This is a genomic window from Pseudomonas sp. NPDC089401, from assembly GCF_044749485.1.
In the GTDB taxonomy this organism is placed as follows: Bacteria; Pseudomonadota; Gammaproteobacteria; order Pseudomonadales; family Pseudomonadaceae; genus Aquipseudomonas.
On the sequence record NZ_JBIVIA010000003.1, the window covers coordinates 228,993 to 286,410 of the forward strand.

Below are 57,418 nucleotides of genomic sequence, written 5' to 3' on the forward strand. Positions count from 1 at the left end.
ACAGGCCGGCACCAATCACGCCACCGAGGGCAAGCATGCTGATGTGTCGAGTCTTGAGCGCACGCTTCAGGCGAGGATCATGTTCTGACTGAATAGGCACTGGTTGTCTCCTTCTAATTATTAATGGCCAACGCCGCCTGAGAAGGAGATTAAGCAGGCGCCAGGTGCGTGAAAATCGTCGGATTGCACAGCCCCAAGGTCTTGTTTGTACATTTGTATGATCGAGCGGCGCCCGTGGCAAAAACCTCCCTACCCGAGAACCGACAAGCCAGCCAAGGCAATCCGCGTGTCCTGGTGCGACGCCACCCCGGACACCCCGATCGCGCCAACGCATTGGCCCTCGTGCCGCAGGGGCAAGCCGCCTTCCAGGCAGGTCAGGCCCTGCACGCCCAGAAGACTCAAGCGCCCCTCCTCTACCATCTGTTCAAAGGCCTTCGACTCGCGCCTGCCAACCGCCGCCGTCCTGGCCTTGCCCAGGGCAAGCTCGGCGCTGAGCAGGCTGGCACCGTCCATACGGGCGAATGCCAGCAGGCCACCGCTTTCATCCACCACGGCAATCGATACCTGCCAACCCTGGGCAAGTGCATGGTCTCTTGCCTCGTGCAAAATGACGTTTGCCACGTCCAGATCCAATGCGTAACGGGTTTGCATCATGGTTCCTCGCAGCCCTAGGTCGCCCTGCGCAGTGCGCTGGCCGAAGGTTGGCGTGCAGGTTCAGCGTCAACTGCCAGCGACGAGGCTCTGCACAGCTCGATACCACGCGTCTCGGGTGCCAGCAGCCAGGACACCACGAGCCCGATGAAGGTGATGCCGGCGGCGCAATACAAGGTGTGCCCGATACCGATCGTTTGAATCGAAACCGGCACCAGGTAGGTCCCCACCACGGCACCGATGCGCGACACCGAGGTGCCGAAGCCGACGGCGACAGCGCGGATCTCGGTGGGAAAGATTTCGTTCGGGTAGATGAACTGCAGCACCTGGGCACCGCCGATCAGGAAGGCGTAGGCGGCGAACAGCAGGATGATCAGCCACGAGGACTGCTCGGAGAAGGTGCCCAGCAGCAACAGTGCCAGGCCCGACCAGAGCAGGCTGTGGATCAACAGGCTGCGGCGCCCCATCGCATTGACCAGCCAGGTCGCCACCAGGCACCCCACAACGAACATCATGGTGATGATCATCGAGCCATAGGAGGACCACTGCGCATCGAGGTGGAGCGCCTCCAGGACCTTGGGCGCGAACGCATACACCGCGAACACCGGGATCACCGAACAGGTCCAGAACGTGGTGACGAAGAACATCCGTTTGCCATAACCGGCATGCAGCAGGCTGCGCACCGACAGCTTGGCAGGCTTGGGGGGCTCGGGCAGGTTCTTCAGCCCGAAGCCGTTGCCGTAGACCTGCTTGATGACCCGCTCCGCCCGTTCGGTAAAACCTTTGCTGATAAGCCAGCGCGGGGATTCGGGCGTGCCCATGCGCAGCAGCAGAAGCACGCCGCTGACCAATGCAGTACTGGCCAGGGCGTAGCGCCAGCCGTCAGCCCCGCCCGCCTCGATCAGTGCCTGGCCCACGATGTAGGCCGCTGCGGCGCCGGCAAAGAAATAGATACTGAGCCCGGCAAGCCGGGGACCTCGGGATTTCCTGGGCAGGAACTCGACCAGAAAGGCCGTGGCGACCGGGTATTCGAAACCGATGCCGATACCGATCAGCAAACGCAGGGCAAACAGCCCCGGGCCGGAATCGACCCATAGCTGCAGCAACGAGCACAGGGTGAACAGGACCGGCCCGATGAAGTACATGACTCGCCTGCCGAAGCGGTCGGTGAGCGACCCGCCAACGAAGCCACCGAGAAAAATGCCGATGAGCGCCGACACCGCAATCAGGCTTTCCCAAAGGCTGTCGATAGCCAATGCCGGCACGAGGAAGGGCATGGCAATGCCGATGATGCTCAGCACATAGCCATCGACGAAGGAACCACCGCTGGAACGCAAGGAGAGCAACCGATGAAAACGGTTGAAGGGGACATCCTCAAGGGAAACGTTGTTGGACATGGGTACACCTTTTGTTATGGATATCAGTGATCGACCAGGCAGTCCGAAAGCAGTACGACGAGGCGCGGCAAGGCCAAGCAGGTATCCCTGAAGCCAAGTCCAGCGTTGTCAGGGTTGAGTCTCCGGGATCATCAGCGTGCCCACGGCCAGGTGCGCGTGAGCGGTGAGTGGCAGCGCGCGCGAAGCGGCGCCAGTGCTGTGGCAAGGGTCGACATGCTCGTCGAGGGCACGCAGTTCAAGCCAGGCGCCGTGCAGGCCGGCCTTGGCGGCCTGCAGCGCCTTGTTGCACAGCGCGGCGCACGAGGGAACGGTGGGACGCATCATCATCTTCATCTGGCACGCTCGATTATTGTTGTCAGGAGTGAGGCCGAACGGGAAAGGGTAACGCGGTGAATCAACCACCACGGTGCAGCGTCTGGAAGATCAACTCTATCTGGCCTTCCATCATCGAAACGCCTGGGTGGGTCTGGCACCCTTGTCGCTTCGCGGCCTGCAACAAGGGGGTCGACGCCGGCTCCATGATGATCTCTGCAACGACCTGGCCAGGCTCCAGCCGGGTGACATCACAGGGCAATGCATCGCCTTCGCGCATGCCCAGCGAGGTCGCGTTGACGACCAGGTCGTGTTCACTCGGGTTGTCCGATCCCACACCCATGCTCAGGCCGGGATGGGCCACGGCCAGACGGTCCAGCAGTTGGCGCGCCTTGGCCGGGGTGCGGTTGTACACCGTCAAGGCGCGCACACCCGCCTGCGCCAAGGCGAAGGCGATTGCACAGGCCGCGCCGCCTGCCCCTGCCAGGTACACCGACAGGCCCTCAGGCTCGATGCCGGCCAGCCGGAGCCCGGCGACGAAACCCAGGCCATCGAGGTTATGCCCGTGCAGACGCCCATCGGCGCTGCGGATGACCACGTTGGCTGCCCCAACCTGGCGCACCGCGTCGCTGACGGTGTCGCAGTACTCCACCACCGCCGTCTTGTGCGGCACGGTGACCACGAAGCCACCGATGCTCTGCACGGCCCGCAGCCCGGCGACCACCCGCCCAAGGTCCGCCGGCGCGACATGCAACGGCACCAGCACGCTGTCCTCGTCCCGCTCGCGGGCCAGCCGGTTCAAGGCCTGCGGCGATTTCACCTGGGCGACGGGGTCGGCGAGGATGGCAAAGACGCGTGTGGTTCCACTGATTGCAGCACGATCATCCATGGTCTTCTCCTTGTGGGCTTCGCATCAGCGCGTGGGTCAGGCGAGCGAACGCTCGATGGCGACACTCATGCGCTCGTCGCCCACATAACGGGGGTCGAACGCCGGGCGGGTGAAAATGCGCCGCACCATCGGTTCGAAGTGCTCCAGCGGCTGCGTCGGGTAGTCCGGGTCGAACGACGCCTGGTCCCACGCTTCGCAGAAGTGCACGCAGCTCTGGTAATACGGGTGGTCCTTGTAGATATCCCGTTCGTTGGGATCGCCACCGAAGAAGTGCACGTAGTAGAAGTTCTGGAACAACCCGTGGTAGTTGATGACCCAGGTGACTTCCGCGCGCACGTAAGGCCGGATGATCGAGGCGGCGTACTGGGAATGGTTGTAGGGCGCCAGCTCGTCGCCCAGGTCATGAATCAGCGCGGCGACGATCATTTCTTCGTCGGCGCCGTCGTTTTCGGCCCGCGTGGCGGTCTGCAGGGAATGTTGCAGACGATCGATCTGGTAGCCGCTCAACGAATTCTCCAGGCCGCGCAGGCAGTCGAGGATCCGGTCAGGCAACAACGTGGCGAAGTTCGCCTCCAGCTGGTGAAGCAGCTCATACTCGTGTTTGACGCCATCTTTCATCTGGCGGAACGATACGCTTTCCATCACACCCTCCATTATTGTCGTGCACGGCGGCCAGGCGTTGTCAGGCCATGTCAACGCTGTATTGATAGTCGAACGCCGTGATGTAGTGCCGGTAGCGCTGGGCGTTTTCACTCAGTGCGCTGTCGCTGAGGTCACCGATGCCGCTGAGAAAATGCGCCGCGCGGTAATGCATGTCGATGCGCATCGCCAGTACCTCGAAGGGGCTGGTCAGCTCTTCGAGCGTGCGGCCATAGCGCCCTTGCTTCTGGTAATCCGCCGCTTTCGACCAGGTCGAGACAGCGATGCTCAGCGTCTTGCCGGCCACCGCCTTGCCCGTGCCGTAGGCCCAGCCGTCGGTGAAGACATCGTCGATCCACTGCTTGAGCAGCGCCGGGCAGTTGTACCACTGCAGCGGAAACTGCAAGACGATGCGTTGGTGGGCTTCGATCAGCTGCTGCTCGGCGGCAATGTCGATCCTGCCGTCGGGGTAACGCCCGTAGAGGTCGATCACCGTGACCCCGGGTTGCCCTTGCAGGGCCTTGGACCACGCGGCATTGATGCGCGAGCTGGCCAGGTCAGGATGGGCGACCACTACCAATGTCTTGTTCAAAACCTACCTCCCTCGAGACTGCGAAACGGGCTCGATGACCGCCAGGCGGCCATCGAGCGTGCGCGTTTACTTGATGTACCAGCCCCACGGCTGGTTGCTGGTGTAGGCCGTGATCTGCTTGGTTTCCAGGTAGTTTTCCAGGCCCCATTTGCCCAGCTCGCGACCGATGCCGGATTGCTTGTAGCCGCCCCAGGGCGCTTCGGTGAAGGTCGGCTGCGAGCAGTTGATCCAGACGATGCCGGCGCGCAGGGCCTTCGACACACGTTCTGCGCGGGCATCATCGCGGGTCATTACCGCAGCCGCCAGGCCGTAGCGGCTGTCGTTGGCCAATGCCACCGCCTCTTCCTCGCGGGCAAAACGGCGCACGCAGACCACCGGGCCAAAGATCTCTTCCTTCCAGGCGTGGCTGTCCAGGGCAACGTCGGTGAGGACGGTAGGCTGGAAGTAGTAGCCCTTGCCGAGCGCGGCAGGACGGGCGCCGCCGGTGACCACCTTGGCGCCGTCTTCCTGGGCACGCGCCACCGCAGCGTTCACCTGGTCGTACTGCTGCCGGGAGACCAGCGGGCCAAGCAGCACGCCCTCCTCCAGCCCATCGCCGATGGTGATCTTGCCGGCCTCCTCGGTCAGGCGCGCGAGCAGTTTGTCGTACACGCCCTCCTGCACCAGCACCCGGGAGGTGGCCGAGCAGACCTGGCCCTGGTTCCAGAAGATGCCGAACATGATCCACTCGACCGCGTTCTCGATATCGGCATCGTCGAATACCAGCAATGGCGACTTGCCGCCCAGCTCGAGGCTCACGCGTTTGATGTCCTTGGCGGCCTCGGCCATGATCTGCGAGCCGATCTTGCCGGAGCCGGTGAAGGCCAGCTTGTCCACCTGCGGGTGGCTCACCAGCGCCTGCCCCGCCTCGCCGCCGAGCCCGGTGACGATGTTCAGGACACCGGCGGGCAGCTCCGCCTGCTGGGCGATCGCCGCCAGTTCCAGGGCGGTGAGCGAGGTGTTCTCGGCCGGCTTGAGCACGATGGTGCAGCCGGCGGCCAATGCCGGAGCGACCTTCCAGGCCGCCATCAGCAGCGGGTAGTTCCACGGGATGATCCCGCCCACCACGCCCACGGCCTCCTTCACCACCTTGGTGCGGAAGCGGTCGTCGGAAATCGCCAGCGCTGCGCTGCTGTCGCTGTCCAGCTGCTCGGCCAGGCCCGCGTAGTAATCGAAGCAACCTGCCGCATCGCCGATGTCCCAGCGGGCTTCGGGCAAGGGCTTGCCGTTGTCCAGCACTTCAAGCCTGGCCAGCTCCTCGGAACGCTCACGGATCAGTTCGGCGATACGGCGCAGGTAGGCGGCACGCTGGGCGCCAGTGGTCTGTGGCCAGCCATCCTGGTCGAAGGCCCGGCGCGCCGCACGCACTGCCAGGTCGATGTCTTGCGCGCCGCCTCTGGGAATCGCGTGGATGACTTGCTCGGTGGCCGGGTTGATGACCTCCAGGGTGCCTTGGCTGACTGGATCGGCCCATTGGCCATCGATGTAAAGTTGAGTGCGCATGCTTACTCCCGATTTCGTGTGTAGGAACGACTGCTACTGCGGATGCCAATCAATGCTTGAGGAAACGTGCCGGGACCGTGCCACGGCAGACCCGGTCGATGATCAGCGCCAGAATCACGATGGCCAGGCTGGCCCGCACGCCAAGCCCGAACTCCATGCGGCTGAGCCCTCGTGTCACTTCCGAGCCCAGGCCCCCGGCCCCGACCAGGCCGGCCAGCACCACCATCGCCAGCGACAGCAGCACGCATTGGTTGACCCCGACCAACAGGGTCGGCAATGCCGAGGGCAGCTCGATCTTCCAGAAGATCTCCCGGGGCCGGGCGCCGATGGCCGCACCCAATTCCAGGCGGTTGCCGGGGACCTGGTTCATGGCCAGGATGGTCAGGCGGATCATCGGCGGGATGCCGAAGATGATCGTGGCCAGCAACGCCGGAACCGCACCCAGCCCGAACAGCACCACGGCGGGTACCAGGTACACCCACGGCGGCATGGTCTGCATGACGTCCAGGATCGGCCGGGCGCCGGCCTTCAGGCGTTCGCTGCGCGACAGCAGCACGCCGAGGACGATGCCGATCGACAGCGAGAACGCCACCGCCACGGCGATCAGCGCGAGGGTATTCACCGCGGGCTGCCACATGCCCAGCGCCAGGCAGCAGGCCAGCCCGCCGAGGGTCATCAGCCCGACGCGCCAGCCGGCGACCAGCGCGCACACCACCGACAGGGCAGCGATGACGACAGGCGCCGAGGCCAGGTTCAACAGCGTGACGATGGCACGGATGAATACATCGAAGAACTGCGCTATCGCCATGAAGACGGAGTGAAAGTTGCTGTTCAGGTAAGACAGGAACGGCGCCACGGCAGAGCCTGGCGATACGCTGATATCCATCACACGGCTCCTTTTTCGGTGGTGCACATGGCCTGCGAAATGCGGTCGAGCACAATGGTCAGGATGACGATGGCGATGCCGGCGTTGACCGCCAGGTCGATCTTCAGGGTGCGCACCGCCTCGTAGATGGTTTGCCCCAGGCCACCCGACCCGGCGATGCCGGCAATCACCACCATGCCGAAACTGAGCATCAGGCTCTGGTTGATGCCGGCCAGAATCGACGGGATGGCAAACGGCAGGCGGATCTTCATCACCTGCGAAGCCGTCTTCATGCCCACCGCCGAACCCAGCTCGCAGTACTGCACCGGGGTCATGAACACCCCGTGGGCCGTCAGGCGCAGCGCCGGTGGAATGGCTACCAGGCACGTGGCCCAGATTGCCGTGGCAGGGCCATAGCCCAGCAAGGCAATACCCGGCAGCAGGAAGATGTAGGGCGGCATCGTCTGGATGAAATCCAGCACCCACTCGGCACCGTGCTTCCACCTGGCCGACAGGCCCACCACAATTCCCGCCGGAATAGCGACCAGCAAGGCTAGCAAGGTGGAGCTGAACACCAACGTCAGGGTTGCCATGGTTTCGGTCCACAAACCCATCGCCTGGCAAAGCCATAAACCGGCGACGGTTGCGAGTGCGAACAGCAGCCCCACGACCCGCCAGCCGATCAGTGCCGCCACCAGCACAACCACCCACCACGGCGCAAACATCAGCATCGTGTTGATTGCCGCATAGGCGCTGTCCATGGCCGTGCTCATGGCATTGAAGAACCCGGCACCTTCGTCGATCAACCACGCCAGTGATGTGTCGATGGTCGAGTCGAATGTATCGATGATTGCAGTCATGAACGTCTCCTCCCATAACCCGATGCAGTTGCCATGAGTCATGCCAGGTCAAGCCCGCGCACCGCCCTGAGCAGGGTTTCGCGGCAGACCGTTCCGACGATTCGTCCATGTTCCTTGATGGCGACCACTTCTTCGCGCTTGCCGACGGCAATGTCGATCAAGGTTTCGAGGTCGGCATCGATGTCTACGCTGACCAGCGCGTCCAGCGAGCGACCGCCGAACCGGGCAAGGTCGTGGTTGTCGATGCGCTTGAGCATCGAGTACGCCTTGAGCAACTTGAGCCGCGAGATGCCCTCCATGAAGCTGGACACGTAGTCGTCTGCCGGGTTGAGCACCACCTCCTCCGGCGTGCCGACCTGAATCATCCGCCCCTCTTTCATGATCGCGATGCGGTCACCGATGCGGATCGCTTCATCGATGTCGTGGGTAATGAAAATGGTGGTCTTGCGCAGGTCGGTGGAGAGCTTCTTGAACTCGATCTGCAACTGCTTGCGAATCAAAGGGTCGAGCGCGCTGAACGGTTCGTCCATCAACAGCACGTCAGGGTCGGCGGCCAGCGCCCGGGCAATGCCCACCCGTTGCTGCATACCGCCAGACAGCTCCTGCGGGTAACGATCGGCCCAGTTGCCCAGGCCCACTTTGTCCAGCGCATCCTGGCCCTTGCGCAAGGCCTCCTGCTTGTTCATGCCCTGCACTTCCAGGGGCAGCACGACGTTTTGCAGGACTGTGCGATAAGGCAGCAGCGCGACGTTCTGGAACACCATGCCGATCTTGCGTGAACGCAGGTCGCGCAACTCGGCGGGGGTCATCTTGCAGATATCCCGACCATGGATCAGTACTTCACCGCAGGTGGGGTCGATCAGCCGGTTGAAGTGACGAATCAGCGTCGACTTGCCGCTGCCCGACAAACCGATGATGCAGAACGTTTCGCCTTCGTTCACCGAGAACGTCGCATCCGCCACTGCCACCACCGAACCGTGCTTTTCGAGCAACGCATCCTTGCCTTCGGTGAACCGTTTTGCAGCATCGACAGCTGCAGGGCTTTGGTTGCCAAAAATCTTCCATACACCACGGCATTCCACAATCGGGGATGCCGCCACATGAGTGGGTCGAGTAATCATGTTCATAGGCCTATCCGGAAGTTGATTATTCTTGTTACCGGCCTGGTGCCGGACAGGCACCAGGCCGGGTTCCGTCACTTACTCGACATCTGTGCCCACTTTCCGGCGAGGGGCTGATTGTCTTTCCACCAGGTATCCACGGCCTGTTCCATCGTGGCACCACCCTTGACCGCACCGGTCATGCGGGTGATGTCATCGATCGGCACATAGATGCTGGCCAGCGCTTCGCGCAAGCCCGGGTTGCCTGCCGAGAAGCCTTTCTTGGCGATCCAGTAGTACGTCTGCGGCGGGGCGAAGACACGCTTGGGATCTTCCAGGAACTTCACGTTGTAGCGCTCAGCCATCCAGGACGGTTTCCACAAGGCCACGGCGATCGGTTGCTTGCGTTCCAGCGCCGACTGCAGCTGGGCAGCCATGGCAGCGGTGCTGCCATCGACCAGGTCGTACTGCAGGCCGTAGGCCTTCACCGCATCGCCCATCTCGCGCATCAGCCCAGACCCCGGTTCGATACCGATGACTTTGCCGCCGGTCTGCTCCTTGACCGTATTCAATTGCTCGATGCTCGAGATGTTCATGTAGTCGGGCACCGCGATCCCCTGGAGCAAGCCATGGGAGACGACCGACACTTTCTCCAGCCGCTGCTTGTTCTTTGTCCAATAGTCGTAGGCGACGTAATTGATCATCGAAACCAGCAGGTCGACATCACCGCGGGCCAGTGCGCTGTACGCAATGCCCTGTTCGGAGAAGTTCACCACTTCAACTTTGTAATTCTCTTGCTCGAGAAAATGCTTGCTGATGAGGGAGATGGCCTGAACATCTTCATAGACCATCGCCCCGATCTTTACGACCTTTTCATCGGCATTCGCGAGGCTTGAGAAAACTATAAAAGCAAGGACTGCAAACAATCTGTAGAAAACACGCATGGCCATCTCCGGATTCTGCAAAGTACCGCTTTATGGTTTTTCCAGCCTGTAGCCTCAGCTGTTCAGCAGCGGTTGCAACGCGGCTTTGAGCACAGTGGCTTCCTGCTCGGAGATCGCACGCTGCGGCCTGCGCAGGTTGCCGGTACCGAAACCGCGCAGGTGGGCTGCGTAGAGCACGGACGGGATGTAGTTGGTGGTCTGGATCAGCAGCAGCGATGGCAGCATCTTGTTCCACAGCGCCAGCGCTTCTTCGTATTGTTTCTCCTGCACGAAGTTGAACAGTTGCACTGTTTCGCGCGGCATGTAGTTGGCGGCGCCCCAGATGGCGCCCTTGGTGCCGGCCAGGAAGGCATACAGGGCGATGGTGTCGCAGCCGTTCAGCACGCCGCCGCCGCTCTGGATGTACTGCTGATGGATGGTGAAGTCACCGCCACTGTCTTTGATGTAGTTGAAGTTCTTCAGTTCCTGCAGGCGCGACAGCAGTTGCGGCGATACCGAAATCTGGGTCGACTGCGGGATGTTGTAGCCGACGATGTCGATGTTCACTGCCGCATCGATCTCGCGGTAGAACTCGAACAGGCCGTCGTCGTCGGTGGGGCCTTCGAAGTACGGTGGCAGGATCATCAGCGCGTCGGCGCCGGCTTTTTCTGCATGGCGAGAACGACGGATGACTTCATCGACATTGAGCGCGGAGGTCTGGCAAATGACATTGACCCGGCCATTGATGCGCTTGATGCCCACTTCGTAGAGCTTGTTGCACTCGGCTTCGGTGAGGTACGGGTGCTGGCCGCTACCGGCGCCGAGTACCAGGCCATGCACGCCCGCTTCGATGTACTGTTCGATCAGCTTTTCGTATGCGTTGTAGTCGACTTCACCACGGTCGTTGAAGGTGGTTTGCATCGCAAGGTTGATACCGATCAGATTTGCCATTTTGCACTTCTCCGTTGTTGTTAGATTTCTTGACCTGCTTCTTTGAATCGACGCCCGGTGACGTACTTCACACCCAGCGACGTAATGATTTCCGGGTAGGCCCGCGACGGGGCTTTACGCCGCTTGAGAATTTCAATCGTTGTGGAATTGAGGCCCGACGCCAGCTCCGCCAGTGCCTTGCCGAAACCGGTGCCGCGGGACACACCGGTGCCGTTGCAGATGCCGGTGCCGTAGACGTTCTCGCCCAGCTCGCCCCAGATCATTCCGCCGTTCTGCGACAGGGTCAGCAGGCCGCCCCAGCTGGAGACGAAGCCCATCGAGGCGAGCTCCGGGTAGCGGCGTTCGAAGGAAACTTGTTGGTGAACACTGGCCTGGGCCACATCCTCGACCGTGGTCTTGTACTTTTTCGCGTACGAATAGACGTTGCGGAAGAACAGGCGATTGTCGTTGGTACGCCTGACGGTGGTGCCGAAACTATTGGCCGGGATCAGGCCGAACGCGCCTTCACCGCACTTGGCCAGCTCCTTGTCGGTAAGCACGCGGGTCATGCTGGCGAAGGTGTAGACCGGGATCGCGCTGTTCTTGTAGAAGCCGAAGTTGTTCAGATAGCCCGAGGCGCAGATGATGACTTTCTTGGCATGGATCACGCCGTTCTGGGTTTCGAACACATGCTGCGGCTTGCCGAAATGTGCAGAGCGCACGATGGTGTTTTCGTGCACCTTGACGTTCTTCGGCAGCATCCGCGCGGCGTTCTTCAAATACTTGGCAGGCTGCAGCAATACGGTGCCTGGGTGATGCAGGGCCTTGATGTAGTGCTTGCTGCCGGTCAGTTCGCGCATGCCATCCGCTTCGACCCAGCTGTACTTCTGGCCCATCAGGTCGAGCGCCTTGGAAAACTGCACCAGGTCATCGACGCCTGCCGCAGTGGCCGCGCTGTGGTATTTGCCTTGCGGGTCCCAATCGCAGTCCACGCCCGCCTCGACGGCGCTCTTGAGGTAACGGGTGCCTTCCAGGTTGACGTGCAGCTCTTCCTGGTTGCCTTTGAGGTCTTCGACGAAGTCACGCTTTCGCGGGTTGTGGGCCAGGTCGATGGCAAAGCCCATGCAGCGACCCGAAGCGTTGTTGCCAATACGCCCGGCATCCACCAGCAGGACCTGGGCGTCGGGGTTCAGTTCGGCATAACGACGCGCGGCATGCAGCCCCATCCAGCCGGCACCGATCACCAGGCACTCGCACGTGACGTTTCCGTACAGCGGGTCAAGTGGCAAATCGGGGCCTGAGGCCAGGTACCAACCGGAATCGGTGGGTTCAACTTGCGGCGGCGTCACGTCAATGCGTTTATCGGATATGGAAGCCAACTTTGAATCTCCTGAAATAAGAAAACCGTCGTCTGGACATCTCTTGAACAAGCGCGTGCACTTGTTCCACCACTTACCCCAGCGCTTTATTTCAGGGCAGAACGTCAAGCGCCGTTTTTATTGTTGTTGTACCGCTTCCTCTTGCCAGCCCCGGCAAATTCCGGGTGCACGAAGCCTCGCTCCTCAATCTGGAACTGGACCCACTGTTCTACTTACCTGCACTGCCCATTGACGCGTGCAGCGATGACTTCAATAAATGGGTGGGGCGATTACCCAGACCACAACCACTTCCGTGTCGCCGGTATTCACCCAACGATAAGATTCGCGAACGATGCGGAAACTGTCGCCCGCTGCCACGCTGAACCGCTCAGCGCCAATCCAGATATCGAACTGGCCCTTGATGACATACACCTCTTCCTCGGTATCGCGCGGGGCTGCCGGCGGGCGGGTGGCGCCCACGGCGAAGGTGCTCAGGAACATCTCGAACATGCCACCGATGTCGGGCGACAGCAGTTCTTCGGTAATCCCGTCGAGAAAGCCTCCCAGGCAGCGGCGGTTATCCGCCCGCACCACACGCCCGACTTCGGCCTGTGGCTTGCTGTCGGCCGTGAAGAACCAGCCCAGCGGCACGCCCAGCGCCGCGGCGAGCTTCTTCAGGTCGGTGATCGAAATCTCCGTGTTGCCTCGCTCCAGCTGGCTCAAGAAGCTGGGCGAGCGGCCTGTCGCCAGGGCGAGCTCGGCCAGGGTCTTGCAGCGAGCCTTGCGCAACTTGCGGATCTCGTTGCCCCAGGCGACAGGATCGTCGGAAAGCCCGAGCCCCGCGCTCACCTCTGCCGTATCTGCACTGTCGCCGTTCATGGAGGGCCTCGCCGCAGGTGGTCTCGAAAAAAAATCGCTTAAAAATTTTTCTAAGCCGATTATGCTCCAGCGAAAAAAAATTGCACTAAATTTTTTTGATTTTTTTGCCGGGCGTCACTTCGATAACTCACAACCAATATTAAATTATTGTTTTAAATAGATTTATTGGTAATGGAACAGGTGCTCCCGGCGCCCGGCAGGGGATGCCATGGGGCCGCTGCAACAATCAATGGTTTTTTCTTCAGCCAAGGATTATGGTGATCGGATTTTTTCAGCTACCGTCATCAGCCTGCCAGGAGCGTACCGATGCCGACCGATCAGAAGGACGCCGCCCTGCGCGATCTGGAAGACGACCTGATCAACGACCGGGTTGCACTGGGCGAGGAGATTCGCAAGCTGCGCAAGGCGCGCGCCAAGACCCTGGCTGAAATCGCTGCGGCCACGGGGCGCTCCATCAGTTTCATCAGCCAGCTGGAACGGGGCCGGGCGGAGATACCCATTTCCGACTTGAAGCGCATCGCCTATTCGCTGGGCGTGCCGATGGAGTGGTTCTTCAAATTCAAGGACCAGCACCCCGATGAGGTTGGCCGGGTGGTCCGGGCCGGTACCAGACGGCGCCTGGGCCCGGCCACCGGGGGGCTGACCGAGGAATCGCTGTCGCCTGACATCGGCGGCGAATTCGAGATGTTCCTGGCCACGATCAAACCTGGCACCCAGTTCGAAGCACCGACCACACGCGGCACCGTGGAAGAAGGCTTCGTCGTCAGCGGCCAGCTGACCCTCTGGATCGCTGACCACCGCTTCGAGGTCAAGGCCGGCGACAGCTTTCGCGTGAACAACGAGCCCTATCGTTGGGAGAACCCCGGAGCAGGCGAAACCGTACTGGTCTGGGTCATCGCCCCTCCTACCTTCTAGGCGGCCATTCACAGGCGCTTGAGCGAATCCTCAGGCCTGTCGAAGCGGTACGATTCGGTGATCAGCCCCTCGACCTTGAGCGCGGCGCGATTGCGCTCGGCCTGCTCGCGCATGGCCTCGGTGATGTTGGCGTTCAGCTCCAGCTGGCGCGGCATGAAGTCGGCATCGGTCTCCTTGACCGGCACGGCGGTCTTTTCCAGCTGCGCGATGCTCTGCTCGGAAAGTTGCGCCGGGTGGATGATCCGCTGCACATCCCGTTCGCTGCGCCGGTTGTTGCTCCTGATGGTGAAATCCGGCGTGGCGACCCGGCCGCTCGGGCTGTACATCACCGCCGTCACCAGCCGGTCCAGCGCGCAGTCCTCTTCCTTGCGCCGGTGGATGATCTCGCGCAGCGGGCGCTCCGGCAGCGCCAGGCGCGTGATGCCGAAGTCGTTCAGGGCGCCGAGCACCTCAAGTGGGTCGGCAGACACCTGCACCTCGCGCCGGGGTGGCCAGAAATCGAAGTTGCCGTGCCCTCCCCACCAGCCCCCCACGTGGATGGCGAACATCTCCGGATAGACCTTGCGTTCGCTGCGGCGAACCGGCTTGGAATCATAGAAGCACATGCACGCCAGCTGGATCAGGTGGGTGGCGCCGAGTGCTGCCAGCGGTTCGTAGATCAGTACCCCGAGACGGTCATGGGCGTTCCACTGGGCAAATACATCGCCACTGCCGGCCGGCTTGCCGTCCAGCTCTACCTCGTAGAAATCGGTTCTCAACGCGTCGATCACATGCATAAGGTTTCCTCGTAGGTGGACGTTCAGCTCAGGCCGGGATGATGCACTGCACTTCACCCGCTTCGACGCGCACGGCATAGGTTTTCAGGGCGCATTCGGCCGGCCCTTCGAGCACCGCGCCGCTCTGGATATCGAACCGCGCGCCGTGCAGCGGGCATTCGATCTCGGTCCCTTCCAGCCAGCCGTCCGACAACAGCGCATAGGCATGCGGGCAGACATTCTCGGTGGCGAAGTAACGGTCTTCGACCCGGTAGATGGCGATCATCCTGCCATCGACCTCGCAGGCGAATGCCGAGTCAGGTTGCACGTGCTGCGCATCGCAGACTTTGGTCCAGACAGCATCCATCAGACAACCCTCCGTTCAACGACAGGTTCCATACTCAGGCTTTGCGCCGACGCCAGGGCCGACGCATAGATATCGGCCAGCGGCTCGTTGCGCTTCATCCCGCGCCGGATCGCCGAGATGTCCCGGTTGCGGTTGGCCCCGATGGCGCAGACCAGTCGATCATCGAGGCTCCAGCCCAGCGCCAGCCATTGGTCAGCATCCGGGTCACCGAGGCAGGCGTACTTGTGAGCCAACTGCGGGATACCCAGGCACTGGAGGGTGCTGCTGTACTGGTCGGACCACAACCAGGGCATCTCGCCATAGGCGGCCGCTGCATCACCCGCGGCGGCGCGGCCGGCCACGCTGCCCTGCTCCCCGGCGGCCGTCCAGGACTCGGAGCGGGTGCGCACACCGAGCTGCGTCACCGTGTAGCGAGTGACCTCGCCGGCCGCGAAAATCGTGGGGTCCCGCGTGGTACAGGCGCTGTCGACGAGGATCCCGTCGTCGACCTCCAGGCCGCAGGCCTGAGCGAGCTCCGTGTTCGGCTGCACACCGATGCCCACCACCACGACATCGGCGTGCACGGGGCCGGCAGAGGTTCGCACCAGGGTGTTGCCGCAGGGGCCGGGTTCGATCGCGTCGACCTTCGCCTGCAGCCGCACATCCACCCCGTTTTCGGCATGCAGCGTCCGGGCCCAACGGCTCAGCACCGCACATCCCGTGCGCGCCAGCAACTGCGCTTGTGCCTCGATGACCGTCACCCGGCAGCCACGCTGGCGAGCGGCAGCGGCCACTTCCAGGCCGATGAACCCGCCACCGATGATGACGACCCTGGCCTGGTCGACCAGCAGGCTGCGCAGTGCCCGCGCATCCTCGAACGTCCTCAGGTAATGGACTGGTGCCTGGGCCACTTCGCCAGGCAATGGCCTGATCCGCGAGCCAGTGGCGATCACCAGCTTGTCATAGCCCAGCGAGACGCCGTTATCGAGCCGCACGCGCGCTGCCCGGCGGTCGATTTCAGCCACCGAGGTGCCGCCCATCCACTCCACGCGCGGCTCGCTGTACAGGCCCTCCCCTGCGAGCAAGGCCGGCAATGCGGCGTTGCCAGCCATGAAGCCTTTGGACAGATCAGGCCTGTCATAGGGCAACCGAGCCTCGTTGCTGACCAGCGAAAGCCGCGCTTGCGGCCTGCCTTGCAGGATGCTTCTTGCCGCCTGATGGGCGGCCGGCCCACCACCGACGATGACGAACTGCTCCATGGGACCCTCCCAGCGTTACAGGTTGCAAGGACTCTAGCGGCCGCCAACCTGTACTACAATGCACACATTTTCGCGATCACAAGTAGTACAGATTGGGAGAGGCCATGGGCCGTTTCAGAGAGGTCGCCGAGCTGCTGCGCAAACGAATCGATGCAGGCCTGATCGCACCGGGGGACAAGCTGCCATCCCTGCGCCGCCTGGCCAGCGAGACCGGCTGCAGCGTCGTCACCGTGTACCGCGCCTACGAGCTGCTGGAGTCCCAGGGCCTGTGCCAATCCCGCGACCGCTCCGGCTTCTACCTGTGCAGCCCGGGCAAGGCCAGCGTTCAGCGCCTCGCCAGCAACTTGCCGGTCATGCCGGCTGACAACGTGCGGGCGCTCGACGAGTCGCTCGCGCGCCCGCACTTCTACGCCCAGGCCTCGGCGGCCACCTTGCCGGCGGCCGACTGTGTCGACAGCGCGGGGCTCAACAAGCTGTTGCGCCGTGCGTTGCTGCAGGCACAGCCGAGCCCGCCACACGCGGCTGACGGCCATCCGGCACTGGTCGCGGCCCTCCTGCAACGGGCCGGGCGCAGGGACCTCTACCACGAGCCGGAGCAGGTGATCGTCACCCGCTCGGCCATGGAGAGCTTCAATCTGTGCCTCGACAGCCTGCTGCAGGGCGGCGCCCCGGTGCTGGTGGAAAGCCCATCGTTCCACCCGATACTGGAAAGCCTGCGCCACCGGGGCATCAAGGCCCTGGAGATCTACTCGCACCCGCAGCAGGGCATCGACCCTGAACAGTTCGAGCACATCCTCAACAGCACCGGCGTGAAGCTGTGCGTGCTGATGGGCTGCAACCGCTTCCCCACCGGGGTGACCTACAGCCGGGATACCTTGGGGCGCCTGGTGGCCGCCGCGCGGCGGCACGAGGCAATCATCATCGAGAACGACATGACCGCTGAGCTGGGGTTTGGCGAGCTGCGCAGCCCCTCGCTTGGCGAGTTCGACAGCGACGGCAGGGTCGTGCAGTTCGGCGGCACCACCTCATACCTGTCGTCTGCCTTCGAAATCGGTTGGGTCATGGCCGCAAGGCATGCGCCACAGTTGAGTGCCAACCGCCACCTTGGCGCCACTCACTTGCCACACCCGGCGATCCAGGGAGCGCTTGCCGAGTACCTGACAGGGCGCAAGATCGAGCGTGACCTGCGCGGAACCTGCCGCAAGCTGATCCAGCGGATGGACCAGGGCATCGCGCTGCTCAAGGACATGTCAGCGGGGAAGGCAGCGGTCTCTGCTCCCGCCGGCGGCTACATGTGCTGGCTCAGGGGCCCGCGGGGCTTCGACTCGATGAAGTTGGCCATGACCGCCACCCGCGACACCTTCGCCTTCATCCCCGGCCCGTTCTTTTCGCCAGCGGGGGCGTTCTCGAATTTCATGGCACTCAACTTTTCAGCGCCCTGGACACCCGAACGGATCGCGCAACTGCGGCGGCTCATGGATGGCGTGTTCGTCCCCCGGCAATGAACAAGGCCCGAAATGCACGACACTTCGGGCCTCGGTGGCCCAGGGGCTCGCTTACGCGGTCTGCAAGTGGGTATAGGTGGCCAGGAACTTGCCGTACTTGTAGTTACCGCAGGTATAGGGTTGATACTTTGCCGGGTTCGCTGCCGATACGCAGGTCGGCACAGGCTCGACTACCGCGTCGTAGTCCATGTCGATGAAGAACGGAATCGAGTAGCGGGCCTTGCCGGTGGTGTTGATTACCCGGTGGAACGTGGCCGGATAACGGTCATTGGTCAACGTCTGCACCAGGTCGCCGATGTTGACGACGAAGGTATCGTCCACCGGCGGTGCGCTGACCCAGTCGCCATCGCGGTTCTGCACCTGCAGCCCACCGATGTTGTCCTGATGCAGGATGGTCAGGAAACCATAGTCCGTATGCGCCCCGGTACCCAGTTCGTCGAGCGAGAGGGGCCCGTCCTGTGGCGGGTAGTAGTTCAAGCGGTGAATGGTGATGGGTTTTTGCTGCAACTTCTCGAAATAGTCCGCCGGTAGATCGAGGCTGAGCGCGATAGCACCGATCAGTTTGCGGGCCAGTCGCATCATGTGCTCATGATAGAGCTCGAACACTTCGCGAAAGCCTTCGATGGATGGCGGAATCGGGTTGGGGCCGAAGAAGCGTGACACTTCATCATAGTGTTTACCCAGGTCGTAACATTCCTTGCGGTCTCGGGTATTCAGCGGATCGGCATTTTCCGTATACATCGGAACATACCCACGGAAGACCTCGCCGTGATGGACGATGCTGAGCTTCTCCTTCTCTTCATCAGGCAACGCGAACAACGCTGCGGTCAACCGGTAGGCGTCTTCGATCAGGCTGTTCGGAACCCCATGGTTCTTGATGTAGAGAAAGCCGATGTGCTCGCAAATGTGCCCTATTTGCCTGGCCACCGTTTGGCAATCCGTGCCGTCCAGCAGCGTCGTCAAGTCGACGACCGGGATCTCGTGAAACGAAGTGATCTTACTGTTCAAGCTCCGATTAACACTGCTGCGCATAGCAATACCCTCTTTTTTATTAGAGATGGCTGATCGATGTCCTGGAAGTCTTCACACGCTTGTTCGGCAATCAATCGCGGCGCGTTTGCAGCGCGCCTCGACAATCAAAGATTGATGCCGCTTGACACATGTGTCAAGCGATCAGAACACATGTGTACTGAGGTTTTATATAAGCCACTGATTCACGGAGAAAAATACTTGTAACGTAAGGGATTGCGACCTGGGCGGTGTATGCTCTGGGCAGTCTTTAGCCAGCGGGCGCCTGCTGCCCGGCACTTTCCCGCTAACGGCGCGGCCCGGATCCACGCTTCAGTTGAGGTACAGATGGCACATCCAAGCAGAAAGAATGACGTTGAGAACGCGCCTCGAGGAACGGCCGATGCCTGGCTCGCCGGGGCGTTCGAGCTGTTCCTGGAGTCCGGTATCGATTCGGTGCGGATCCTGCCGCTGGCCAAGAAGCTGGGCCAGTCGCGCACCAGCTTCTATTGGTTTTTCCAGGACCGGGAGGCGTTGCTGGAGGCATTGGTAGGGCGCTGGCGGGAGAAAAACACCGGCAGCATCGTCAGGCAGGCGGGGGCCTATGCCGACACCCTTCAGGAAGCGGTGCTCAACGTCACCGACTGCTGGTTCGATCAGGGCATATTCGATGCCCGGCTGGAGTTCGCCATGCGCAGTTGGGCATTGCAGTCGGCCCCCATCGCAGCCGAAATCCAGGCTGCGGATGCGCAACGCATCGCGGCGATTGCGCAGATGTTCGCCCGCTTCGGTATCGGCGAAGTCACGGCTGATGTCTGCTCACGCGGGCTCTATCTGATCCAGATCGGCTACATTTCCATGCAGACCTGCGAAGACATCCACATCCGGATGAAACGGCTGCCGGAGTACGTGCGGCTGCTGACCCAGCACCCGCCCCTGCAAAAAGAGATGGACAGGTTCCATGCCCGTCACGGCTATGTGCCCTGCTGAATACCCCATGACGCAGACGCCGAAGCGCACTCGTCCGAAGGGGCGAGTGCGCTGGGCATGTTGTCAGATCAAGCCTTCGGCCTTCAGGGTTTTCTGCACGGCCGGGCGGTTGGCGACGCGTTTCTGGAACTCGCCCACCGTTGGCCAGGGTGAAAGGTCGATCTTGAGCATGGGTGCCCAGTTGACGATGGTGAACAGGTAGGCATCGGCCACGCTGAACGCTTTGCCAGTCAGGTAATCATTGCCTTGCAGGGCCTTTTCCACGAAGCCCAGGCGTTTGCCGAAGGTCTCGACGGTGTTGCTCTTGGCCTCCTCGGTGATGTTCGGGTTGAACAAGGCAGCGAGGGTCTTGTGCAGTTCCGTGCCGATGAAGTTCAGCCATTCCTGCACCCGTGCACGCTCCAGCGAGCCTGCCGGGGGCAGCAGGTTGGCTTCGGGTTTCTGGTCGGCAAGGTACTGGATGATGGCCGGCCCCTCGGTGAGCACTTCGCCGTTATCCAGTTGCAGGGCTGGCACATAGCCCTTGGCGTTGATCGCGTAGAAATCCCCGCCGCTGGCCGTCTTGTGCTGCTTGAGGTCGACTTTTTCGGCGGTGTAGGCCAGGCCCAACTCGTTGAGCACTATGTGTGGCGAGAGTGAGCAGGCGCCGGGTGTGTAAAAAAGCTTCATTGTCTTCTCCCATTCGAACGGGTCAGCCGTAGGCAGGCTGGCGAGATGAGGCACTGTGCAACTTACCGGTTATGGCACCAAAGGCGCTCTTCACGCAAGCCGCCTTTGCAGCATGCCACGGGCTTGCGAGCGCAATGGCCATGAACCTGTCCGCCAACTGAACCAGATCGCTGCGGCCATTGACCTGCCAGCCTGCTGGACCATACTGCCACGTGCCGGCATCGGCCTTTCCCACACCCTGACGATGGAGACCTGATCATGGCCCTCCCGTTCACACCGTCGCCAGGCCTGCGCAACGCCGCGCCCAATCGCTGGGACTGGATCCTCCTGCCGCTGGTACTCGCCCTGCTGGTGCTCGCCGCCTACGGCGCCATGCAAATGAGCCGCCCGTTCGTGGTCGGCGAGGCGTTGCCGATCTCCCTCGACCCGCTCAACCTGCCCTACTACCTGCTGCGCACCATGCTGCGGATGTTCACCGCACTCGGCTTCTCGCTGCTGTTCGCCTTCTTCTTCGCTGCGCTGGCGGCCAAGTACTGCGCCGCCGAAAAGGCCATGATCCCGCTGCTGGACGTGCTCCAGTCGGTGCCCATCCTGGGCTTCCAGGCGATTGCCATCGCCCCCTTCATCGCACTGTTCCCGGGCAACCTGCTGGGCGTGGAATGCGCGGCGATCTTCGCCATCTTCACTTCCCAGGCGTGGAACATGGCGCTGAGCCTGTACCAGTCGTTGCGCAGCGTGCCGGCAGAGCTGAACGAGGCCGCGCGGATCTTCCGCCTCTCGGCCTGGCAACGCTTCTGGCGCCTGGAGCTGCCGTTCGCCATGCCCGGGCTGCTGTGGAACATGATGATGTCGATGTCCGGCGGCTGGTTCTTCCTGGTCGCCGCCGAGGCCATCTCGGTGGCCGGGCAGGACATCAAGCTGCCCGGCATCGGCTCCTACATCGCCGTGGCCATCGACCAGCGCAACCTGGGCGCCATCGGCTGGGCCATCGGCGCGATGCTCACCGGCATCCTGCTGTATGACCAGCTGTTCTTCCGCCCGCTGCTGGCGTGGGCCGACCGCTTCCGCTTCGAAGACACCCAGGGCGACACCGCGCAGCGCTCCTGGCTGCTCGACTGGGGCCGCCGCAGCCGCTGGCTGAGCGCCTTCAGCGCCTGGCTGGCGAAAGGCTTGCAGCACGCTGCAGGCTGGTTCGCCCAGCGCCGGGACGCGAGCGTGCCCCGCCGCCGATGGCTGCGCCTGCCGGCCTGGTGGCCACGTGCCTGGGACGCCATCCTGGTGCTGGCCTGCGTCTTCGCCTTCATCGAGCTGGCGCTGTTCGTGCACCAGGATGTCGGCTGGGGCGAAGCCCTGCATGTACTCGGCCTGGGCCTGATCACCCTGTGCCGGGTGATGCTGCTGATCGCCCTCGCCTCGCTGCTGTGGGTGCCACTGTCGATCTGGATCGGCCTGCGGCCGCGCTATTCGCAGAAGGTCCAGGCGCTGGCGCAGTTCCTTGCCGCCTTTCCGGTCAACCTGCTGTTCCCGCTGGTAGTCCTGGGGCTGGTGCACTTCCAGCTCAACCCGAACCTCTGGCTGAGCCCGCTGATGGTCTTCGGCACCCAGTGGTACATCCTGTTCAACGTGGTCGCGGGCGCCGCAAGCATCCCCTATGAGCTGCGCCTGGCCGCCGACAACCTCGGCCTGCGCGGCTGGCTGAAATGCAAGCGCGTATACCTGCCGGCGGTGTTTCCCAGCTTCGTCACCGGCGCCATCACCGCCAGCGGCGGCTCGTGGAACGCCAGCATCGTCGCCGAGTACGTCAGTTGGGGCGATACCTCGCTGGTGGCCGACGGCTTGGGCAGCTACATCAAGCAGATGACCGATGCCGGCGACTTCCACCGCATCGCCCTGGGCATCGGCGTGATGTGCATCTACGTGATGCTGCTGAACCGGGTGTTCTGGCGCCGCCTGTTCCTGCTTGCCGAAAACCGCCGCTGAGGCCCTGCCATGAAACCGACGCTGATCGAACTCAAGGGCGTGAGCAAGGCCTTCCAGGCCGCTGACGGCACCCCGCGCACCGTTCTCGAAGGTGTCGACCTGCACCTGCGCGAGCGTGAGATCGTTGCCCTGCTCGGCCGCTCCGGCTCGGGCAAGTCGACCCTGCTGCGGATCATCGCCGGCCTGGTCGGCGCAGACCGCGGCAGCGTCAGCTACCGCGGCCAGCCCATCCACGGCCCGCTGAGCGGAGTAGCCATGGTCTTCCAGTCGTTCGCCTTGTTCCCCTGGCTGACCGTGCAGCAGAACGTCGAGCTTGGCCTGGAAGCCCAGGGCATGATTCCGGCCGAGCGCCAGCGCCTGGCCGACGCGGCGCTGGAGCTGATTGGCCTGTCCGGCTTCGGCGGCGCCCTGCCGCGCGAGCTGTCCGGCGGCATGCGCCAGCGGGTGGGCATCGCCCGCGCCCTGGTGATGAACCCCGAGGTGCTGCTGATGGACGAGGCGTTCTCGGCACTCGACGTGCTCACCGGCGAAACCCTGCGCGACGACATGCTCGAACTCTGGGAAGAACAGCGCATCACCACCCGCAGCATCCTGGTGGTGTCGCACAACATCGAGGAGACGGTGATGATGGCCGACCGCATCCTCATCCTCGCCAGCGACCCGGGCCGGGTGCGCTCGGAGCTGCGCATCGACCTGCCGCGCCCACGCGATGCCGACTCGGCCGAAGTCCGCGCGCTGATCGACGAAGTCTACGCACGCATGACCCAAGGCCCTGAAGCCCTCGCCGCCGCTGGCGCGCCACCGACCGTGGCGCTCGGCTACCGATTGCCCGACGCCGGCATCGCGCGAATGGAGAGCGTGCTCGAACTGATCGCCGCCGAGCCCTTCGACGGCGAGGCCGACCTGCCGCACCTGGCCGAGGAAACCGAGCTGCCCGACGAGGTGCTGTTCCCGCTCTGCGAGGCCCTCGGCCTGCTCGGCTTCGCCCAGGTGGTCGAGGGCGACATCCGCCTCACCCGCCACGGCCGCAACTACGTGACCGCCCGCCAGGCGCGGCGCCAGGACCTGTTCGCACGCCAGTGCAAGGGCCGCGTGTCGCTGATCGGTCATATCCTCGACAGCCTCCACCTGGAGCCAGCCGGCGTGCAGGAAAAGACCGTGCTCGACCGCCTGACCGAATACATGGACGCCGAGGAAGCCGAGCGCGTGCTCAAGGTGGCGATCGAGTGGGGCCGCTATGCCGAACTCTTCGAGTACGACTTCCATACACGCCGGTTGACCCTGGCACGCCAGCCACTGCCGTGAAGAAGTAAAAAAAACCTGTGGGAGCGGGTTCACCCGCGAACACCGGCGAAGCCGGTGCCATCCTGCGCGGTTGCCTGAGCAGTACGTTGCCTGACACCAGGCTGTAGAAGTGCTGCTTCACTGGCTTGCGGTCCACAAAACAGCCAATCAAGTCAACGTTGCCACTTCTAGAATCAGAATATAGATTCTTGTTTTCGCCGCCCTGTCGAGCGCTCGCAAGCAACTCACGGAGAGATAACAAGATGAACAAATGCCCGTTTTCCGACCCCGCGATGATCTGGCAAGACTTCGCGACGGTTCGCGAAGCACCCGGCTTGACCTGGAGCGCCACGATGCAGAAGTGGATCGTTTCGCGGTACGAGGACGTGGTGCAGGTCCTTCACGACCCCGAAACCTACTCGTCTCTCCCCACCGTCCCCGAGATGCCAGCCGAGCTCAAGCAACTGCTCGATGCCAAGGTCCCGGACCGAGGCACGCTGATCGGGCACGACAACCCAACCCACGATCGCCTTCGCGGGGCCGTCAACAGTTTTTTCATGCCGCGCCGCCTCGCCCACTACGAGCCGTGGATAGAAGCGCAAGCCCACGCACTCATCGACGATTTCCACGCGCAGGGTGAAGCGGACTTGCGCACACGCTTTTCCTCCCCCCTGCCGCTCAAGGTCATCAGCCACATCATCGGCCTCGATCCTTCGCACTCCGATCGTTTCTACAACGCCCTGCAGTTCTTTACCGGCCCATCGAGCGAAAAAGCCCAGCCGCTGATCGAACTGCATGAGCACATCATGCAGATCATCGAGCAACGGCGTGATGATCGACGTGACGACTTGATCAGCCATGTGTGGAATGCGCGGGACAGCGGCGAAGCGCCGATGACCGACTTCGAGATGCTTTCGTTGTTTCCGGGCCTCATGCTGGCTGGCCATGAAACATCCGCCAACCTGATCGTGATGGCGCTCGCTCACTTGCTGTCGGAACCGGGCCGCTACGAAGCAGCGCAGCGGGACGACGCCAGCCGGGTACAAGCCATCGAAGAAGCGCTGCGCTATGAGGCGCCTATCACCGGGATGCCGCGCCGGGTTACCCGACCCACCGTGTTGTGCGGTCAGATGCTGCAAACCGGAGACGAACTGTTCCTCGCCTACGGCTCAGCGAATCGTGACCGCTGCCATTTCGCGGATGGCGAGGTATTTCTACCCGATCGTGGTGCTTCTTCTCAGCACATCGGCTTCGGTCAAGGCATTCATGCGTGCCTGGGCGCCCCTTTGGCACGGCTGATACTCAAAGTGGAGATGCGCGTGATCCATGCGCGGCTGCCGGGATTGCGCCTCGCCATCCCTTATGAGGCGCGTCAGTATTTCCCCATGCGTGAAGTTCGCGCGCTGGTAAGCGCCCCATTTGCCTGGGATGTCCTCGACAGCCACCGGCACAAGCCTCGCGCCCCCCTGCCCGAGGTGCCGGCTCCACTGGAGCAGTGGTTGCCCTCGCAAGTCGTCCAGCGCAGGGCAGTTGCCGAGGGCGTCATCGAACTGGCCATCGCTCGCCCGCAAGGCGCCTCGCAGACCTGGCAAGCCGGTGCCCATATCAGCCTGAAGCTTGGCACCGATCTGGTCCGCCAGTACTCCTTGTGTGGAAGCCTCGAGGACGCCGATCTGTGGCGCATTGCCGTCAAGCTGGAACAAACAGGCCGCGGCGGCTCATCACAGATTCATCGACTCTTGCACCCTGGCGCGGCGCTGCACATCACCGCACCGCGCAGTAACTTCCGGCTCATGCCCGGCGATGGGCCCTCCCTTCTGATTGCAGCAGGCATCGGCATCACGCCGATGTTGCCGATGATCGAAGCCCTGCGCTATCGAACTGCGCCATGGCGACTGATCTACATCGGCCGTCGCGAGGAGGAAATGGCCTACGCTCGCGAACTCAAGGCGCTTTATCCGACCCAGGTCACGCTGTGGTTCAGTGCTCGCCACGGGCGCTTCGACCTGGCGCAAACCTTGGGCCGGGAGAGCGCCAGCACGCAGGTCTATGCCTGTGGCCCGCAAACGCTTCTGGATTCACTCAAACCGCTGTGTGCCGAGCTCCGGCTGAAATTGACGGTAGAACACTTCCAGCCACCGGCTCACGACGCGGGCGATGATCAAACGTTCGACGTCGAGCTCGCATCGACCGGTCAACGGATCGCCGTCGGTAAGGATGAAAGTATCCTCAAGGCCCTGGCGCGCGAAGGCATCCATGTCTTGTCGACGTGCCAGGAAGGGACGTGTGGCTCTTGTGAAGTCGGGATCGTCGAGGGCCAGGCTGTGCATCGGGACAGCGTGCTCAGCGCAGAAGAAAAAAGCATGAACCAGAGCTTGATGGTTTGCGTTTCTCGGTGCGCAGGGGGGACCTTGCGTCTTGATCTCTGATGCCTGAATTCGCTGTCGATTTCTGCCCATCTCTGCGGCCAACTACTGGTCGTGAATTGCCGGTTGTGAGTGGCGATATCCGGCTCCAAGCCGTCGCTGAAATAGAACCCTCTTCGTGGATGCCACGCGCACTCTGAGGGAGCGGGTTTAGCGGAGCATCGAACCGCCGCGCAGCAGGCGCCGCGGTGGATGGCACCGGCTGTGCCGGTGTTCGCGGGTAAACCCGCTCCCACAATGGATGGTGGTCGGGCTCAACGGCAGCTCTGGGTCGGTCCATGCCTTGGGGTTAGTGCGGTGTTCTGATGCGTTCGCCGTGAAATGCTCAGAAGTCGTACCGCACGTCCATCATCACATGACGCGGCGCGCCATACTGGCCCCAGCTCCCGGCAATGCCGGAATAGTATTTCTCGTCGAACAGGTTGTTCAGGTTGACCGTGCTCGACAGGTGATCGTTGAAGCGATATCGCGCCATCAGGTTGACCACGCTGTAGTCCTTCTGGGTAACGCGCGCACCGTACCGGCTGAAGTACACCGAATGGCTCGAGTTCCAGTTGACCCCGCCCCCCACGGTCAGGCGCTGCAGGTCGCCGGGGAGCTGGTAGGTGCTCCACAGGCGCACGGTGTCCATCGGCAACTGCGTAGTCAGGCGTGCGCCGTCGGCATCCTCGGTCCGTGAATGGCTGTAGCCAGCCTGAACGTTCCAGCCCTGGCTCAGTTCACCGCCCAGTTCCAGGTCGATACCCTTGGTCTCGGCGCCGCTCACACCGCGGTAGTAGTCCTCGGTTTGATTGGCAGTGCCCGGGATCACGCGAGAGCCGGCGAACTCCGCCACGTTGTCACGCTTGATCAAATAGGCCGCGACGCTGGCGTTGAGGCGTCCCTCATAGAACTCACCCTTCCAGCCGCCCTCGTAGTTCTTGCCTACTACCGGATCGAGAACCTGGCCATTCGCATCGCGGGCATCCTGCGGTTTGAAGATGTCGGTATAGCTGACGTACAGCGACTGCTCCGGCGTCAGGTCGTAGACCAGGCCGGCATAGGGGGTGACCACGCCGCGCTCTTTCATGCTGTACGCGGACGGGGTGCCGTTGGGCAATACCTGCAGGAAGTAGTTGTAGCGGTAGTTGCTGGCACGGGCGCCGAGGATCAGGTGCAGGCTGTCGCTCAGGTTGAAGCGGCTGGCAACGAAATAGCCGCTCTGGCGGGTGCTGACATCGTAGTCCATCACTGGGCTGTAACCGGCCTTGTCAGGCTTGGGCAGTTCATGGTCCCAGTTGTGGAAATCGAGCGAGGTATCGCCGAATTCATCGGAGTGGTGATGGTTGACATAATCGAGGTAGTTGGCGCCGAAAATCAGCTCGTGGCTGCGCCCGAACAACTCGAACGGGCCCTGCAGGGTAGCGTCGACGGCGCGCTGACGTTGGGTGACATCGGCCTTGCTCTGGTCGATCAGCGCTGTGCCGTCGGGGCTGATATTGGAGAAGTTCGACCGGCTGTAGTAAGCCGCGGCGTCCACGTCGCGGTCCACGTTCATGTAGGTGGTGCCAACCTTCAACTGCCAGTCTCCGGCCAATTGCTGCTCGATGCCGATGTTGTAGTTGGTGGTTTCGATACGGTCGACGCTCCAGCGTGAGCCGGAACTGGTGGAGCGCGAGAAGTCGGTCGGGGTACCGTCGTTGTAGATCAGTGGCACGCCCTGGGCACCCGTGGGGCGGTAGCGTTGGTGCTCGATGCTGAGCCGCAACACGGTGCTGTCGCTGAGGTCGGTTTCCAGTGCGCCGTAGGTGATGTCCTTGTCCTGCTGGTACCAGTCCATGAAGGTGTGGTTGAGCTGCTTGGCGGCCACCAGCCGACCGCGCACATTGCCGGTAGCGGTCAGCGGGCCGGAAACGTCGGCCTCCAGGCGCCGGTAGTCCCACGAGCCCACGCCCCCTTGCACATAGGCCTTGAAGTCACGGGTCGGGCGCTTGCGCACCACGTTGACCACGCCGCTGGGGTCACCAGCACCGGTCATCAGGCCGGTCGCGCCACGCACCACCTCGACCCGGTCGTAGATCGCCATGTCCAGCAAGGTGCTGGGCATGGTCCGGGTCTGGTTTTCCTGGTAGGTGGTCACGCCATCGAACTGGTAGGTGTTCAGGGCGCTGCCGCGCGAATAAATGTTGAAGCGCTCGCCGCCGTCCTGGGACATGGTGACACCAGGCGTTTCCTTGAGCACGTCGGCCATGGTGGTGAGGTGCTGGTCATCCATGCGCTGGCGCGTGATCACGCTGATTGACTGCGGGGTTTCACGCATCGACAGGTTCATCTTGGTGGCAGTGCTGGTCACTGCGGTGGTGTACGAGCCGGTGCCTTCGGTGGTCTCACCCAGGCCGTCGGCGTTGATGCTGGTGGCGCCCAGTTCCAGCGCACCACTGGCGGTACTCTGTGCAATCAGCCGGTAGCGGTCGCGCGCCACCTGCACAGGCTGCAGGCCGGTGCCGGCCAACAGCAACGACAGGCCCTGGGCGACGCCATGGTCACCGCGCAGGCCCGGGCTGCGCAGGCCACTGGATAGCTTGGCGTCCACCGCCACCATGACCCCGGCTTGCTGGCCAAACTGCGCCAGGGCGCTGTCGAGGCTGCCGGGGGCAATGTCGAAACGGCGGCTGCCGGCTTGCTCGGTAGCCGCCGAGACGGCCTGAACAGGTAGCTGGAAGGTGGCCATGGCAAGGCCGATGACCAGCGGGCGCAGGCGGGTAGCGAGCGGGGTGAGACGAGACTGCATTGAGGCGATCCTTGGCAGACAGTGGGCGAATCAGAAGGGGTTTGCCTGTCTTGATGCGCGAGAATTGGAAATCTGCCCGCCGATGGCGATTTTTTTCGATGCCGCTTCTGGGCCTTTCATGCACCGGCTCAAGCCGGCAGCACATTCACCCAATACCCCAGCACCCGCTGCACCCGCACAGGCAGTACCTGGCTCAGCAAGTCCAGGCTGGCATCGGGTTCATCGAGCGAGAATGTGCCGGTCAATTGCAGCCCGGCAACGCGCGGGTCCCAGCGCAGCACGCCTTTGCGGTAGCGGTCCAGTTCCGTCAGCAGTTGCTCCAGCGGCATGCGCTCGGCGACCAGTTGGCCGTGGGTCCAGGCGTCGGCGCCCAGCGCCAGTGGCACCGGCGCATCAGCGCGGGAGGCACCGAAGGCCTGCTGCCAACCCGCAACCAGCTCGCTGTGGGCGCCCTGGCCATACTCCACCAGCGCCCCGCCCTCCAGTAACTGCACCAGGGTCGAACGTGGCTGCTGATGCACGATCAGCCGCGTGGCGCCGCCTGGCAGCACCCGGGCCTGGGCAGTGCGCAGGCTGACCTGGGCCCCCTGCTCCACCTCCAGCAGCACCCGCCCACGGTTGAGCGTGAGCACGCGCATGCCTGCCACCCGGTCGCTGTCCAGCGCGCTGCCAGCGTCGAGCTGCAGGGAAAGGCCGGCGTCCAGCTGCCAGCGGTGGCGTTCCCCGGTGGCCGTGGTGAGGTCGCTGAACAGCCCCGGCAACAGGCTGCGCTGGTGCACGCTGTAACCGCCGGCCAGCATCACACCAGCGCCCGCAAGGCCGGTGAGCACTGCCCTGCGCGTGACCTGCGCTCGCGCGTGCAACAGCGTGCGCGCATTCGCCGCGCCAAGCCCGTTGGCCCCTTCTCGCAGGCCCTGGCCCAACCCTGCCAGGCGCTGCCAGGCCAGTTCATGCTCAGGGGATTGCTGGCGCCACTGCGCACAGGCCATGTGTTCGCCCGCGCTGCACGCCCCAGACTGCAAGCGGACCATCCACAGCATCGCCTGCTCCAGCACGTGCGGGTCGAGGCGCGGGGGCACCGCCGGGCCGCCGCTCACTGGCCGTACACCGCGGCGTAGCAATGGCGGTAGGCCTTGAGCATGTCCTTTTGCACCATGTTCACCGTCAACCCCAACTGTTCGGCGATCTCGGCATAGGCCAGGCCATCGAGCTGGGACAGCAGGAACACCTCACGTACCCGCTTGCCCAGCCCATCGAGAATCTGCCCCACGGCGTCCAAGGCCTCCAGCACCAGCAGCCGGGTTTCCTCCGACGGCTGAAGCAGCGGGTCGAGCCGGGCCAGGCTGTCGAGGTAGGCCCGTTCGAGCGCCTGGCGGCGAAAATGCTGCAGGCACAGGCGCCCCGCCACCGTTGCCAGGTACGCGCGTGGCTCGCGCAGGTGCGCCGGCAGTTCGCTGCGCAACAGCCGCACGAACGTGTCCTGGGCGAGGTCGAGCGCCTGCTCGCGGTCGCCCAGCTTGTTGCGCAACAAGTTGACCACCCAGCTGTGGTGCCGCAGGTACAGGTCGCCAATGGCCTGGCGGTCGACGGGGGGCATGGCACGAGCCTCCGGAAGTCAAATGAAGAAAAGTCGCGCATGATAATACTTATCATTAATGCGATTCCAGACGGCCCTCCCCACCCACTACGCTAATGAGATAGATTATTATTCAAATCCTCTCACGCTTGGCCTCGCGCAATGCCAGAAACGTCTTCCAGTCAGTCACTGCACCAGTTGTACCTCGATAACCACGGCTGGCTGCAGCAATGGCTGCGGCGCAAGACCGGCTGCCGGGAACAAGCCGCTGACCTGGCCCAGGACACCTTCATGCGCTTGCTTGGCCAGCGCAAGCTCGAAGAGCTGAAACAGCCCAAGGCCTATTTGAGCCGCATCGCACGCAGCCTGATGATCGACCAATTCCGCCGTCGCCAGCTTGAGCAAGCCTACCTGCAGAGCCTGGCGGCGCTGCCCGAACCTGTGGAAATTTCTGCGCAGGAACGCAGCAGCATCCTGGAAACCTTGCTGCAGATCGACCGGATGCTCGATGGCCTGCAGCCAAGAACCCGCACGATCTTTCTGCTGGCTCAGCTCGATGGCTTGAGCCATGTGGCCATCGCTCGGCAGTTGAATGTGTCCGCCAACACCGTCAGCAAGCACTTCGTGCGGGCCATGGCGCATTGCCTGCTGCTGATCGGGGACTGAGGCGTGAGCGCTGAACTTGACCTGAAAACCCTGGAAATCGCCGCGCAGTGGTATGTGGACCTTGCCGATGACAGTGAGGCCATACGCGAAGCCCATCGCCAATGGCTGCTTGATGACCCCCGTCATGCCCAGGCCTGGGCACGGGTGGAACGGCTCCAGGCTGCATTCGGCCGGCTTGAACCGCGCGCAGCGCGCCCCGCACTGCAATGCGCCCAGGCCAACCGCCGTGCGGTTCTGAAGGTGCTGGCGCTGCTGGTAGGGAGCAGCGGCTTGATCAGCCTCGGCGCGCACACGCAAGCATGGCGCAAGATGATGGCCGACTACTCGACCGGTACGGGCGAGCGCTTGCCCGTGACGCTGGCCGACGGCAGCCAACTGCTCCTCAATACCGGCACCTCGCTGGATATTTCGTTCGACGAAAACCTGCGACACGTGCTGCTGCGTGAAGGGGAAGTGTTCATTCAGACCGCGCCTGACCCCTTGGCCCGGCCCTTCATCGTGAGCACTGCATTTGGTGACCTGCACGCCTTGGGCACGCAGTTCCTGGTGCGCATTCACCCAACCCATGGGCGCGTCGCTGTGCTCGAACACGCCGTCGAATGGCGCTCACCGCGCTCAGCCAATGCGCCTGTACGGGTCAACACCGGTCAGCAGTTGGACTTCACCGCACACGGCGCAGACGTGCCTGAGCCGCTGGCCAAGGGCGCAGACGCCTGGCGCAACAACCTGCTGGTGGTCAGTGACTGGCGCCTGGCGGATGTGATTGCCGAGTTGTCACGGTATCGCGCAGGGCACCTGGGCTGCGATGGCCAGGTGGCTGGGCTGAGGATATCGGGGAGCTTCCAGCTGGGCGACATCGATGTGGTGCTGGACAACCTGAGCGCGATGCTGCCCATCCGGCTGCGTCGATTCACACGCTACTGGACCCAGGTGGAACCTGCCTGAACATTTTTCTGCATCAGGTGTTGGAGCTTTTCCTTCTCGCTCGGCTTAACCAGTACAGGCGCAAAGACGCCGGATACTTGCCATCGACGAAGGACCCCACATGTCACGTAGCAGCATGCTGTACCCTCCTTGCAAAGCTCGCCTGCTGAGCGTCACCTTGCGCGGCGCCCTGTGCACCACTGCGATGTTACCCGTGCTCATGGCCGCCCCGGCCTGGGCGCAGGCAGCCAATGCCGAGTACGATTTCGCCATTGCCAGCAGCCCCCTGGAAGACGCAGTGGCCGACTATTCGCGGGTTGTGGGGGTGACGGTATCGTTCGACCCAGCAGCTGCCCGGGGCCGGCGCTCGCCTGGCGTGCACGGGCATTTCAGTGCCGGCGCAGCGCTTGAACGCTTGCTGATGGGCACCGGCATGCAGGCGGCGCGACATGCAGAAGGCAGCTACACACTGCAACCGGTCGATGTTCAGGCAAGTGCAATCGAGCTCGGCGCAACAACGGTATCGAGCACAGGCCTTGGCGGTACTACCGAAGGCACGGGTTCCTACACCACCGGGACCGCCTCGATGCTCAAGGGCAATACCCGGCTCAAGGACATTCCACAGTCCGTTTCCGTCATCACGCACCAGCAGATGCAGGACCAGAACATCAAGACCGTCGACGACGCGATGATGGAAACACCGGGCATCAGCAAGTCGGTGACCAACGCCGGAAACCATGTGTTCCTGTCGCGTGGTTTCGAGATTCGCAACTACCAGTACGACGGCATCCCGATGGGATACTGGGCCAAGGGCGGTGCTGGCAAGCAGGCTGACATGGCCATGTACGACCACGTCGAGGTACTGCGCGGGGCAGCCGGCATGCTGATCGGCGCAGGCGACCCCAGTGGCACGGTCAACCTGGTGCGCAAACGCCCCACTGACGACTTCCGCCTGGACGTTGCTGCACAGGCTGGGTCCTGGAATGACTACCGCACCGAGCTGGATGTAAGCGGCCCGCTGAGCGATGACAAGCGCTTGCGCGGACGCACCGTGCTCTCGTACGAAAGCAAAGACTACGCCTACGACAGAAGCCATACGGAAATGCCGTTCTTCTACGGCGTCATGGATTTTGCCCTGGCCGAAGATACCGTGGTTGCCGCCGGCCTGCGCTATCAACGGGCGTGGCAACCACGGGTGTGGGCGGGCAACCTGCCAGGCTCGAACAACGGCACCAACCTGCACCTGTCACGCTCCACCGGCCTGGCGCCTGACTGGGCACGCGAACGGGATGAAACCTACGAGTTCTTCGTCGACGTAAAGCATGACTTCAACGAAGACTGGCACGGCAAGATCGGTATCAATCATCTTCAGATCAGGGACAACTACCGCAGCGTATGGGTGTTGGGCTCCGTGGCACCCTCGACCCTGACTGGCGCACGGCTTACCCCGTACTACTCTGGGGGCATGAGCCGCGCAACCGGCCTGGATGCAAACCTCACCGGCACGTTCGAAGCCTTCGGGCTGGAACACCGGGTGATCATCGGCGCCAACTACCTCAACGAAAGCGAAAACTACGCCCAAGGGTATGGCACAGGCTATCCGATCAATTTCAACGCCCTGGATGTCAACGTACCGAAACCCACCCGCATCAACCTGTCACCGGCCAATGACGAAACGATCAACAAGGGCCTCTACGGCAACGTCAACCTGCAACTGGCCGAGCCGCTGCATGTGATCCTCGGTGGCCGTGTGAGCGAGTACAGCTATGACGAAGTGTTCGCCGGGCAGCCAACCTCGGCACAAGAACATGGCCAGGTCACGCCCTACGCTGCCGTGCTGTACGACCTGACGCCTGAGTGGACGCTCTACACCAGCTACACCGACATCTTCAACCCGCAGTACAACTACAAAAGTGCAACGGGCGGTGCGCTGAAACCCACCACCGGCTACAACTACGAGGCCGGTATCAAGGGGGAACTGTTCGATGGCCGCCTCACCACTTCGTTGGCAGCGTTCTATACCCGTCAGAAAGACCGTGCGCAAAAGCTCGATGAGAATGAGTGCTCGGCCAGTCGGCCGACCTGCTACACCGTGGGCGGCGAAGTCGAAAGCAAAGGCATCGAACTGCAGGCCAGTGGTGAACTGCTTGAGCGTTGGCAGGCCAGCGTCGGCTACACCTATAACCATCAGGTATACGTCAAGGACATCAGCGAAAGCGGCAAGAACTTCAACAGTTCAACCCCCAGGCACCTGCTGCGCGCCTACACCAGCTACCAGTTTGCCGGCCCCTTGGAGCGTTTGACGGTGGGCGGTGGCATCACGGCGCAAAGCGACACGTACTACCTGAGCGGCGCCTATACCTATGCGCAGAGTGGTTATGCGGTCGGGAATGCCTTCGCGCGCTACCAGTTGGACGATCACTGGAACGTTCAGCTCAACGCCAACAATCTCTTCGACCGCTACTACTACGAAGATCAGGGCGGCCGCCGCTATGGCACCCCGCGTAACTACACGGTGACCGTGCGCGGCAGCTTCTGACGTTTACCGCTGCGCAGCAGCCTGCACCTTCAGAACCTGTACTTGAGGCTCATCATCACGTTCCTGGGCATGCCATAGATGCTTTCACCGCGTACCGGGCTGTCGCCGATGCTGGCGTAGTAGCGGCGGTCGAACACGTTATTGAAGTTGACCTGGGTTTCCATGTGCTCGGTCGGGTTATAGCCGAGCATCAGGTCCACCAGGCTATAGCCGGACTGTTCGATGGTGTAACCCGTGCCCTTGTTGTAAACCCGGCTCTGGGTGTAGAGCGTCCCACCCACGCGCCACCGCTCCATTGGCCCAGGCAGTGCGTAGGTGGTGGTGAGCTTGAACAGGTGGCGTGGCAGGTCGGTATCGAAGTTCTTGCCTTCGTTGGCCGCGTTGCTGTCGCGCACGGTCTTGACCGCGTTGAAGGTATAACCCCCGCCCACCTGCCAGCGAGGCGTCAGTGCGCCCTGCAGCTCAAGGTCGATGCCCTGGCTGCGCACCTTGCCCGAGGCGCCGTAGCAGGCGACTCCGGTGTTACCGCATTGGGCATCGCTGAGCTGGAAGGCACGGTTGACCTGGTTCATGCGGTACACCGCCAGGGTGCCGTTGAGCAAACCCTCGAACCACGCCCCCTTGAGCCCTACTTCGTAGTTCTTGCCCACCACCGGTTCAATCAGGCTGCTGTCAGCGGCGCGGTAGTTCTGTGGCTTGAAGATATCGGTGTAGCTGGCGTACACCGAATACTGCTCGTTCAAGTCATAGACAAGCCCTGCGTATTTGGTGACGTTGCGGGTCACCTTGTAACTGGCGTGCCCCGGCGTGCCGTTGCTCCAGTAGTAGTCGGTGGAGTAGTCGTACCAGTCCAGTCGGCCACCGAGAATCAGCGTCAGCGGGTCGGCCAGTTTGAAGCGTACCGTGCTGTACAAACCTTTCTGGTTGATATCAATCGCCTGGCGGTCGCTGTCGCGCGGGGAGCGCGTCTTGGCAATGCTCGACGGGTCCCAGCTGTTCACGTCGATGCCGTTGGCCAGGATGCGGTAGCTGGCACCGTTGTACAGGTACTTCTCCTGGTAGCGGCTGGTGCCCACCACCAGTTGATGCTCGCGCCCGAACAACTGGAACGGGCCACTGGCGAACAGGTCGTAGCTGCTCTGGCGGTCGTGGTACATTGCGTCGGCCAGTTGCAGGTTGAAGACGTTGTTCAGGTTGGGATCGATCACCTTGGTGGCGGCAAGGTCAAGGGTGCTCCAGGTCTTGTTGACGTTGAACTGCAGCTTCCAATCGCGGGCCAGGCGCTGTTCGAGGCTGAGAAACGCCATTTCGCTGGTCTTGTCCCAGAAGTCCCAGTCGGTGCCCAGGTAGGTCGACCGCGACAGGTGCAGGTCACTGCCGTTCGCAGCCATCGGCAGGCCACCCCAGGTCGTGTTCTGGTTGTCTTTCTGGCGCGAGGCGCCAACGGTAAGGGTGGTGGCATCGCTGAGGTCCGCCGCCAGTACGCCATAGAACAGGCCCCGCTCGGTCTCGGCGTGGTCCTGGAAGCTGTGGTAGTCCTGATAGGCGCCCACCATTCGCCCGCGCAGGCTCCCCTGTTCGTTCAACGGGCCGGATACGTCGACTTCACCACGGTAGCGGTCCCAGCTGCCGCCGCTCACCTGGACACTGGCCTGGGGCGTGGCAGTGGGCTGCTTGCGGACCATGTTGATCGACGCCGATGGGTTGCCGGCGCCCTGCATCAAGCCGGTGGAACCGCGCACCACCTCGACACGGTCGAACATGGCCATGTCGGCGGCGTCCACGGCGTCCGAGCCGCCACCGCCGGTGGTGGTGGGCACGCCGTCGTACATCAGGTTGTCGATCAGCGTCCCGCGGGCGTAGTAACGCTGGCGGTCGGCGCCGAGCATCTGCACGGTCAGCCCCGGGGTGGTCTTGACCACATCGTTGAGCGAGTTGAGCTGCTGATCGTCAATGCGCTGGCGGGTGATGACCGTTGCCGATTGCGGGGTTTCTTTCAAGGTCAACGGCAGCTTGGTCGCACCGCGAAGGGGGCCGGTCGTATACGAGCCGCTGCCTTCGCTGGTTTCGCCCAGGCCACTGCTGTTCACCGTGGTGGCATCCAGTTCCAGGCTATCGCCGGCAGGGGCTGCGATCAGCCACACCGCACCTTGGGTATCCAGGCTCAGGCCACTGCCCATCAGCACCATGCGCACCGCCGATTCGGTGTCGTAGCGCCCTTTGAGCGCTGGTGCGGATTTTCCAGCGACGGTTCGCTCGTCGAAGGCCAGGCTCACTCCGGCCTGCAAGCCAATCTGGCGCAGGGCCTGGGACAGAGGCTGGGCAGGCAAGTCGAAGTCGAAGCTCGCGGCAACGGCCGGAATGCTCAGAACCAGGGCCGAGCCTACGACCAGGCTTCGGGAGGCGTTGTACAGCATGGGGCATCTCTCGTTGATGGGATAGATACTCCCTGACGCAGGAGCGCCACGTTTCCCTGATGTCCGCTGCAAAAAAAACTAACGGGGCAAGAGCCAGGTGGCGTCTTCACGCGTTTGCAGGGTGGCGTTGGCCAAGGCTGGCAGGGTCTGGACGAACGTTTCGACATCCCCCAGTTGCACTACCGCCGATAGCCGCTGCGGTGACTGGCCGAAGACCATCAGGGGGCGCCGCAGGTAGCGTGACAGCACCGCAGCCACCTCCTGCAGGCTGGCGTCCTCGAAGCTGAGGTTGCCGTCAGCGAAGCTGAATGCCGCCGCTGCCGAACGGTGCAGGCGGGTGAGCTGCCCAGCGGCGTTGCAGCGCACTACCTGACCGGCTTCGAGCAGCGCCTGCTCGGTGTCACTGTCGACCTGCACGCGCCCGTGCTCGACGCTGACTTGCACCTGCTCAGGCAGGCGCTCGACCACAAAGCGTGTGCCCAATACCCGCACCCGGGCCAACCCGGCCTCGACCAGAAACGGCCGTTGGCTATCGCGTTGCACGCCGAAGATCGCCCGCCCGTGCAACAGCACCAGGTGCCGCTCCTGGCGGGTAAAGCGCACCAGCAAGCGTGTGTCGGCGTCCAGGGTCAGCTGGCTGCCGTCCGCCAGTTCGACCGTCAACTGCTCGGCGATACCGGTGGCGTAACGCAGCTCGCGCCCGACCAGGCGCGACCATGCCAACCAGCCCCCAAAGCCCGATATCGCCAGCAGCCCAAACAAACTGCCACCGAGCAACCTGCGGCGCTTTACGCCCTCCATCGCCCCCGCCAACGCCTGGGTCTGCGAGGTATGGGCAAAACCCTCCCACAGGTCGGTGAACGCCTGGTACTCCTCGGCGTGCCGTGGGTCGGCCGCCAGCCATTGGGCAAAGCTGGCACGCTCAGGGTGGTCACTGGGCAATTCGAGCAGGCGGGCAAACCAGCGTGCGGCCTGGTGGCGGGCATCCGTCACGACAACAGCGCCCGGGCCGCACGCAGGTCGAGCATTGCGCGAATCAGGTGACGCTCCACCGCCGACAACGAAATCCCCAGCAGCGTGGCGATTTCCGGCTGCCGCCGGCCTTCGATCCGGGCCAGCCAGAACACTTCTCGGCACCGCGGTGGCAGGCAATCGAGAATGCGTTGCAGCGCGTCCAGGCGTTGGGCCAGGTCTGCCAGGTGTTCAGCCGACGGAGCAACAGCGCCTTGGCCGGAGACGGTCATCAATGGCTCAAGCGTGCCTTCGCCCTCGGGCAGCCCGACATAGCGGCGCGCCTCACGGAAATGGTCGATCAGCACCGAGTGGGCGATGCGCCGCAGGTAGGCATTGGGCTGCTCGATGGGCCGCCGCTGAGACGCCAGCACGAAGCGCACGAAGGCATCGTGCAGCACATCACATGCGCGTTGCATGCACTGGGTGTGCCGCCCAATCCCCAGCAGCAGGTCGGAATATGCCCACTGCAAGTTAATGCCTTTCCACTCCATTGCACGGCCCCCACACTCAGCAAGAGCGCGGATCATAGGCCGCTGCAACCCTCAGGGCAAATGGGAATCATTCTTTACAGCGAGTTTATGGCTAGCCGCTCCATGATCTTCCCCTGCTGATCAGGCACACACCTCCAGTCCGGCGCCGCCTTGGTAGGAGCTCGCGATGGGGCGCGCAGCGGACCCGAAGTTTCACACTGTATAAGCGGCTCGTCGTCTGCGTCACCGTAGGGTTGGGTTGGTGGAGTCCTGTCATAATGGTCATACGTACCTGGGGAATGGAGCCATGCCATTAGAAAAGCCTGCTCATACCTTCCAGGAAAATATTCTCGAAAGCCGCTTGACCAGGGAGAACGATCGTTCTACTCTGACTACATGGATAAGCCAATGACCGAAACACGCGAAAAAATCCTAGCTACTGCCGAAAAGCTGATTTACGAAAATGGTATTCACGCCACTGGCATGGACCTTTTAGTGAAGACCTCGGGCGTAGCGCGTAAAAGTATTTATCGCTATTTTGCGAATAAAGACGACGTAGCAGCAGCGGCACTGAATGCTCGCGATGTGCGCTGGATGCAGTGGTTCAGGAGCGAGTGCGAAAAAGCTCACGCCCCAAAAGAACGTATTCTTAGCATTTTTGACGTACTAAAGAGCTGGTTCGAGTCTGACGGTTTTCGGGGATGTGCTTTTATTAACACAGCCGGGGAAGTTGGCGACGCCGAAGACCCTATTCGACAGATTGCAAAGCTGCATAAGCAAAAGCTACTCGACTACACGCTGGAGCTGACCAACCAATTAGGTGTCGACGAACCGGTGGTCTTGGCCAAGCAGTTCTTCGTGCTCATAGAGGGCACCATAACCGTGGCCCGTGTGATGGGTGATTATTCCGCTCTCGAGAGTGCAAGAGAAGTAGCTGAGATTTTGCTTAAACATAGCGCGGCACAATAGCGCCTAAAACTTCAGTAACACCAACACAACTGAATCATCCAAAAGATTGGAGGCACCACCATGTCTAACGAACCCGTTCGTCCGCCACTTCCTCCTTTCACTCGCGAGTCGGCGATTGAAAAGGTCCGGCTCGCTGAAGATGGTTGGAATACCCGTAATCCTGAAAAGATCGCCTTGGCCTATACGCTGGACACCAAATGGCGTAACCGCGCCGAGTTCGCAACCAATCGCGAAGAGGCCCAGGGCTTCCTGACTCGCAAGTGGAAGAAAGAGCTGGACTACCGTCTGATCAAAGAGCTCTGGGCCTTCACCGACAATCGCATTGCCGTCCGCTATGCCTACGAGTGGCATGACGATTCGGGCAATTGGTTCCGCTCCTACGGCAATGAAAACTGGGAGTTCGAAGCAGATGGCCTGATGCACCGCCGTTTCGCCTGCATCAATGACATGCCCATCAAGGAAAGCGAGCGCAAGTTCTTCTGGCCGCTGGGTCGTCGTCCGGATGATCACCCAAGCCTGAGTGATCTGGGCCTGTAAGCGCCACACCTGTTCTAATTTTTTGTAAAACCGTCAGGGTAAGTATTCAACTTCTACCACTGACGGGGTTGTCGGCTTCGCACCATCAGCCGCTACTTGAAATTCTAAAGCATTTCTACAACTGACTCTAATTGCACTGGCCTAGCTTTACGAACTCTAACTCTATTGTTATATCCACTTAGTTTGGAGGCACCACCATGCCCAAGGAACAACCTCGTCCGCCACTTCCTCCTTTCACTCGCGAATCGGCAATTGAAAAAGTCCGACTTGCTGAAGATGGCTGGAATACCCGCAACCCTGAAAAGATTGCACTGGCCTATACGCTGGATACCAAATGGCGTAACCGCGCCGAGTTTGCAACCAATCGCGAAGAGGCCCAGGGATTCCTGACTCGCAAGTGGAAGAAAGAGCTGGACTACCGTCTGATCAAAGAGCTCTGGGCCTTCACCGACAACCGCATCGCCGTCCGATATGCCTACGAGTGGCACGACGATTCGGGCAACTGGTTCCGCTCCTACGGTAACGAAAACTGGGAATTCGAAGCTGATGGTCTGATGCACCGCCGCTTCGCCTGCATCAACGACATGCCGATCAAGGAGAGCGAGCGCAAGTTCTTCTGGCCACTGGGTCGTCGCCCTGACGATCACCCAAGCCTGAGCGACCTGGGCCTGTAAGTAATCCCGAACCTGATCCTTTGCGCCGAAAGGATCAGGTTTCTTGTTTTGCAGAAATTTCTCTTCGCAGTTCCGTCTTCAACGCCCCCCTCCATTCTCCCCCATGAGCGCCCCGCAGCGCGTTAACTCCGTGGCATTACGCCAACCCCCGACAACTGCCGAGTGATCCGCACTGACTGACATCGCTCGTGAACACGACCTATGCCGTCACGCGTAGCCTTGTTCATCAAGTCCGGCAGATACCTCTTTAGCCACCTCAATGAAAACCTGGACCGCCGCGCTTAGAAAAGCGTCTTTGCGTCGCATGAGTGCGGCGGTTCGTTGCAAGCGCTTCGGCTCCAGCGCGATTGCTACCAGATCGTCATGGGCCAAGGTGATTTTGGCAGGTAATAAGGTCGCCAGATTCGTCCGGCGAACGATTTCAATCACTGCGCCAAGTGCGTTGGCCTCCATCTGCACCTTGGGACGAATCGCATGTTTTCGGCAGTAACGGTCGATCTGTTCGCGGGTAGCGAACTCTTCACTGAGCAGAACCAAAGACTCGGCACTCAAGCCTTGGAGGCCGATGATTTTTTTGTCGGCCAGGCGGTGTTTGCGGCTCACCACTAAAGCCATGGTTTCTTTAAGCAAAGGGATGGCATCGATGTCTGGTGTGTTTACTTCATCGAACGCGATCCCCACGTCCAGTTCGCCTGCCAAAAGCAGCTCTTCTATGCGCTCCTGGGAAAGCTCTCTCAGGTTGAGAGTAATTTTGGGGTATCGGGAGTGAAATGCCTCGATCACGGGCCCAATAAGATAGGTCGTAAACGTCGGCGTCACAGCCACTCGCAGTGAGCCGCGCGTGAGGTCGCTCACGTCGTGGATGGCACTTTTTGCTTCGCGCAATTCCTGATCCGCACGGCGCGCATAAAGGAGATAGACGTCTCCCGCGTCAGTCAGGCGCGTTGTGCGACCGGAGCGGTCGAACAACTGGGCTCCAAGGCTTTCTTCCAACTGCCTCACCTGCTGAGAAAGGGCTGGCTGAGATACATGCAGCGCTGCTGCGGCCTTAGTGAAGCTGAGGTGTTCCGCAACCGCGAGGAAATATTGGATGTGTCGAGCCAGCATGCCTTAACCCATAAGATAATCTGATTCACCTCATAATAAATGAGACTTTTACCTTATACCACACGTTGCTTAATCTTTGTTTCACACACAGCAAACATTGAGACAGCAACCATGAAAGCGATCATCGACGGTTTTCTGAAATTCCAAAAAAACGCCTTCCCTGAGCGCGTCAAACTGTTCAGGGACCTGGCCAACCAGCAAGCCCCGAAGGCGCTGTTCATCTCCTGCTCCGACAGCCGACTGGTGCCTGAGCTGGTCACCCAGCGCGAGCCAGGCGACCTGTTCGTCATCCGCAACGCCGGCAACATCGTTCCTTCGTATGGCCCGGAGCCAGGCGGCGTTTCGGCCTCGGTCGAATACGCAGTTGCTGGCCTCAACGTCGCCGATATCGTGATCTGCGGCCACTCCGACTGCGGTGCAATGACCGCCATTGCCACCTGCAAGTGCCTTGATCACATGCCCGCTGTAGCTGGCTGGTTGCGGTACGCCGACTCGGCCAAGGTGGTGAACGAAGCGCGCCAGCATGCGGACAAGCCAAGCAAAGTCGCTTCGATGGTGCGTGAAAACGTCATCGCGCAGTTGGCAAATATCCAGACCCACCCATCCGTTCGCCTGGCCCTTGAAGAAGGCCGCGTGACCTTGCATGGCTGGATCTACGACATCGAGACCGGACGTATCGACGCCTTTGATGGCACCACCGGAACCTTCGTGTCCCTCGCAGAAAACCCAGAAGTCCACGCCGTCTCCCACCAAGCCAGGCACGTTGCCTGAAACCTGAACCTGCACTGCACCTTACCTATCCAGGAGATTCACCATGATCCAGACTCAAGCTACCCGCACCGCTCGCCAGGAACTGACGGAAACTATCATTCTGGCAAAGGCCCGAAAGGACCTCTCCTTCGCACAGATCGTTGAAGGCACCGGCCTATCTGAAGCGTTCGTGACTGCTGCCCTGCTGGGCCAGCACCCACTGCCTGCCGACGCCGCCAAGGTCGTGGGCAAGAAACTCGACCTCGATGCCGATGAAGTCGCCCTGCTGCAATCGATGCCCATCCGCGGCAGCTTCTTCGACGGTATCCCGAGCGATCCGACCATCTACCGCTTCTATGAAATGATGTCGGTCTACGGCACCACCCTCAAAGCTCTGGTCCACGAGAAGTTCGGCGACGGCATCATCAGTGCCATCAACTTCAAGCTGGACATCAAGAAGGTCGAAGATCCTGACGGTGGCCACCGCGCGGTGATCACCCTGGACGGCAAATACCTGCCTACCAAACCTTTCTGATGTAACTCAGCCCGGCGTCTAGAGGCGCCGGGCCAACCCCTGACTTTTATGACGACCGAGCGCCACTTGGATGCTCCGGCCTTCTAACGCCTTCAGTACAGGTGATTACGATGAAACTGTTACTCGTTTTGTTCCTAGGCTGCTTTGGTTCGGTTGCGATGGCCGATGACCAGGTGACACAGACTGCACAGGTTACGGTCGAGCCCTATCGTTACTCTCAGACCCTCGATATCGCACGCGTTGTGGCTACTAATCCGGTACCCAACGTCTGCGATGTAGTGCCTGTGCAGCTGACTTACGACGATTCCAAGGGCGATCGGCACATCATGGAGTACCGCATTATGGGGAATGGTTGTTCCAATAACTAACCTGCACCGACACACCTACCTGATGGCCAGCCCTTGGGCATCAAGGTCGGTGCGATTGGGTAAGGCCTACGCCTTATTAGTCCTGCATGGACGGGGATACCACACAAAAGATCGCTGTGAACCCTCTGGTATCCACCAAAGCGATATCCGTCCGAATATCACCGCCACCAGATTACCGGCCATAGCTCAGGAACTTGAACCATGAAATTGTCACGCACACTCACCGCAGGCCTACTTGCCATCAGTTGAAGGGCCTGCCTCCGGCTTTGGTTCAGACTGCTGAAATGGACGTGCTGCGCGATGAAGGTGAAGCATACGCCCGTAAGCTGAATGCTGCTGGTGTGCCGGTAACTGCCGTGCGCTACAACGGCATGATCCATGACTACGGCCTCTTAAACGTACTCGCCAAGGTTCCCAGTGTACGAGACGCGATGGATCAGGCCGCTCAGGCGATCAAGCAGCATCTCGAGTAACCCTCGTCTGCAACGAAGCGGTGATTTACAGCGTTAAGCAGTGGTTTCAGTGATTTATACGGCGTGTGGATCCCTTGATTTCCTAGGCTACTCAAAACTATTTTGAGATTGGGACGCGTCCAGGAAATCAAGGCGATTCCTTCGGTCACGACTGACTGAAATCGACCCAGAACAGCCGGTGGTAAGCACAAAACTTGATAATGACACACTGTGTCATTATTATTTATTTGTGTCCTGGTGACGGACACACACTTCTTTCAACCTGCCACCGTTGTCGAGAGCCCTCTCATGAAAGTCCATTTCATCGTTCACGAATCGTTTGAAGCCCCTGGAGCGTATGAGGCCTGGGTGCAGGCGCGCGGCTACGATGCCAGCTATTCACGCGTCTACGCCAATGAGGCTCTGCCAGGGGATGCGAACAACATCGACCTACTGGTCGTACTGGGTGGGCCGCAAGACCCCGCCACCACCGTTGAACAGTGCCCGCACTTCGATGCCGCCGCTGAGTGCCGCCTGATTGGCCAAGCCATCGCTGCAAAGAAAGCAGTAGTCGGTATTTGCCTGGGTTCGCAGCTCATCGGTGAAGCGCTGGGCGCCCAGTTTGGCCACAGCCCGGAAAAGGAAATCGGGAAATATCCGATCACCCTGACGGCAGAAGGCAAAGCCAACAGCAAAGTCGCTCACTTTGGCGATGTCCTCGAAGTCGGCCATTGGCACAACGACATGCCAGGCCTTACTGTGCACGCAAAGATTCTCGCGGTGAGCGAAGGCTGCCCCCGTCAGATCGTCGAGTACGGTAATTTGGTCTACGGATTCCAATGCCACATGGAGTTCACCCACGAAGTCATCGAGCGGCTGATCGGGGCTTGCGAACCTGAACTGCTTACGCTCACCGACCGTCGCTTCGTACAGCAGCCAGCCGCGCTGCGTGCCAACGACTGGGATGAGATGAACCAAAAACTGTATATTTTCCTCGACAAGCTGATCGCCGAGTACCAGGCAACGTAAGATCCGACTTGCTCTGCGGAGGTCGGCCCTGGAAACGGATCTGCCTGGCACGGTCGTTGCCATGTTTACGGGGCAGACCGCCCCACATAGATAGCATCTCGTTTGAGGGCGACTGCGCCCTGTTCAATGGCCGCAATGGGTCGAGAGCTGCCGGTCGCGAGTGACCGCTATCGACCCTTTGCTGCCGTTGAGCCCAATAGCAATCTTGTGGGAGCGGGCTTGCCCGCGAAGCAGGCACCGCGGTGGGTGGCACCGGCTGTGCCGGTGTTCGCGGGCAAGCCCGCTCCCACAGAGTCAGCATTTCGCTTGCTGGTGATAGGTAGTGACGGAATGTCTGCTATGGGTCGATTGTTGTCCCACGTAGACAAGCTGGTATCAGCCCAGACACTGTTCGCTATCATCGAACCGCTCGGGAAAGTTTCGCAACAGAGGCTTCACTGTCTCGGGTGACCACTCCCCATGAATCATCATTTCCCCTCCCTCGCAGTTGATCGCGTCGCCCATTGCCGTAAAATCGCGCGCCCTGAATTCAGAAGGCATGGCGAGAGGGAGCTTCGATGCAACGGGTGATGATTATTGGTCAGCCAGGGTCAGGGAAAAGCACCCTGGCACGTAAACTTGGCGAGCGCACAGGCTTGCCGGTCGTACATATCGACACCATCCATTGGCAGCCAGGGTGGGTCGAGCGCAGCAGGGACGAGAAGACGCATCTTTGCCATGAGGTCGAGGCCCGCGAGCGCTGGATTTTCGAAGGCGGGCATTCGGCCACATGGCATAACCGGCTGGCCCGCGCTGACATGTTGATATGGATTGATCGCTCGGCGCCGCTTCGATTCTGGCGCGTGTTCCTCAGAACGATGCTGAACCGCGGTAGATCTCGGCCCGACTTGCCGGACAACTGCCCGGAATTACTGGCCAACCTGCCGGAGTTTTTCAGGTTCATGTGGCGGACTAAAACCTCGTCTCGAGAGGCGATCAAGCGATGGGTGGCGACAGCCCCGTCGGGTTGTCGTGTGGTCTGCCTACGGACCAATCGGGATGCCGAGGTTTTCCTCGCGAGCATGGGCACGCAGCCTGATCAGGCTGTGCAAGGTCATTAAATGTTCGTTCGTGCTTGATTGACTGCAAGCGCCTGCCATGACGGCACATCAGAAAGCTCTTGCCTGTCCGAGGATGACCCGTGGCGCTGAATCGCGGCGTTGCTTGAGGTCGATAACAGGCGAAGGTGAGGGTCCGCTTCGGGTCGATAGCGGTCACTCGTGACCGGCGGCTCTCGACCCGTTACAGATAATCCCTTCAACCTTCAACGCTGCGGGTGACGGTTGGCAGGCGCTGTCAGAAAGTGCCCTTCAATGTCACCATGTAGTTGCGTGGCTCGCCATAATAGTTGCCGCCACTGCGATCACCGACGGTGGCGTAATACACCTTGTCAAAAAGATTGTTGCCGTTGAGCGCTACGGCCCAGTGCGGGTCGATCTGGTACTGCACCCGCGCGCTCCAGATGGCATACCCCGGTTGTTCGGTCTTGGCCGCGCCAGACAACCTGGAAATATCGCTCTGTGCATTCACGCCCCCGCCGATGCTCCATCGGCTCAGATTACCGGCCAGTGCATAATCACCCCACGCGCGCAACGCGTGTCGCGGCACCAGCGTGTTGTAGGTGTCGCCATCGACCGCTGCCACATTGCTGTTGCGCACGTTGCTGCTCAAAGTTTCTGTCGCGGTGTAGGTGTAGCCCGCAGTCAGTTGCAGCCGCTCGACGGGGGAACCGGTCAGTTCCATTTCCATACCCTGGGCACGGACCTTTCCTGCGTCTACCGAGCAGGAGGCGCAGATACTCTTGTCGGTGACAGCCACAGCGGCATGCTCCTGGTAAGCACGGAACAGGTTCAGCGAGCCATTGAGTGCGCCGTCGAACCACTCACCCTTGATCCCCAGTTCATAGTTGGTGCCGGTTTTCGGATCCAGCACCTTGCCACTGGCATCGGTGTAGGACTGTGGCTGGAAAACATCGGCGTAACTGGCATAAACCGTCAGGTTGGGCGTCAGGTCGTACAGCACTGCGGCAAACGGCGTGACTTGCCCGGTTTCTCGGCGCTCATCGATCGGAGCCACGCCGTAGGCATGGCTGTCATTGGTGTAGTGCCAGTCGCTGACCCGCGCGCCCAGTACCACGGTCAAGGGTTCGGCCAGCTTCAGTCGCAGGTTGGCGTAGGCCCCTTGCTGCTTGACGGTGGTTCGCGACGGGTACGGCCAGCCACCGCGGTAGCTGTTGTTGATGATGTAGTCGTCGCTGGGTTCGATGAAGTGCGTAGGGTTGAATACATCGGAGCGTTGCTGCAAGAACGCCAGCGCCCATACGTCATGGCTGTGCGAATAGCTGGTGTTGGCGCCGACGGTCAACTCATGCTCCAGGCCAAATGCGCGAAACTTGCCATCCAGATAGCCGTCGAAGCCGTAGTCCACCGAGTCGTAGTCGAACAGGCCGGAAATCGACTGGATCGATGATGATGTGGCACCGGGGGTAACATAACCGCCCCCCACGCCTTGGGCGTACTTCATGTCCTGCTGGTTATGGCTGTAGGCACCTGCCAGGCGCACGGCCCAGTCTTCGTTCAGGCGATGCTTCACGTCGGCAAATACGGAGGTGCGTTCGCTGTCCCAGTGGTTCCAGCTGGCGCCCAGGCAGGTAGAGCGCTTGAGCTTGATGTCCGAGCCGTCGCTGTAGCTTGGCAGGCCACCAAAACAGGGTGTGGCGTTGAGCTTTTCATAGGCGATGGCAATGCCAGCAGTGGTGTCGTCGGAGAAATCATAGTCCAGCGCCCCATAGGCCAGCTGGTCTTCACGCTTGCCATAATCGTAGAAATATCGGCGCTTCTGTTCGGCAACCACCACACGCCCCCGTAGGGTGCCCTCGGCATTGAGCGGGCCGCCGACATCTACCTGGCTGCGGTAGTTGTCCCAGGTGCCGCCGGACAGAGTCACGGTCGCCGTGGGCGTGGCCTGGCCGCGCTTGCGCACGAAGTTGACCGCACCCGCCGGGGTGCCTGCGCCCTGCATCATGCCGGCGGCGCCACGCAGCAGTTCCACCTGCTCGTAGAAGGCCATGTCGCTGCTGAAGCTGTTTGCTTGCACATAGCTGCCGCCGACATCCAGCGGCACGCCGTCGTACTGGAACGGCGCATCCATCTTGAAACCGCGCGAGTAGAAGTACTTGCCACCCATTGGCGAGCCGGAGACGGTGATGCCGGGGGTCTGTTCCATCACCTGTTCGATGGTGTTGAGGTTCTGGTCATCCATGCGCTTGCGGGTCATCACCGTGACCGACTGTGGAGTTTCCTTGATGCTGTGCTCGCCCTTGCCTATGGTAATGGCCCGTGTGGTGTAGGAGGTGGTCGGCTCGACCGTAGTACCCAGCGCGGCATTAACGTTAGTGGCACCGAGTTCAAGGGCAGCGCTGTCGACGGTGTGCAGCCGGTACTGCGCTGGGCCGGTCATTTCGGCGGCCAAACCGGTTCCCGACAGCAACATGGAAAAGCCACTCTCGGTATCGAAACTACCCTGCAACCCTTGGCTGGAGCGGCCTGTGGCCAGTTCGCTCAACCCCACGAGATAGATGCCGGACTCTGCGGCGAAGCGCGACAGCACCTGGCTCAATGGCCCGGCAGGAATCGCGTACTGCCGACTGGCGGCCTGGGCGGTGAGCGGTGCGGTGGCCAGCCAGGTGGTGGCCGCAATGCTGGCCAGGCAGACAGAAAAGCTCAGGCGTGCTGTAAACGGCGCGCGTGCTGGACGAAACATCATGTGATCCTTGTCCCCGTTGGGTGTAATGGGTGGGTTGTCATCCCTTAACCCGGCGAGGCGATGAAAAGCGGAACCACAGGTTGAAATTTCTTCAGCCGCCACTGGCCGTTACCGTGATCCACCACGGCAGGCGCCGTTCGACGCGAATGGGCAGTGACTCACCGAGCATTGCCAGGGCACCGTCGAAGTCGAGCAGCGGAAGGTTGCCGAACACCTTGAGCAGTGCTACTTCGGGGCTGACCGAGATGTACCCGTGGTGGTAGCGCGACAGTTCGTCCAGCACTTCGCCCAGTGGTACGTCTACCGCCACCAGCTTGCCTTCGGTCCAGGCTTCCCGGGCCAGCTCGGCGGTGCCTGGAGGGGCCAGCTGGTGGCTATCGAACGTTTGCTGTTGGCCAGCGGTGACCACTCGGCTGGTGCCGGTGTTCGCCAAGGTCACTTCCACCGCGCCTGCGAACACTGACAGCTTTGTCTGTGTGCTATCGGTACACACGCTGAAGCGCGTACCCAGCGCCCGCATATGGCCCTGGTCGGTATTGACGATAAAGGGGCGCTCGGCATCGTGCGCGGTGTCCACCAGGATCTCGCCGGCCAAGAGGTGCAGGCGGCGGCAGGTACTGGAAAAGACGACATCGAAAGCCGTGCGGGCGTTGAGCCACACCTGGGTGCCATCGCTCAGGCGCACCGGTTTCAGTTCGCCCGTGCCGGTGCGGTAATCGGCGGCCAGTTCCGCACGCCAGGCCGGCAATGGTGTCAGGCGCCAGGTAGACCACAGCACCCCAACACCGGCCAAGGCGGCAAGCCCGCGTAGCAGCGCACGCCGGCGCACCCGCTGGTGGGCACCGATAAGGCGCTCGGCGGTGTTGCGGCGATCGGCCAGGTGCTCCAGCGGCTCGAAACGCTGGCTGATGCCTTGTACGGCCTGCCAGGCCACCCGGTGCATCGGGTCAGCGGCGAGCCAACGTTGCCAAGCCTGCTGGCTGGCCGTGTCGGCGCCGCCGCAGCGCAGTTCGGCATACCACTCGGCGGCTTGTTCCAGTACCTGGAATGATGGTTGAGCGCGCATCTCAGCCACCGTGCTCGCTGCACAACATCGTCATGTCCTGTGCTGCCTGCAAGCTCAGGCAGGCGAGCATGGCCTTGGCCACATACTTGCGCACCATGCGGTCGGACACCCCCAGTTCGGCAGCCACTTCCTTGTCAGTCATCCGGCACACCACAGCCAGCACGAAGGCCTGTGCCGCCTTGCTCGGCAGGCCGATCAGCATCTGCCCAACTTCCTGCAAAGCCTGCAACACCGCCGCGCAATGCTCTGCGGAGTCGGCAAAGCGTTCTGGCTGGGCAGCCAGGGTATCGAGCCAGGCTTGTTCGATCTCGCGGCGTTGCCAAAGATTGATGCACAGCCCGTTGGCAACCTTGCGCAGGTAACCGCGGGCGGCAAGGGCATTGTCGAACACGGGCTGCACCGGCTTGAGCAACAATCTAAGGAAGGCATCATGGGCAAGATCGGCTGCGTCGGAATGGCAGCCCAAGCGCCGACCCAACCACTGACGCAGCCAGGAATGATGCTCGTGATAGAGGTGATCAAGAGGTGCGAGTGGTTTGGTCGACATGGTAAAAGGCAGCGCCTGAGAACTTATATCAAAAGACAATCATTATCATGATTCGCAAATTATTGGGATATCGGTCAAAGAATGCAATGCGATAAATCGGCGTTGAGCTGAACGAAGCAGGCTCGCTGAGCCCATACCAAAGCGGACGGTCCATGCCTGGGGTCAGTGCAGTGTTCGCTGTGAAATTTTCAGCGCCTATGAGATCGAGCGCAAATGACCGCTTCGGGTCGGTTGGCGCCTGCTTCGCGGGTAAACCCGCTCCCACAGGGTACGCGTAGCGCTCACGATATCGTTTCTTTTTCAAGGGCAGCTATGGGTCGATAGCGATCATCCGTAAGCGATTACTCTCGCCCACCGCCGCCGTTGACAAGGCGTTGGCGAGGGTACTGCAAAAGTGATAGTTTAGATTAATTCTCATTTGCAGCCAGTTGTCATGGACCGACCTCGACCTACCTCTTCCGACCCCATTGGCGAGCTGTACGCGGGGCACCATAACTGGTTGGTGACGTGGCTGCGGCGGCGCCTGCAATGTCCGCATCAGGCCTCGGATTTCGCCCAGGACACGTTCTACCGTGTACTCACCTCCGGGCAATTCAACCCCCCGCGTGAACCGCGCGCCTTCCTTGCCACCATTGCGCGCCGTCTCCTGATCGATAACGGCCGCCGCTTGCGCCTGGAGCAGGCTTACCGAGAAGAGCTTGAACGCAGTGTCGGGCATGGCGAGCAGGCGTTCTCGCCGGAACAGATCCTGCAGGCCATCGAGCTGCTGGAACGTATCGACCAGGCACTGTCCCGCATGAAGCCCAGGGTTCGGGAAATCTTCATCCTCCGTTACCTTGAGGGCTTGCCCCAGGATCACATCGCGCGACACCACGGCATTTCGGTGAGAACGGTACAAGCCGACCTGGTTGAAGCCATGCTGGCCTGCGACGCCGTCATGGAGGTGAGCGATGCCTGACAATGCTGCCGATTCGGTCCTGCTTGAGGCAGCGCACTGGCTGGTCGTACTCGACAACCAAGCCGACGCGCAATCGCACGCGCAATTCCAGGCATGGGTGAGCGCCGCCCCTGAACATGCGGCAGCGGTCGCCCGCTTGCAGGGGCGCCTGAGCTCGTTGCAGCAACTCCCCCGCCAGGCTGCCGGAAAAGCCTTGCGCAACGCACCGCGCGCGCCTCAAGCCAGGAAGATGCAGGCCCTGGCCTTGGCGATCGCCCTGCTTCCCGTGACGTGGTTCACCACGGCCTGCTGGCAACAAGGGTATCTGCTGGCAGACCTGAGCACCTCAGGGGGCGATTGGCTCGATCGCCGACTGGACGATGACAGCCAGATTCATCTGGACGGGGACTCGGCGGTGAACGTGCACTTCGATGCAGCAGAACGAAGGGTCGAGCTGCTGCGTGGCGAAGTGCTGGTCGACGTGGCCAAGGACCCTCGCCCGTTCCTGGTCGTCACGGCACACGGCAGTGTGCGGGCCCTTGGTACGCGCTTCACGGTGGAGCGGCAGGGCGACTCGACGCAAGTGACCATGATCGAGTCGACCACCGCGATCAGCAGTGCCGGCCACTCACTGAAACTGACGGCCAACCAGCGCGTACGCCTGGACGCAGAAGGCCCGGGCAACGTCGAACAGGTGCAGGCAGACGCCCTTGAACAGGCTTGGCACAAGCACCAGCTGCTGGCTGAAGATCAGCCGTTGAGCGATGTGCTGACGCGCTTGTCGCGCCACTACCCAGGCCTGCTGTGGGCCGATCATGATGCCCTCGCAGGGCTGCAGGTGACGGTCATGCTGCCGCTGGATGATCCACGCCAGGCACTGCGACTGCTGCAACGCACCTTGCCGATTCAGGTCAGCCAGTACACCCCTTGGATAACCCGGGTGACCTTGAAGCCCGACGCGGGGCGCAAAAAGTTTCAATAATCATTTCGTGTTTTCGAGTTTGGTCCGTCCTCCCATGGCCAACACCATAGGAGTATCGAAAACATGAACTCGCCGATTCGAGCGCTGACCCGCTCCACCGCGCACGGCCTTTGCCTGGCCGTGCGCCTGGCACTGTGTACGGCACCGCTGGCAGTCACTGCGAGCGCTCTGGCCGGACAATCCGTGCAGCGCTATGACATCGCGGCTGGCCCGCTGGGCGAAGTCCTCGGGCGTTACGCCCAAGCCAGCGGCACGCCCATTTCCTTTGAGTCCCACCAGGTGCGAGGATTGACCAGCCCCGGCGTGCGTGGCAGCTTCACCATCGACGGCGGTTTCTCCCAGGCGCTGTCGGGCTCGGGACTGGTAGCGAGCCCGACCGCAGATGGCTACCGACTCCAGCAGATCGCACCGGTCTCAGGCGCACTCGACCTTGCCGCGACCACCATTTCCGGCAGTGCACCCGGCTCGATTACCGAGGGCAGCGGCTCCTACACCACCGGCTCGACCAGTACGGCAACCAAGCTCCCGTTGAGCCTGCGGGAAACACCACAGTCGGTGGCGGTGATCACCCGCAAGAAGATGGACGACCAGAACATCCAGAATCTGGACGATATCGCGCGCACAGCGACCGGTATCACCCTGACCAAGATCGGCACCGACCGCTCCACCTATTACGCACGCGGCTTCGAGATCAGCGACCTGCAATATGACGGGATTCCGACCAACATCTCGGAAAACTACTCGATGGACGTCATGTCCACCGCGAACATGGCGATCTATGACCGCGTCGAAGTCGTACGCGGCGCCAACGGCCTGATGCAGGGCACGGGCAACCCGTCGGCGGCGATCAACCTGGTTCGCAAACGACCGACCCAGGACTTTCGTCTGGCCGCGGAACTGGGTGCGGGTTCGTGGGACAACTACCGTAGCCAGGTGGATGTTTCCGGGGCTTTGACCGGCACGGGTAATGTTCGCGGCCGCGCAGTGGCCTACTACAACAACGCCAACAGCTACAGGGATGGCGCCGAGCGGGACAACCAGTTGCTGTATCTGGTCGGCGAGGCGGACCTGAACGAATCCACCGTGCTGACGCTGGGCGCCACCCTCCAGAAAGACAACCAGAACGGCTATGACTGGGGCGGCTTGAATACCCGCAGTAACGGCGCGTTCTACCCGCTTTCACGTTCCACCAACCTCAACGGCAAGTGGGCCCACCTGGATCGCAACAACTACACGCTGTTCGGCGATGTCACGCACAACTTCGACAACGAGTGGAAGTTGACCCTGGCGATGAACGCGATCTGGTCGAACGCCGACTTTCTCTCGGCGTATCCGAGCCGGGTAGCGGGCGACAACTATCGCATGACGGTCTCCCAGGCCGACTACGAAGACACCCAGTTCGCCATGGACCTCTACGCCACCGGGCCCTTCCAGCTGTTCGGGCGCCAGCATCAGCTGATGATCGGGGCGAACAGTCGCCAGGACGAGTTCGAAGCCGTGATCAAGAGCGCGACCAACAACCCCACGATCAACATCACCGACTTCGACTACAGCGCCCTGCCCAGCCCCATCCTCAATGCGCTTGGCTCGGACTACAACTACACGCGCAAGGAGCGAGGCGTGTACGGTGCATCGCGCTTCAGCATCACCGATGACCTCAGCCTGATCCTCGGCACGCGGGTGAGTTGGTCGGACTACGAGGTGGCCAGCCCCTACACCAATGATCGGTACCGGGAAAACGGCCGGTGGGTGCCGTATGCCGGCCTGGTACTGGACCTGGACAAGCACCACAGCTGGTATGCCAGCTATACCGAGATCTACAAGACCCAAAGTTACTACGGTGTCGGCAATACCTTGCTTGACCCGATCGAGGGCGAGAACTACGAAACCGGCATCAAGGGTGAGTATTTCAACGGTCGCTTGAACACCTCGCTGGCCGTCTTCCAGACCGACCTGGCGAACATGCCCGAGGCCCTGTCGGTGTCGCCCACCTGTGGCGTGACGGGTACCAGCAAGTGCTATGAAGCCGGTGCGAAAGTGCGCAACCGCGGCTTCGAACTGGAGATTTCAGGCGAGCCGCTGGAGAACTGGAACCTTAGCGCTGGGTATACCTACAGCGATCCGGAATATGTGGCTGGCAGCAACAAGGGCTCGGACTACTACCGCAAGATCCCGCGCCGCCTGCTCAAGGTGTCGACAGACTACCGCTTGCCCGGCGTCCTCGACCAATGGCGTGTGGGCGGCGATGTGTATGCCCAGAGCCGCACGGCCGCCGATGTCAGCGGATCCGACATCAAACAAGGCGGCTACGCCCTGCTCAACCTGCACGCCCACTACCAGATCAACCAACAGTTCAGCGTTCAGTACAACCTCAACAACGCCCTGGACAAGGTCTATTACCAGTCCTTGCCAACGTCGAACAACTTCGGTGGCCTGTACTATGGTGATCCGCGCAATTTTGCGGTGACGTTACGTTACAAATATTGATGCAAGGGCGCTCCAGTCACCGACCTCGCCTGGACCGGCCGCTGCGTGTCGAAAGCGGCCAACCGCACCGGCGGCCCAGAACTGATCCTGAAAGCGTTGCTCCTCCCTGCTTGCCGGGGGCTTTGATGGGATCGATACTTGTGACCATCCTCCCATCGATCCAGCCCATACCCATGCGCTACTCCCCCGAAGCCCTCGTCGCCTTCGTCGAGGCCGCCGCCCTCGGCTCTTTCTCCGCCGCTGCGCGCAAGCTGCGCAAGAGCCAGTCGACCATCAGCATCGCCATCGCCAACTTCGAAGCCGACATCGGGTGCCCGCTGTTCGACCGCACCGGCCGCCATCCCACGCTGAACGCGGCCGGGCGCCAGGTGCTCAAGCAGGTGGAGGCGATCCTCGACGCCAGCGCCCGCCTCGACGCTCTGGCCGTGCGCCTGGCCGGGCAGGTCGAGCCGCTGGTGTCGGTGGTGATGTCCGACAGCTACAGCGTGACCTTCCAGGGCGCGGCGATGGGCCGTTTCGCCGAACGCTATCCGCACACCGAGCTGCGCTGTGGCCCCTCCGAAGACGCCGATGTGATCGACCTGGTGCAGCAGGGCCTGGCGCACATCGGCATCCTCGCCGCCCAGGACCGCTACCCGGCGGATGTCAGCGTGGCACGCCTGCCGGAGCAGGCCGAATTCTGCCTGTATGTCAGCAGCGAGCACCCGCTGGCGCAGTTGCCGATGCTGCAGCCGGAACACCTGGAGAAGGAGCGCCAGCTGTACATCAAGACCTACGCCCCAAGCCTGCCCCACGGCCACGGCCAGGCCTGGTCGGCACCGGACTACCTGACCTTGCTGGAATTCGCCGTGCGCGGTTTTGGCTGGGCCGAGCTGCCGAAAGCGCTGGTGGCGCGCTTTGGCGGCGGCCTGGTGGAGCTGCCGATGGCCGGCTACCCACGGCGGGTGGCCATGGACGTGGCCTGGTCGCGCCAGCAGGCGCTGGGGCCTGCCGGGCAGTGGCTGGTGGGGCAGTTGCTGGAGCGCTAGGCCGGCCTGCCCTGCCCTTGCTTCGCGCCGGGGCGGGACGATTTCGCGGATCGAAAAGTTGGATGCGCTGAAAATTCCTACGATGGCTCGCCCTCCCGCAACGCCTGCGCCCGCAGTTCACGCCGCAACAACTTGCCCACCGCACTCTTGGGCAATTCCTCCAGGATCACCAAACTGGCCGGCACCTTGTAGCCGGTCAGAAACTCCCGGCAATGGCGCAACACATCCGCCGCCTCGAGCCGTGGATCCTTCACGCTCAGGTACAGCCGCACGTCCTCGCCCTTGCGCGGGTGAGGCACGCCGACCGCCACGCACTCGCGGACACCGGGCAGGCGCATCACCACGTCCTCGATCTCGTTGGGATAAACGTTGAAGCCAGACACCAGGATCATGTCCTTCTTGCGATCGACGATCCGCAGCAACCCCTGCTCGTCGAGCAGCGCGATGTCGCCGGTCTTCAGCCAGCCCTCCGCGTCCAGCACCTGGGCGGTCTCCTGCGGGCGCTGCCAGTAACCCTGCATCACCTGCGGCCCCTTGACCCACAACTCACCGGGCTCTCCGGCCGGCGTGTCCTGGCCGGCCTCGTCCACCGTGCGCAGCCGAGTGTCGATCAACGGCTGCCCGCAGTAGCCCTCGCGAAACCGGCAGAGCCGGGTGGAGGTGGCAACCACTGGCGAGGTTTCGGTAAGGCCATAGCCTTCGCGGATCGGCGCGCCGGTCAATTGCTCCCAGCGCCGGGCCACTTCGAGGTTGAGCGGCGCGCCACCGGAGGTGGCCCACTTCAACCGGGAAAAATCGAGGGTGGCAAACGCCGGATGGTTCATCAGCCCGACGAACAGGCTGTTGATACCGTTGAGCAGGCTGAACGGATGTCGCCGCATGGCCTCGACGATTTCGTCCAGGTTGCGACCGTCACGGATGAACACCGTGTGCAGGCCCATCAGTACCGAAAGCAGGCAATTACTGGCGAACGCCATGATGTGATACAGCGGCAGCGGCGCGATGCGCACGTCGGTCAGCGGGTCGATCAGACCCGGCTGGCCGAACAACTGCTCGGTCTGCACGGCATTGGCCAGCAGATTGTAGTGGCTGAGCATGGCGCCCTTGGCCACGCCCGTGGTGCCGCCGGTGTACTGCAGCATCGCCAGGTCATGCAGGCCTGCGGCCGCCGTCACCGGGGGCAGCGCCTGCCCCAGACGCATGGCCGTCATCAGCCGCTCGACACCGCGCTCGATGGGTGTGAAACAGGGCGCTTCCATATCGTCCGGCGAGGTCACGATGACCTGCTCGATGGCGGTCTGCGCCTGGATCGTGCGCAACCGCGGCAGCAGTTGCTCGGCGAGCACGATGGCGCGCACGCCGGCGTCGTTGAACTGGTGCAGCGCTTCGGCAGCGGTGTACAGGGGGTTGGTGTTGACCAGCACCAGCCCGGCCTTTAAGGCTCCGAACACGCAGATCACGAACTGCAACGAGTTGCCCAGCTGCAGGGCCAGACGCTCACCTGGCTGCAACCCGGCGTGATGGCGCAGGTAGCGAGCGAAGGCATCGGCCCTGGCCTCCAGTTCGGCGTAGGTCAATTGGCTCGGCCCGCAGGAGAAGGCCGTGCGATGGGGATGGCGGGCACACGCCTGGACCAGCAGGTCATGCACCGATTCAAGGGAGCGACGGGCCAGTTCGGCGGCCACGTAGCCGGCAG

At 62.0% G+C, this 57,418-nt stretch carries 52 protein-coding genes and 1 pseudogene (2 of these 53 only partly in view); 22 read left to right on the top strand and 31 right to left on the bottom strand.

Translation table 11 applies throughout. The features are described 5' to 3' along the window. The 15 genes from ACIP21_RS08480 to ACIP21_RS08550 all read right to left on the bottom strand — a co-directional run. Positions 1-100: the start of an amino acid permease gene (locus ACIP21_RS08480; RefSeq protein ID WP_400686355.1), read on the bottom strand. Its footprint begins 1,304 nt before the window's first position; the window shows 100 of its 1,404 coding nt (coding positions 1-100); the start codon lies at positions 98-100; the stop codon falls past the left edge of the window. 149 nt (positions 101-249) lie between these two features. Further along, a complete protein-coding gene (locus tag ACIP21_RS08485; protein ID WP_400686357.1) occupies positions 250-651 on the bottom strand; it encodes a heme-binding protein in 402 nt (133 codons plus the stop codon). Between the two features lie 17 nt (positions 652-668). Further along, entirely contained in the window at positions 669-2,048 is a 1,380-nt protein-coding gene (locus ACIP21_RS08490; protein WP_400686360.1) for an MFS transporter, read from the bottom strand. 108 nt (positions 2,049-2,156) lie between these two features. Then, the gene (locus tag ACIP21_RS08495) at positions 2,157-2,369 is read right to left on the bottom strand and encodes a hypothetical protein (protein WP_400686363.1); all 213 of its coding nucleotides are present in this window, start codon (positions 2,367-2,369) and stop codon (positions 2,157-2,159) included. 73 nt (positions 2,370-2,442) lie between these two features. Further along, a complete protein-coding gene (locus ACIP21_RS08500) occupies positions 2,443-3,249 on the bottom strand; it encodes a shikimate dehydrogenase family protein (protein WP_400686366.1) in 807 nt (268 codons plus the stop codon). Positions 3,250-3,285: 36 nt separating this feature from the next. Then, on the bottom strand, positions 3,286-3,891 hold the full coding sequence (locus ACIP21_RS08505) for an HD domain-containing protein (protein WP_400686369.1): 606 nt from the start codon (positions 3,889-3,891) through the stop codon (positions 3,286-3,288). 40 nt (positions 3,892-3,931) lie between these two features. Then, entirely contained in the window at positions 3,932-4,480 is a 549-nt protein-coding gene (locus tag ACIP21_RS08510) for an NAD(P)H-dependent oxidoreductase (RefSeq protein ID WP_400686371.1), read from the bottom strand. A 66-nt stretch (positions 4,481-4,546) separates the two neighbouring features. After that, positions 4,547-6,022 (bottom strand): aldehyde dehydrogenase family protein, encoded by a 1,476-nt coding sequence (locus tag ACIP21_RS08515; RefSeq protein ID WP_400686374.1) that lies wholly within the window; start codon positions 6,020-6,022, stop codon positions 4,547-4,549. Between the two features lie 49 nt (positions 6,023-6,071). Further along, a complete protein-coding gene (locus ACIP21_RS08520; RefSeq protein WP_400686377.1) occupies positions 6,072-6,908 on the bottom strand; it encodes an ABC transporter permease in 837 nt (278 codons plus the stop codon). Beyond that, positions 6,908-7,747: an ABC transporter permease gene (locus ACIP21_RS08525; RefSeq protein WP_400686380.1), complete on the bottom strand. Its 840-nt coding sequence runs from the start codon at positions 7,745-7,747 to the stop codon at positions 6,908-6,910. The genes ACIP21_RS08520 and ACIP21_RS08525 overlap by 1 nt, the downstream gene beginning before the upstream one ends. A gap of 38 nt (positions 7,748-7,785) precedes the next feature. Next, positions 7,786-8,868: a glycine betaine/L-proline ABC transporter ATP-binding protein gene (locus tag ACIP21_RS08530; protein ID WP_400687103.1), complete on the bottom strand. Its 1,083-nt coding sequence runs from the start codon at positions 8,866-8,868 to the stop codon at positions 7,786-7,788. A 74-nt stretch (positions 8,869-8,942) separates the two neighbouring features. Beyond that, on the bottom strand, positions 8,943-9,791 hold the full coding sequence (locus tag ACIP21_RS08535) for a glycine betaine ABC transporter substrate-binding protein (RefSeq protein WP_400686382.1): 849 nt from the start codon (positions 9,789-9,791) through the stop codon (positions 8,943-8,945). 54 nt (positions 9,792-9,845) lie between these two features. After that, positions 9,846-10,721, bottom strand: coding sequence for a dihydrodipicolinate synthase family protein (locus ACIP21_RS08540; protein ID WP_400686385.1), 876 nt, complete (start codon positions 10,719-10,721; stop codon positions 9,846-9,848). Positions 10,722-10,741: 20 nt separating this feature from the next. Next, the gene (locus ACIP21_RS08545) at positions 10,742-12,079 is read right to left on the bottom strand and encodes an NAD(P)/FAD-dependent oxidoreductase (RefSeq protein WP_400686388.1); all 1,338 of its coding nucleotides are present in this window, start codon (positions 12,077-12,079) and stop codon (positions 10,742-10,744) included. Positions 12,080-12,328: 249 nt separating this feature from the next. Further along, positions 12,329-12,937: a helix-turn-helix domain-containing protein gene (locus tag ACIP21_RS08550; RefSeq protein ID WP_400686390.1), complete on the bottom strand. Its 609-nt coding sequence runs from the start codon at positions 12,935-12,937 to the stop codon at positions 12,329-12,331. A 306-nt stretch (positions 12,938-13,243) separates the two neighbouring features. Here ACIP21_RS08550 and ACIP21_RS08555 point away from each other — a divergent pair, with 306 nt between their 5' ends. Then, entirely contained in the window at positions 13,244-13,852 is a 609-nt protein-coding gene (locus tag ACIP21_RS08555) for a helix-turn-helix domain-containing protein (protein ID WP_400686393.1), read from the top strand. 8 nt (positions 13,853-13,860) lie between these two features. Here ACIP21_RS08555 and ACIP21_RS08560 read toward each other — a convergent pair whose 3' ends face one another. The 3 genes from ACIP21_RS08560 to ACIP21_RS08570 are packed head-to-tail and all read right to left on the bottom strand — an operon-like array spanning position 13,861 to position 16,212. Continuing rightward, complete coding sequence (locus ACIP21_RS08560) at positions 13,861-14,628, bottom strand: hypothetical protein (RefSeq protein WP_400686395.1); 768 nt, start codon at positions 14,626-14,628, stop codon at positions 13,861-13,863. Positions 14,629-14,656: 28 nt separating this feature from the next. Continuing rightward, positions 14,657-14,974, bottom strand: a complete 318-nt coding sequence (nirD, locus tag ACIP21_RS08565) for a nitrite reductase small subunit NirD (protein ID WP_400686397.1) — start codon at positions 14,972-14,974, stop codon at positions 14,657-14,659. Then, entirely contained in the window at positions 14,974-16,212 is a 1,239-nt protein-coding gene (locus ACIP21_RS08570; protein ID WP_400686399.1) for an NAD(P)/FAD-dependent oxidoreductase, read from the bottom strand. The genes nirD and ACIP21_RS08570 overlap by 1 nt, the downstream gene beginning before the upstream one ends. Positions 16,213-16,316: 104 nt before the next feature. Here ACIP21_RS08570 and ACIP21_RS08575 point away from each other — a divergent pair, with 104 nt between their 5' ends. Continuing rightward, positions 16,317-17,717 (top strand): PLP-dependent aminotransferase family protein, encoded by a 1,401-nt coding sequence (locus ACIP21_RS08575; RefSeq protein ID WP_400686401.1) that lies wholly within the window; start codon positions 16,317-16,319, stop codon positions 17,715-17,717. Positions 17,718-17,768: 51 nt separating this feature from the next. Here ACIP21_RS08575 and ACIP21_RS08580 read toward each other — a convergent pair whose 3' ends face one another. Continuing rightward, the gene (locus tag ACIP21_RS08580; RefSeq protein WP_400686402.1) at positions 17,769-18,725 is read right to left on the bottom strand and encodes an isopenicillin N synthase family dioxygenase; all 957 of its coding nucleotides are present in this window, start codon (positions 18,723-18,725) and stop codon (positions 17,769-17,771) included. Between the two features lie 348 nt (positions 18,726-19,073). Here ACIP21_RS08580 and ACIP21_RS08585 point away from each other — a divergent pair, with 348 nt between their 5' ends. After that, positions 19,074-19,715, top strand: coding sequence for a TetR/AcrR family transcriptional regulator (locus ACIP21_RS08585; protein WP_400686403.1), 642 nt, complete (start codon positions 19,074-19,076; stop codon positions 19,713-19,715). Positions 19,716-19,778: 63 nt separating this feature from the next. Here the strand turns inward: ACIP21_RS08585 and gstA are convergent, their stop codons facing one another. After that, positions 19,779-20,384, bottom strand: a complete 606-nt coding sequence (gene gstA, locus ACIP21_RS08590; RefSeq protein WP_400686404.1) for a glutathione transferase GstA — start codon at positions 20,382-20,384, stop codon at positions 19,779-19,781. Between the two features lie 258 nt (positions 20,385-20,642). Between gstA and ACIP21_RS08595 the strand changes: the two genes are divergently transcribed. From ACIP21_RS08595 to ACIP21_RS08605, 3 genes are all read left to right on the top strand, one after another. Next, positions 20,643-22,364 (top strand): ABC transporter permease, encoded by a 1,722-nt coding sequence (locus ACIP21_RS08595; RefSeq protein ID WP_400686405.1) that lies wholly within the window; start codon positions 20,643-20,645, stop codon positions 22,362-22,364. Between the two features lie 9 nt (positions 22,365-22,373). Further along, positions 22,374-23,669, top strand: a complete 1,296-nt coding sequence (locus tag ACIP21_RS08600) for a nitrate/sulfonate/bicarbonate ABC transporter ATP-binding protein (protein WP_400686407.1) — start codon at positions 22,374-22,376, stop codon at positions 23,667-23,669. A 242-nt stretch (positions 23,670-23,911) separates the two neighbouring features. Next, complete coding sequence (locus ACIP21_RS08605) at positions 23,912-26,077, top strand: cytochrome P450 (RefSeq protein ID WP_400686409.1); 2,166 nt, start codon at positions 23,912-23,914, stop codon at positions 26,075-26,077. Positions 26,078-26,399: 322 nt separating this feature from the next. Here ACIP21_RS08605 and ACIP21_RS08610 read toward each other — a convergent pair whose 3' ends face one another. The 3 genes from ACIP21_RS08610 to ACIP21_RS08620 all read right to left on the bottom strand — a co-directional run bounded on the left by ACIP21_RS08610 (position 26,400) and on the right by ACIP21_RS08620 (position 30,441). Beyond that, on the bottom strand, positions 26,400-28,844 hold the full coding sequence (locus tag ACIP21_RS08610) for a TonB-dependent siderophore receptor (protein WP_400686411.1): 2,445 nt from the start codon (positions 28,842-28,844) through the stop codon (positions 26,400-26,402). Between the two features lie 128 nt (positions 28,845-28,972). Continuing rightward, positions 28,973-29,923, bottom strand: a complete 951-nt coding sequence (locus ACIP21_RS08615; protein ID WP_400686413.1) for a DUF4880 domain-containing protein — start codon at positions 29,921-29,923, stop codon at positions 28,973-28,975. A gap of 14 nt (positions 29,924-29,937) precedes the next feature. Beyond that, complete coding sequence (locus ACIP21_RS08620) at positions 29,938-30,441, bottom strand: sigma-70 family RNA polymerase sigma factor (RefSeq protein ID WP_400686415.1); 504 nt, start codon at positions 30,439-30,441, stop codon at positions 29,938-29,940. A 141-nt stretch (positions 30,442-30,582) separates the two neighbouring features. On the opposite strand from ACIP21_RS08620, the gene ACIP21_RS08625 reads away from it, so the two are divergent. The 3 genes from ACIP21_RS08625 to ACIP21_RS08635 all read left to right on the top strand — a co-directional run bounded on the left by ACIP21_RS08625 (position 30,583) and on the right by ACIP21_RS08635 (position 34,549). Next, complete coding sequence (locus ACIP21_RS08625) at positions 30,583-31,086, top strand: sigma-70 family RNA polymerase sigma factor (protein WP_400686416.1); 504 nt, start codon at positions 30,583-30,585, stop codon at positions 31,084-31,086. Positions 31,087-31,089: 3 nt separating this feature from the next. Beyond that, on the top strand, positions 31,090-32,031 hold the full coding sequence (locus ACIP21_RS08630; RefSeq protein WP_400686418.1) for a FecR domain-containing protein: 942 nt from the start codon (positions 31,090-31,092) through the stop codon (positions 32,029-32,031). A 100-nt stretch (positions 32,032-32,131) separates the two neighbouring features. Then, positions 32,132-34,549: a TonB-dependent siderophore receptor gene (locus tag ACIP21_RS08635; protein WP_400686419.1), complete on the top strand. Its 2,418-nt coding sequence runs from the start codon at positions 32,132-32,134 to the stop codon at positions 34,547-34,549. A 29-nt stretch (positions 34,550-34,578) separates the two neighbouring features. On the opposite strand, the gene ACIP21_RS08640 is transcribed toward ACIP21_RS08635, so the two are convergent. From ACIP21_RS08640 to ACIP21_RS08650, 3 genes are all read right to left on the bottom strand, one after another. Further along, on the bottom strand, positions 34,579-36,966 hold the full coding sequence (locus ACIP21_RS08640) for a TonB-dependent siderophore receptor (protein ID WP_400686421.1): 2,388 nt from the start codon (positions 36,964-36,966) through the stop codon (positions 34,579-34,581). A 78-nt stretch (positions 36,967-37,044) separates the two neighbouring features. Continuing rightward, the gene (locus tag ACIP21_RS08645) at positions 37,045-37,959 is read right to left on the bottom strand and encodes a FecR family protein (protein ID WP_400686423.1); all 915 of its coding nucleotides are present in this window, start codon (positions 37,957-37,959) and stop codon (positions 37,045-37,047) included. Beyond that, complete coding sequence (locus ACIP21_RS08650; RefSeq protein WP_400686424.1) at positions 37,956-38,507, bottom strand: RNA polymerase sigma factor; 552 nt, start codon at positions 38,505-38,507, stop codon at positions 37,956-37,958. Before ACIP21_RS08650 ends, ACIP21_RS08645 begins: the two co-directional genes overlap by 4 nt. Positions 38,508-38,858: 351 nt before the next feature. Between ACIP21_RS08650 and ACIP21_RS08655 the strand changes: the two genes are divergently transcribed. The 3 genes from ACIP21_RS08655 (at position 38,859) to ACIP21_RS08665 (ending at position 40,630) form a co-directional block, all read left to right on the top strand. Continuing rightward, positions 38,859-39,419: a TetR/AcrR family transcriptional regulator gene (locus ACIP21_RS08655; RefSeq protein WP_400686426.1), complete on the top strand. Its 561-nt coding sequence runs from the start codon at positions 38,859-38,861 to the stop codon at positions 39,417-39,419. A gap of 60 nt (positions 39,420-39,479) precedes the next feature. Continuing rightward, positions 39,480-39,956, top strand: coding sequence for a DUF1348 family protein (locus ACIP21_RS08660; protein WP_400686428.1), 477 nt, complete (start codon positions 39,480-39,482; stop codon positions 39,954-39,956). 197 nt (positions 39,957-40,153) lie between these two features. Further along, positions 40,154-40,630 carry a DUF1348 family protein gene (locus ACIP21_RS08665; RefSeq protein ID WP_400686430.1) on the top strand — a complete coding sequence of 159 codons (477 nt, stop codon included), beginning with the start codon at positions 40,154-40,156 and terminating at the stop codon, positions 40,628-40,630. A gap of 207 nt (positions 40,631-40,837) precedes the next feature. On the opposite strand, the gene cynR is transcribed toward ACIP21_RS08665, so the two are convergent. Further along, positions 40,838-41,737, bottom strand: coding sequence for a transcriptional regulator CynR (cynR, locus tag ACIP21_RS08670; RefSeq protein WP_400686432.1), 900 nt, complete (start codon positions 41,735-41,737; stop codon positions 40,838-40,840). Positions 41,738-41,848: 111 nt separating this feature from the next. Between cynR and ACIP21_RS08675 the strand changes: the two genes are divergently transcribed. The 6 genes and pseudogenes from ACIP21_RS08675 (at position 41,849) to ACIP21_RS08700 (ending at position 45,971) form a co-directional block, all read left to right on the top strand. Further along, positions 41,849-42,508 carry a carbonic anhydrase gene (locus ACIP21_RS08675; protein ID WP_400686434.1) on the top strand — a complete coding sequence of 220 codons (660 nt, stop codon included), beginning with the start codon at positions 41,849-41,851 and terminating at the stop codon, positions 42,506-42,508. Positions 42,509-42,551: 43 nt separating this feature from the next. Continuing rightward, positions 42,552-43,022: a cyanase gene (gene cynS / locus ACIP21_RS08680; protein WP_400686436.1), complete on the top strand. Its 471-nt coding sequence runs from the start codon at positions 42,552-42,554 to the stop codon at positions 43,020-43,022. Between the two features lie 110 nt (positions 43,023-43,132). Beyond that, entirely contained in the window at positions 43,133-43,390 is a 258-nt protein-coding gene (locus ACIP21_RS08685; protein WP_400686438.1) for a DUF2790 domain-containing protein, read from the top strand. Between the two features lie 227 nt (positions 43,391-43,617). Further along, a pseudogene (locus tag ACIP21_RS08690) lies at positions 43,618-43,863 on the top strand (alpha/beta hydrolase); the annotation flags it as partial. Between the two features lie 288 nt (positions 43,864-44,151). Next, entirely contained in the window at positions 44,152-44,871 is a 720-nt protein-coding gene (locus ACIP21_RS08695) for a type 1 glutamine amidotransferase (RefSeq protein ID WP_400686440.1), read from the top strand. Positions 44,872-45,428: 557 nt separating this feature from the next. After that, positions 45,429-45,971, top strand: a complete 543-nt coding sequence (locus ACIP21_RS08700) for an AAA family ATPase (protein WP_400686442.1) — start codon at positions 45,429-45,431, stop codon at positions 45,969-45,971. A 235-nt stretch (positions 45,972-46,206) separates the two neighbouring features. On the opposite strand, the gene ACIP21_RS08705 is transcribed toward ACIP21_RS08700, so the two are convergent. From ACIP21_RS08705 to ACIP21_RS08715, 3 genes are all read right to left on the bottom strand, one after another. Further along, entirely contained in the window at positions 46,207-48,672 is a 2,466-nt protein-coding gene (locus tag ACIP21_RS08705; protein ID WP_400686444.1) for a TonB-dependent siderophore receptor, read from the bottom strand. Positions 48,673-48,766: 94 nt separating this feature from the next. Next, entirely contained in the window at positions 48,767-49,741 is a 975-nt protein-coding gene (locus ACIP21_RS08710; RefSeq protein WP_400686446.1) for a FecR domain-containing protein, read from the bottom strand. A 1-nt stretch (position 49,742) separates the two neighbouring features. After that, positions 49,743-50,327: a sigma-70 family RNA polymerase sigma factor gene (locus ACIP21_RS08715; protein WP_400686448.1), complete on the bottom strand. Its 585-nt coding sequence runs from the start codon at positions 50,325-50,327 to the stop codon at positions 49,743-49,745. Positions 50,328-50,721: 394 nt separating this feature from the next. Between ACIP21_RS08715 and ACIP21_RS08720 the strand changes: the two genes are divergently transcribed. From ACIP21_RS08720 to ACIP21_RS08735, 4 genes are all read left to right on the top strand, one after another. Beyond that, the gene (locus ACIP21_RS08720) at positions 50,722-51,246 is read left to right on the top strand and encodes a sigma-70 family RNA polymerase sigma factor (protein WP_400686449.1); all 525 of its coding nucleotides are present in this window, start codon (positions 50,722-50,724) and stop codon (positions 51,244-51,246) included. Then, positions 51,239-52,207 carry a FecR family protein gene (locus ACIP21_RS08725; RefSeq protein ID WP_400686451.1) on the top strand — a complete coding sequence of 323 codons (969 nt, stop codon included), beginning with the start codon at positions 51,239-51,241 and terminating at the stop codon, positions 52,205-52,207. Before ACIP21_RS08720 ends, ACIP21_RS08725 begins: the two co-directional genes overlap by 8 nt. 63 nt (positions 52,208-52,270) lie before the next feature. After that, a complete protein-coding gene (locus ACIP21_RS08730; RefSeq protein ID WP_400686453.1) occupies positions 52,271-54,694 on the top strand; it encodes a TonB-dependent siderophore receptor in 2,424 nt (807 codons plus the stop codon). A 173-nt stretch (positions 54,695-54,867) separates the two neighbouring features. Then, positions 54,868-55,722, top strand: a complete 855-nt coding sequence (locus ACIP21_RS08735) for a LysR family transcriptional regulator (RefSeq protein ID WP_400687105.1) — start codon at positions 54,868-54,870, stop codon at positions 55,720-55,722. A gap of 77 nt (positions 55,723-55,799) precedes the next feature. Here ACIP21_RS08735 and ACIP21_RS08740 read toward each other — a convergent pair whose 3' ends face one another. Continuing rightward, positions 55,800-57,418 carry the 3' portion of an AMP-binding protein gene (locus ACIP21_RS08740; protein WP_400686455.1) on the bottom strand. 13 nt of this gene lie beyond the right edge of the window, so only the last 1,619 of its 1,632 coding nucleotides appear in the window; the start codon falls outside the window, past its right edge; the stop codon is at positions 55,800-55,802.

Bases quoted from the DNA above. Each gene is read 5' to 3' on its own strand.
- ACIP21_RS08570 (WP_400686399.1), bottom strand. From the start codon at position 16,212: ATGGAGCAGTTCGTCATCGTCGGTGGTGGGCCGGCCGCCCATCAGGCG.
- ACIP21_RS08650 (WP_400686424.1), bottom strand. From the start codon at position 38,507: ATGATCCGCGCTCTTGCTGAGTGTGGGGGCCGTGCAATGGAGTGGAAA.
- ACIP21_RS08515 (WP_400686374.1), bottom strand. From the start codon at position 6,022: ATGCGCACTCAACTTTACATCGATGGCCAATGGGCCGATCCAGTCAGC.
- ACIP21_RS08705 (WP_400686444.1), bottom strand. From the start codon at position 48,672: ATGTTTCGTCCAGCACGCGCGCCGTTTACAGCACGCCTGAGCTTTTCT.
- cynS (WP_400686436.1), top strand. From the start codon at position 42,552: ATGATCCAGACTCAAGCTACCCGCACCGCTCGCCAGGAACTGACGGAA.
- ACIP21_RS08600 (WP_400686407.1), top strand. From the start codon at position 22,374: ATGAAACCGACGCTGATCGAACTCAAGGGCGTGAGCAAGGCCTTCCAG.
- ACIP21_RS08660 (WP_400686428.1), top strand. From the start codon at position 39,480: ATGTCTAACGAACCCGTTCGTCCGCCACTTCCTCCTTTCACTCGCGAG.
- ACIP21_RS08720 (WP_400686449.1), top strand. From the start codon at position 50,722: ATGGACCGACCTCGACCTACCTCTTCCGACCCCATTGGCGAGCTGTAC.
- ACIP21_RS08530 (WP_400687103.1), bottom strand. From the start codon at position 8,868: ATGATTACTCGACCCACTCATGTGGCGGCATCCCCGATTGTGGAATGC.
- ACIP21_RS08605 (WP_400686409.1), top strand. From the start codon at position 23,912: ATGAACAAATGCCCGTTTTCCGACCCCGCGATGATCTGGCAAGACTTC.
- cynR (WP_400686432.1), bottom strand. From the start codon at position 41,737: ATGCTGGCTCGACACATCCAATATTTCCTCGCGGTTGCGGAACACCTC.
- ACIP21_RS08485 (WP_400686357.1), bottom strand. From the start codon at position 651: ATGCAAACCCGTTACGCATTGGATCTGGACGTGGCAAACGTCATTTTG.
- ACIP21_RS08585 (WP_400686403.1), top strand. From the start codon at position 19,074: ATGGCACATCCAAGCAGAAAGAATGACGTTGAGAACGCGCCTCGAGGA.
- ACIP21_RS08560 (WP_400686395.1), bottom strand. From the start codon at position 14,628: ATGCATGTGATCGACGCGTTGAGAACCGATTTCTACGAGGTAGAGCTG.
- ACIP21_RS08620 (WP_400686415.1), bottom strand. From the start codon at position 30,441: ATGCCCCCCGTCGACCGCCAGGCCATTGGCGACCTGTACCTGCGGCAC.
- ACIP21_RS08675 (WP_400686434.1), top strand. From the start codon at position 41,849: ATGAAAGCGATCATCGACGGTTTTCTGAAATTCCAAAAAAACGCCTTC.
- ACIP21_RS08695 (WP_400686440.1), top strand. From the start codon at position 44,152: ATGAAAGTCCATTTCATCGTTCACGAATCGTTTGAAGCCCCTGGAGCG.
- ACIP21_RS08550 (WP_400686390.1), bottom strand. From the start codon at position 12,937: ATGAACGGCGACAGTGCAGATACGGCAGAGGTGAGCGCGGGGCTCGGG.
- ACIP21_RS08500 (WP_400686366.1), bottom strand. From the start codon at position 3,249: ATGGATGATCGTGCTGCAATCAGTGGAACCACACGCGTCTTTGCCATC.
- ACIP21_RS08610 (WP_400686411.1), bottom strand. From the start codon at position 28,844: ATGCAGTCTCGTCTCACCCCGCTCGCTACCCGCCTGCGCCCGCTGGTC.
- ACIP21_RS08535 (WP_400686382.1), bottom strand. From the start codon at position 9,791: ATGCGTGTTTTCTACAGATTGTTTGCAGTCCTTGCTTTTATAGTTTTC.
- ACIP21_RS08525 (WP_400686380.1), bottom strand. From the start codon at position 7,747: ATGACTGCAATCATCGATACATTCGACTCGACCATCGACACATCACTG.
- ACIP21_RS08635 (WP_400686419.1), top strand. From the start codon at position 32,132: ATGTCACGTAGCAGCATGCTGTACCCTCCTTGCAAAGCTCGCCTGCTG.
- ACIP21_RS08700 (WP_400686442.1), top strand. From the start codon at position 45,429: ATGCAACGGGTGATGATTATTGGTCAGCCAGGGTCAGGGAAAAGCACC.
- ACIP21_RS08540 (WP_400686385.1), bottom strand. From the start codon at position 10,721: ATGGCAAATCTGATCGGTATCAACCTTGCGATGCAAACCACCTTCAAC.
- ACIP21_RS08520 (WP_400686377.1), bottom strand. From the start codon at position 6,908: ATGGATATCAGCGTATCGCCAGGCTCTGCCGTGGCGCCGTTCCTGTCT.
- ACIP21_RS08655 (WP_400686426.1), top strand. From the start codon at position 38,859: ATGACCGAAACACGCGAAAAAATCCTAGCTACTGCCGAAAAGCTGATT.
- ACIP21_RS08505 (WP_400686369.1), bottom strand. From the start codon at position 3,891: ATGGAAAGCGTATCGTTCCGCCAGATGAAAGATGGCGTCAAACACGAG.
- ACIP21_RS08725 (WP_400686451.1), top strand. From the start codon at position 51,239: ATGCCTGACAATGCTGCCGATTCGGTCCTGCTTGAGGCAGCGCACTGG.
- ACIP21_RS08555 (WP_400686393.1), top strand. From the start codon at position 13,244: ATGCCGACCGATCAGAAGGACGCCGCCCTGCGCGATCTGGAAGACGAC.
- ACIP21_RS08625 (WP_400686416.1), top strand. From the start codon at position 30,583: ATGCCAGAAACGTCTTCCAGTCAGTCACTGCACCAGTTGTACCTCGAT.
- ACIP21_RS08730 (WP_400686453.1), top strand. From the start codon at position 52,271: ATGAACTCGCCGATTCGAGCGCTGACCCGCTCCACCGCGCACGGCCTT.
- ACIP21_RS08575 (WP_400686401.1), top strand. From the start codon at position 16,317: ATGGGCCGTTTCAGAGAGGTCGCCGAGCTGCTGCGCAAACGAATCGAT.
- ACIP21_RS08490 (WP_400686360.1), bottom strand. From the start codon at position 2,048: ATGTCCAACAACGTTTCCCTTGAGGATGTCCCCTTCAACCGTTTTCAT.
- ACIP21_RS08665 (WP_400686430.1), top strand. From the start codon at position 40,154: ATGCCCAAGGAACAACCTCGTCCGCCACTTCCTCCTTTCACTCGCGAA.
- nirD (WP_400686397.1), bottom strand. From the start codon at position 14,974: ATGGATGCTGTCTGGACCAAAGTCTGCGATGCGCAGCACGTGCAACCT.
- gstA (WP_400686404.1), bottom strand. From the start codon at position 20,384: ATGAAGCTTTTTTACACACCCGGCGCCTGCTCACTCTCGCCACACATA.
- ACIP21_RS08685 (WP_400686438.1), top strand. From the start codon at position 43,133: ATGAAACTGTTACTCGTTTTGTTCCTAGGCTGCTTTGGTTCGGTTGCG.
- ACIP21_RS08640 (WP_400686421.1), bottom strand. From the start codon at position 36,966: ATGCTGTACAACGCCTCCCGAAGCCTGGTCGTAGGCTCGGCCCTGGTT.
- ACIP21_RS08595 (WP_400686405.1), top strand. From the start codon at position 20,643: ATGGCCCTCCCGTTCACACCGTCGCCAGGCCTGCGCAACGCCGCGCCC.
- ACIP21_RS08735 (WP_400687105.1), top strand. From the start codon at position 54,868: ATGCGCTACTCCCCCGAAGCCCTCGTCGCCTTCGTCGAGGCCGCCGCC.
- ACIP21_RS08710 (WP_400686446.1), bottom strand. From the start codon at position 49,741: ATGCGCGCTCAACCATCATTCCAGGTACTGGAACAAGCCGCCGAGTGG.
- ACIP21_RS08495 (WP_400686363.1), bottom strand. From the start codon at position 2,369: ATGCGTCCCACCGTTCCCTCGTGCGCCGCGCTGTGCAACAAGGCGCTG.